The organism is Streptosporangium sp. NPDC002607, assembly GCF_053592655.1.
In genome coordinates this window covers 1-56,513 of sequence record NZ_JBSFWD010000051.1, presented here as the reverse complement: position 1 = coordinate 56,513, position 56,513 = coordinate 1, and the positions used below count along the sequence as shown (strand labels likewise).

Sequence of the window (56,513 nt, the reverse complement as noted above, 5' to 3'; positions counted from 1 at the left end):
GTGTCGACCGGTCTCCGCTGGGAGCGGCGCACGCGAGCAACATGGCGAACAGTCCGAGGAGCTGAAGGGGGCTTTTGAACATGGGCTGGAATCCTTTGGAGCGGGGGGGAAGGGGCCGGCCGACGCGGCTGTCGACCGGCCCGTACGTGGCTTGAGGGGTCAGCGGCGGGTGAGGCGGTAGCCGGCGTGCTGCAGGTCGCCGTCCTGGAACTCGCCGTAGGCCCAGAAGCCGAGGTCATCGAGGTAGTCGATGCGGGTACCGTTGATCCAGTAGCGGCCGGTGTAGGCACTGGTGCGATCGCCGCGGGCCTCGTCGTAGCGGCCGTCGGGCAGTAGGTTCTGCCGGAGGAAGTCGGCCTGGTCCACCCAGAGGCCGACGTACGGGTGGTCGGCGGCGACCGCGGATGGCTCCGCCTCTTCCGTGGTTCGGGCGGGGCCGGTGGGACGGCCGTCGTAGTGGGTGACCTGGCCGCCGTCGAGCAGGATGTCCAGGTGGCGGGCACGGGCGATGACCGGACCGTCCGGGGTGCCGTTGGGATCGGCGATGCGGATCACCGCGATGTCGGCGCGCTCGCCGGGTGTGAGGGTCCCGGTCGCGCCGGTGGCGGTGAAATCGGCGCGGGCGGGCAGGACGAGGCGGCCCGTGCAGTCGATGACGATCATGCCGTCGTCGTCTGCGGCGGTCAGGAGACCAGGGCCGACGCCGACGATGGTGTCGCCGCCGATGAGGACGTCGGCCTTCTCCCAGTCGCCCAGCATCGCGTTCATGCTGATGACGGTGCCTCCGGCCAGCAGCAGCGGACGGGTGCTGTTCTTGGTGATCGTGTCGAGGAGTTCGCTGGTGTGCATGTCGAGCTCTTTCCGGGTGAGAAGGATGTCAGTTGTATGGGTGGGTGGTGGCCCCGTGCAGGGCGTCCTGGGCGGTGTGGTCGCGGGCCTGACGGCTCGGCCGGGCCGGCTCGCCGTCGTTCGGGTAGGCGCCGCAGGTCAGGCCGGTCCCGGGTGGCGGGCCTGCGCCGGTCATGATCGGGTGTGCCGGTACCCGGCGGCGGCCAGGACCCGGTCGCGCGAGGCGCGCACGTCCTCGCGCAGTCCGGCCAGGTCGAGGTCGAGGACGGTACCGGCCCACTTGCGGACCTGGCCGGCGATGAGGACCGCGTCGATGTTGCGCGGGTCGGAGCCGAGCACGAGGGTGCCGATCGGGTCGTTGAGGGGCATGTTGTTGAGGTCCTCGGCACGGACGACGAGCACGTCCGCCTGCTTGCCTGGGGTGAGAGAGCCGGTGACATCGCCGAGGCCGATGCTCCTGGCGCCCTGCAGGGTGGCGAAGTCGAGCACGTCGTGCACGCCGATCCGGGTGGGCGGCTCGCCGGTGCCGTAGGCGGCGTTGACGGCACGCATGCGCTGGATGGCGTGCAGAGCGCGCATCTGCGTGAACATGTCGCTGGCCAGCGCGACTTCGACGTCGATGCTCAGGCTCGGCCGGATGCCGACGGCGAGCGCCTCGTCGACGGCTGGGACGGCACTCTCCAAGCCGATCTGGGCATCCGAGGTCGGAGCGAGGGAGACCGCGGCGCCGGTGTCGGCCATCGCCTGCCATGCCTGCGGAGTCAGGCCCGTGCAGTGGATGAGGGCGACGTCCGGTCCGAGCAGTCCTTGCTTGGCCCAGCCGAGGATGGCCTCGGAGGAGGGCAGGCCGAAGACGGCGTCGACGCTGACGCCGATACCGAGGTCACGGGCGGTGCGGGCGAGGCGTTCACCGTAGGCGAGGTCGGGGCCGGCGATCTCGCCGGTGGCGAGTGTGGCCAGGCGCAGGGTGAGGAGCCCGCTGCTGGAGGCGAAGTAGGTGTCCTGGAGCCGGGTCAGGTCGGCGGGCCATTGGCCGTCCCAGTCGCCGAAGTGCGGGCGCATCGAGGCGTGCACGCCCCGGATGCCGCTGTCGATCAGCGCCCGGATGGCGGCGTCGGAGTGGGCGGCGGTGCGGGAGTTGTGGGAGAAGTCCAGCATGGTGGTGATGCCGCTGTCGATGGCGGTCAGCGCGGCCAGCTTCGTTCCGATGTACATGTCCTGTGGCTGGTACGCCGGAGCGATCCCGGCCAGGGTGGAGGTGACGTACTCGCCGAGGTCGTTGACGTCGGGCATGATCCGGCGCAGTTGGGCTTCCCAGGCGTGCCGGTGGGTGTCGACGAAGCCGGGGGCCAGGATGGCGCCGGTGACGTCGATGATCAAGGCGTCCTCGGCCTGGAGGTCCGGGCCGACGGCGGCGATCCGGTCGCCTTCGATGAGCAGGTCGGCGCGAGGCATGACGCCGAGGCCGGGGTCCATGGTGACGACGGCGGCTCCGGTGAGCAGGATGCGACGCCCGGGGTCGGCGGCGCGGCGGCGCAGTTCGTCCAAGATCGTGGTCATGGTGGGCTTCCTTCGAGAGCGTGGAGGGTGACGGCTCGTGCCGAGAGGGCGTGAGCCGAGAAGAGGGTGACGAGGCCGGGACGGCCGGCGCATCCGGTCGGTGTCAGTCGTGAGTCAGGTACCGCCACTTGGTCATGCGATGCCGCAGGTCCAAGGTGGTGGCGTTGCCGGCGAAGGTGCCGTTGCCGCGGTGGTGGAACTCGCCCGTTCCGCGCCTGACGGGATCGATCCAGGCGCGCTCGCCCTTGAGGATCCACAGGTTGTGGTCGTCGACGAGCCGGTCGTCGGCGACGGTGCATTCGATGTTGGCGAAGCACTCGGTGACGAGAGGTGCCCGTACCACGGCGCCGGGTGCCGGGGTGAAGCCGAACCGCTGCCATTTGTCGACGTCGCGGCCGGAGACGTTGCCGACGTCGACCACGCGTTCGGCCAGGTCGATGGAAGGGATCGCGATGACGCACTCGCCGGTGGTGCGCAGCGCGTCGTAGCTGTGGTCCCAGGGGCCCAGAATGAGCCCGATGAGGGCGCCGTGGGCAACCGGCATGTTGAAACCGTTGGTCATCAGGTTGGCGCGCCGGCCGTCGAAGGTGGACACCATGATGACCGGTCCGGGTTCGATCAGCCGGTGTACGTGCTCCAGCGGATACTCCACGAAGTCGGGGTGGCCGGCGTCGATGGTGGTCATGGTCGGAGCCTTTCGTCGCGCGGCGTGATGGCGGGTGTCGTGGTGTCGGCGGGGTGAACGGCCGGCCGCCGTCGGCCGTTCACCCTGCCGTGGTGTGCCGGTTGGCTAGATGGCCTGAGCGGTGGGCAGGATGGTGATCTCGGTGAGGTTGACATGGCGGGGCACGGCGGCCATGAACGCCACGGTCTCGGCGATGTCGTCGGACTGCAGAACGTCGATCTGGTCGATGAGATCGGCCATGAGCTTGCTCGCGTCCGGGTCGGTGACGTGATCGGGCAGCTCGGTGTCGACCATGCCGGGTTCGATGGTGGCCACGCGGATGTTCTTACGGCCGAGCTCGACGCGCAGCAGCCGGGTGAGGTGGCTGATGTAGGCCTTGGTGCCGGAGTAGACAGAGAACTTCTCCAGGATCCGGGTCGCGGCGATCGAGGATGTGGTGATGAGGTCGGCCGGCTTGCCCGCTTCGGCGGCAGCGGTCAGGTGCGGCACGAAGGCGCCGATGACGTTCATGACGCCGGTGATGTTGAGGTCGATCTGGCGCTGCCAGTCGTCCTGGCGCAGGTCGGTGATCGGGGAGACGAGCTGAACGCCGGCATTGTTGAAGACCAGGTCCGCCTGGCCGAACCGCTCGGCGATCTGGTGGGCCGCAGCGTGGACGGCGTCGCGGTCGGTGACGTCGACGGGCACCGCCATGGCGGTGCCTCCGGCGGCATGGATGCTCTCGACGAGCGCATCGAGCTTGTCCTTGCGCCGGGCGAGCACGGCGACCTTCGCCCCGAGCTCGGCCAGGCGGGTCGCGGTGGCGGCGCCGATGCCGCTGGAGGCGCCGGACACGACGGCCACACGGCCGGCCAGCGGCGTGCCAGTGAGCAGAGCAGACATGACATGTACCTCTTTCGGGGATGTTGTGAAGCTTCCAGTGGTGCTGTGGAGCAGGGCCCGGCTATCGAGGGCCGGTGAGGCGGCACGGTGCGTTGCGGGCAGATCGGCGCCGAGACGGGGCCGTGCGATCGGCCGGAAGGTCAGGCGGCGACGTCGTCGTGAGCGGTGGCGGCGGACTTGGCCCGCCAGGCGTTCAGGTCGTCGTGGATCTGATCGAGCTTGACCTGAAGCCGGTCGATGGTGTCGGGCCCGAGGTACAGGTGGGTGGGCAGCGTGCCCTGCGTGGTCACCTCGTAGATCAGGGCCGCGCCCTTGACCGGGTCGCCGAGCTGCGTGTGGCTGGCCGTCGCGGCCCACTCGAGCGTCACATGGGCAGGGGTGCCGTTGTAGGCGGCGATCCTGTTCGCGGCCGTTGACAGCGAACTGGCGTCCAGGAAGTCGGTGCGCAGCACGCCCGGCTCGACCACCATGGACTGGATGCCGAACGGCGCCAGTTCCTTCGACAGTGCCTCGCTGATCCCGGCCACGGCGAACTTCGAGGCGTTGTACATGCTCACCCCGGGCTCGCCCTCGAAACCGGATCGAGAGCCGATGTGCACGAGCTTGCCGGATCCTTGACGACGCATGACGGGCAGCACGGCGCGGGTCATGTCGATGAGGCCGAAGACGTTCAGGTCGAACAGAGAGCGGGCCTCGACGTCGGTGATCTCCTCCAGGGCGCCGAGCAGGCCGCGGCCGGCGTTGTTGACCAGCACGTCGATGGCGCCGAACCGGTCGGCGGTGGCCTGGACGGCGGCGGGGATGGCCGCGCCGTCGGTGACGTCAAGGGCGACGGTGAGCACGTTGCCCGCCTTGTCGAGGTCCTCCGGCACGCGGTCCGGGTTGCGCACCGCGATCACGACGTTGTCGCCCTTGTCGACGGCGGTGCGGGCGATCTCGGCGCCCAGGCCGCGGGATGCTCCTGTGATGAACCAGGTGGTCATGACGGTGTCCTTCGTTCCGTTCCCTTTGGCTGACACGGATGAGTTTGCCGAGGTCAGCGAGGTGGAAGAAGGTCACGGATTTCCTGGGAGTGGCTTACCTAGGAACCGGGGCGGACCGGGCCCATGAACGTCGAAGAGGCCGGAGCGTGGCCCCGGCCTCACAGTGTCCTGCCAATTGCCGCCTAGCCTGGCCGCTTGTCCCCGGCCGCGAGCGCGTCGTCGGCGGCCTCCAGCGTGCGGGCCATCGCTTGGTCGGCCCGCGTCCGTAGCCGCCCGAACGCGGCGGCGGTCATGGAGGCGGGCTCGGCCTGGTAGACGACGAGCTGCTGGTGAGGGGCACCGTTGACGGTGAACGCGGAGAACAGGATGTGCAGGTCGCCAACATGTGGGTGGCGCAGGTGCTTGCCCTCCTGCGTCTTGGGCTTCACGTCGTGGCGGCCCCACAACCTGGCGAACTCCGGGCTTCCGGCCGACAGTTCCTCCACCACCTCGCTGAGCCGCACGGACTCTGGATCGTGGCTGTAGGCGGCGCGCAGCTCAGCCACGCAGGAGTGCGCCGCCCGCTCCCACTCCTGGTAGAAGTCACGCCCCGCGGGGTCGAGGAATACCATGCGAGCCAGGTTGTCAGCAGGGGCGAAACCTTCGTGCAACGCGGCGGCCAGGGTGTTGCACGCCAAGATGTCCAGAGCCGGGCCCAGCGCGAACGCCGGAGAGGTGGACCAGCTGTCCATGAGCTGTAGCAACTGCGGGCTGACGGATGTGCCCTGGGCCCGGCTCCAGGCACGGGCCGCCGGTGGCTGGACCAGCCGCCACAGATGCTCGGTGGCCGCCGGGTCGAGCAGCAGTGCGCGGGCCACCGCCTCGACCACCTGCGGAGACGGGCTGGACTCGCGTCCCTGCTCCAGCCGCACGTAGTAGTCGCTACTCATCCCGGCCAGCATCGCCACCTCTTCACGCCGTAACCCCTTGACCCGCCGGCGCCCGTACTCGGGCAGCCCCACATCCTCAGGTTTGAGCGCCTCGCGACGGGCGCGCAGGAAGTCGCCCAAGGGCGTGCCGGCGCTCATCTGGCCACGACCTGGCAGCCGCATGTCGCGGCCGCGCCGAGGTGCCCGTCTCTTACCCGGTTGCGGTGTCGTGCTGCAGGCCTGTACATGGGTTCCTCTCCGTCAAAGGGCGATCTGACCGCCATCGACGACGTGGACGCCGCGGTGCGAGCAGTTGCCACTTAAAAGGTAATCGTGATCTTGCCTTGGACGTGGCGTTCGGCGAAGAAGGAGTTGGCGCCGGAGATCCGAGTCGGCTGACCGGACAGCACGTTTCCCGGGTTCGACACTGCACCCGATGTCTTGTGTATGGCTGTGGGACTCACCGTCCGTGACGTCGGCGAGTAGTTCAACCCGGCCACCGCGGGCGGAGCCGCGGCATCCGCCCCGGGAGAGGCCTGAGCCGGGCTCGCGGCGGCGAGCAGGCTCACGCTCAACAGGAGGCCCGCCGATATGGCTAGCGACCGGCCTGTGCATGTTCTACCTCCGCTCTCTGTACGGGCCGATGACGCCCTGGCTGTAGAGCCGCACCGCCTGTCCGTTTCAGCCTGTTCGGGCAACTCTGCTTCACCGGACGCATGGCCGGGCGAGCCGGTCACATGCTCGGTCATGAGGTCTCTCCATTGAAGGTGTGGCTTCCGGAGCCGATCTCGTGCCGGATACCGGAGGGCAGCTCGACGGTCGCGAGCGCCCCGACCGGCACCGTGACGTGGAGCGTGAACCTGCCGCTGTCGCGCTTCCATCTCACGGACACTCGACCGTCCACCGTCTGAGTCGAGGCCTCGACGTATTTCAGATCGCCCAAGAACCGCGGCGCGACCCTGATCCGGTCGCGTGTCACGTGGAGCCCGGCCAGGTCCTGGAAGAACCACTCCCCGATGGCGCCGCCGAGAAACACGTGGTCGCGCGAGCGGGCGTCGAGGTCCCACCGCTCCCAGAGGGTGGTCGCGCCGTTGTCGGCCCAGTAGCCCCAGCTCGGATACGTCCGCTGGTTGGCCACTCTGTAGGCCAGCTCGCCGTGACCTCGCTTGGTCAGCTCGGTCAGCAGGTACTTCGTGCCGAGGGCGCCGGTATTGAGGTGGTCGCCGCGCGCTTCGATGTCCCTGACGAGCCGGTCAGTGATCGCCTTCTCCTGGCCGGCCGGCGCCAGCCCGAGCGCCAGGCCGATAAGAGCCGACGTCTGCCGATAGTCGGGGTCGCTGTTCGTGACGTACGCGTCGCCGCGCAGGAACTCCCGGTTGAAGGCGTCCTTCATCTTCGCCGCCGCTTCTCGGTAGCGTGCCGCGTCGGCGCGCTCCCCGAGGACCTCCGCCGCGTCGGCGACGATCAGCGTATTGGAGTAGGTGTACGCGGTCCCCGCCAGCCTCATGTCCTCCGGGCTGTTGCCGCCATAGCCGGGAGCCAGGTAGTCGTTGAGCGTGCTGGGGTACAGGCCTGTGGTGGAACGCTTGAGCCAGCCGTCCAGGTACCTCCGCATCTCCGGGTAGTTCTCGGCGAGCAGGTCACGGTCACCGTAGCGCTGGTACATCAGCCACGGGATCACCGTGAAGGATGCCTGCCACGGCGGCGATGGCCAGCCTGAGCCAAGCCCCCAGCCGTTGTCGGGGACGATCGCCGGGACAAGCCCGTCAGGCCCCAGGCTGTCGCGGTGGTCGGTCATCCACTTGGTGAACTGGCGGCGCAGGTCGAACTCCGATGCCTCCATCGCCGCCATGAGCTGGGCATCACCCGTCCACCCGTTCTTCTCATACATAGGGGTATCGGTGGGGATGCCGTGCCAGTTGTTGAGCACGGTCTGCCTGGTCATGGCGTTGATCTGGTTGAACAACGGGTTGGAGCTGCGGAACGTGCCCACCGACCGCAGGTCGGAGTGCACCTCGCGGCCGTCCAGGTCGCCGGCGGTCGGCGCGTCTCCTGGCCAGCCGGTCACCTCGACGTACTGGAATCCGTGGTAGGTGTAGCGGGGTTCCCAGGTCTCGGCCCGGTCCTTGCCGGCGAGGACATACTCGTCGATCTGGAACCGGCCGGTGACATGCCCACTGGCAGCCAGCACGGTGCCGTCCGCGTTGAGCCGCTCGCCGTACTTCAGCCTGATCGTGGTCCCCTTCGGGCCGTGCGTACGGATCCGCGCCCATCCCGCGATGTTGCGCGGCAGTTTGAAAACGTACGTCCCCGGCTTGGGCTCGGTGACGGACTCCGGCCGCAACGTGTCCGTGACCCTGATCGGCTCCTGCTCCTGCGGCACGAGTTCTCCCTTGGGGGCCGGTACCACCTTCGCCGCCGCCCATGTCGAGGCATCGAACGACGGGGTGTCCCAGCCGCGCTGTTCCTCGCGAGCATCGTAGGTCTCTCCGCCGTAGAGCGAGTCGAAGCGGACCGGGCCCTGCGCGTAGCGCCACTGGCCGTCGGTGGCGATCGACTCGGTGCTGCCATCGGTGTAGGTGACCACGAGGTCGGCCTTCAGCCGGGGTTCGCCGTTCCAGGCCGTGCTGTCCCAGTCCCAGACGTTTCTCTGGGTCATGCCGTAGAAGCCGCGGCCGAGCCGGGCGCCGATCACGTTGCCGCCCGCACGCAGCAGTTTCGTGACGTCGTAGGTGACGTACTGCAGGCGCGTGTCGTAGCGGGTGAAGCCAGGCTGCAGCACCTGGTCGCCGACGCGGCGGCCGTTGAGGCTCAGCTCCACATAGCCGCCGGCAGCCGCGTGCAGCCTGGCCTGGGCGATGGTTTTGCCGACCCGGAAGGCACGGCGGAGCAGCGGCTCCGGCAGGGTTTCCCGTTCGGGGACGACCTTGCCCCAGGGGCCGTCGCCCCAGGTGGCCAGGTGCTTGGCCGCCCCCCACAAGGAGTCGTCGAAGGCCGCCGACGTCCAGCCGGCAGACGGTTCGGTGTCAGTGGTGCGCCACGAGGCGTCCGTGTCGACGACGCCCTCCAGCCTGCCCAGCAGGCCCGCGGGCCCGGGCCTGCCGTTGATCGCCTTGACCGCGATCACGTTCGGGCCCTGGCGCAGCTTGTCCGCCACGTCGACGACGATCGGCCGTCGCCAGCTGTCCTGCGTGGGGTCGGGGTTCGTGGCGCCGACTTCGACGCCGTTGATCCAGGCGGTGAAGCCGTCGTCCGCAGTCATCACCAGGCGGGCCACCTCGGGGATCACGGCAACGTCGAACGTGCGGCGGAAGTATCGGGTGGCGGCGGGCGCGTGCGCGGCGGGGTCGCCTTCCGGATACCAGATCCAGCCGGTGCCGGTCAGATCCGGCGTGCCGGTGCCGCGTGCGGGCTCGGGCACGACTCTGCCCCACGGGTCGCCGCCCCAGGTGGTGAGTTCCCTGGCCGCCGCCCAGGAGGAGTCGTCGAAGGCCGCCGACGCCCAGCCGGCAGACGGTTCGGTGTCAGTGGTGCGCCAGGAGGCGTCCGTGTCGACGACGCCCTCCAACCTGCCCAGCACCCCAGCGGGGCTCTGGCCGCCGTTGATCGCCTTGACCGCGATCGCGTTCCGGCCCTGGCGCAGCTTGTCCGCCACGTCGACCACGATCGGCCGTCGCCAGCTCTCCAGTCGAGGATCGGCGTCTCTGGCGCCGACCTCGACGCCGTTGACCCAGGCGGTGAAGCCATCGTCGACGGTGAGGATCAGCCTGGCGGTCGATGGCACCTCCGTCAGGTCAATGGATTTCCTGAAGTATCGGGTGCCTGCGGGGGCGCTTCTGAGAGGGTCGCCCTCCGGGTACCAGATCCATTTGGTGCCGGTCAGATCGGGCGGGGCGTCCGGAGTCCCCGGCGCACCGATCCAGGCCCCGTGCACGGTGGCGGGGGCGGTCTCGAACCAGGACTTCCCGCTCCAGGCCGACCAGGTTCCGTTCATGTCCGCGGCCTTGACCCGCCAGGTGTAACGGGTGGCGGGACGCAGCGGCGGCCCGGCGTAGCGGATGTCGTAGTGGCTCTCGCTCTTGACGGCACCCGAGTTCCAGACTCGGCGTCCGCCTTCAGAGATCTCGACCTCGTAGGCCGTCTGCTTCTGGCCCTTCCGCTCGGCGCGCAGCAGCCAGCCCAGCCGCGGGTTGGTCGCGGCGACCGCGATGGGGGCCGGGGCGTGCTCGGTCTCCAGGTCGGTGACGCGAAGGTCGGTGTGATTCGGCACGATCACGTTGGTCAGGATCAACGCCGCAGTTAAAACAAGCTTCATGCTCCCCATCCCGCTTGCGACGCGCCGCCCACTCGGTCGGCGCAGGTTTGCGCGAAGTATTCGGACCTGTCGTAGGCCGCCATCGGATCCGGGTCCACGCCCATCTCCGTGCACAGCGAAGCGAACAGGGGCCGGACATCAATGGATGACCGCGACGCCGGCTTACTGCGCGTCGGCGGGCCCGCCGAAGGTGACAGGGGATCCGTTCAGCAGGACCTGGCCGGTGTCCGGCCGGTGCACCCCCGAGAGGATCTTCACCAGCGTCGACCTGCCCGCCCCGTTCTCGCCGGCCAGGGCATGGACCTCTCCCGCCGCCGGCTTCAAAGACACCTCGCGCAAGGCTTGGACGGCGCCGAAAGACTTGCTGACGCCAGACAACGCCAAAACCGCCATCCGCATCGCCTCACTTATCAAATCGTTTTTACGATTGGTGAGGAACGTACGGCCGATCAAGCGAAACGTCAACGGTGTACTTGTCGAAACTTGGTTGTTACGTTTTAATCCAGCTCTAACGGTGGTGAACATCAAGGAGGTCACGCAGCATGTGGGGGCTCGCCGGGCACAGTGTCGAATGTGCTGAACAGGCCGGACAAGGTGACCGCCGCCACCAGGAACCGAGTGCAGGGCTGTGTCGGCTCACCGCCGATGCCTGCGGCCTGCCGGTCGTCGCCGGGCCCGCGGAGGCTACCGCCATTGGCAACGTTCTCGTCCAGACCGGCGCGGCCATCAACCTTGGCCGAGATGCGCGCCTTGGTGGCGCGCTTTCCGGATCGCCCACGGGCCGGGGCAGTCGTTGACGTGGACGTCGGTAAGCCCGTGCGGGCACCCGGCGAACGGCGATGCCGACCTCCGGGGGAGATCAGGGCTGGACGGACAGCGTGCTCAGCAGGGCCAGAGCCTCCGCCGAACTGGATCCCGGGTCGGCCGGTTGGGCGATCAGACGCTGACCCGGGGCGCTGGTGATCGGGAAGATCTCGGATTTCAGATGCAGTTCGCCCACATCGGGGTGGAAGAACCTGCTGCCCTGCACTATCGCCCCGCGTGGCTCGCGCTCGGCCCACAGCCGCCGGAAGTCGGCGCTGCTGATCGACAGCTCACCGATCAATTCCCGCACGCGCTGCTCCACGGGGGCCTCGCGGGCCGATTGGCGCAGTTCATGTACAGCGGCTCGTGCGGTGAGGTCCCATTCGTGGAAGAACTCCCGCCCAGCGGGATCGAGGAAGATCATGTGCAGCATGTTGTTGCCAAAGGTGAAGCGGCTGTGCAATGCCTCCGCCAGCGGATTGCGTACAAGCACGTCCTGGGACCGGCCCAGGACGTAGGCGGGGGCGCTGGTCCAGTCGTTGAGCAGCCGTAGCACCCGCGTGCCGACCCGTTCGACGCGATCCGGCCGCCGCCGCCCTTCAATGGGTCGGGCCAGCCGGTACAACTCCACCACAGCCGCTTCGTCCAGCCGCAGCGCGTGAGCCAAACTCTTCACGGTCTGCTGGGTGGGGTGACGCTCTCGTCCCTGTTCCAGGCGGATGTAGTGGCCGACGCTGAGACCGGCCAACCGTGCGACCTCCTCGCGGCGCAGCCCGGGAACCTGACGACGACTCTGGATCGCCATCCCCACCTCCTCCGGCCGCAGCCGCGCACGGCGAGCGCGCAGGAACTCTCCCAGAGGATTGGGCGCCTCACTGTCCATGACCTTGAGGTTAGGGGAGGAACCGGCCCTGCGATGCTGCTTAGCCTGGGTGCGTTACCCCCAGCTAACGCCGGGGCAAACCGTCGTACACTCGCTGGTATCCGCCTCATCCGACCGAGCGGCAAATGGTGTTCCTAGGAATCGCGCGACCTTCCTCCGCCCTCGGGGTCTGGACAGACTCGGATCTGTCAGCGGCGGGAGCACCACACCCTGCGCCGGCCGTCCTTGCTGACATGCCATCTAACTCTGGAAGTTTCAACTGCTCGGCAACAACGCCGAGTGACCAAGCGTCCACCTCTCCGGGTGGCACGACCATGCTCGTTCCGGATACGGCATCAACGAACCAGGAGAGACGATGAATATCACGGTGATCGGACGAGGACGGATAGGGGGCGGGCTGGGCCGTCTGTGGCAGAGTGCCGGCCATCACGTCACCACACTCGGCCGGGAGGGCGGCGAGGCGAGGGAGGGCGACGTCATCGTGGTAGCGGTCCCCGGGCAAGCCATCGCTGACGCCCTGACCCGGGTAAAGGGGCTGAACGGGCAGGTGACGATCGACGCCACCAACATCTACGTCCCACGGACGAGTTCGTACCCGTCGCTGGCCCACGAGATCAAGTCCGTCATCGGGGGCCCGACCGCCAAGTCGTTCTCCACCAACTTCGCCATCCTCTACGACGACATCGCCAGGCAGCGGGTCAAGCCGAGCAACCTGTACGCCGCCGACCCCGGCGCCCGCCTGGTGACCGAAAGGTTGATCGGAGACGCAGGCTTCGACCCGGTCTTCGCCGGAGACCTAGACCATGCCGCGCGCTTGCTGGAGGACAGCTCCGCACTCACCCGGGCCATCAGTGGGCAGATCGGCCCCTACTTCTACACCGTTAGCAGGAACGCCAGCGAGTTCTGACTGAGCTGTTCCGCGTTGACGGACGCCATCGATGTGGTGGTCAGGCTGCTTCGGCTTCCAGCATGGCACCTCGCGGGCGAGGCCCGAATGCTCGTAAAACAAACTTCACCGCAAACCGGCTCACGCGTAGGCGTCGACGCCGAGTTTGAGCGCGACGAGCAGGCCGCAGGCGGCGGTGCCGAGGCGGAGCGCGCGGCCGGGCAGGCGTCGGGCGATCGACGGGCCAAGCCGGCCGCCCAGCAGGAATCCCAGTGCGAGGGGCACCGCCGCCGACCACTGCACCGGCCCGAAGAGGGCGAAGCCGATCGCCGCCACCCCGTTGGCCAGGGCGGAGGCGACGTTCTTGATAGCGTTGATCTTGACCGGTGACTGGTCGAGCACGGCCGAGAGCACCGCGAACATGAGGACCCCACCGGCGGCCCCGAAGTAGCCGATGTAGATCGCGACGGCGAACATGGCGGCGCGCGCCTTCCATCCGTCCTCGCCGCCGTACCCTCCCATCGTGTTCGGCGGACGGAGCAGCAGCAGCGAGGCGAACGCGATCAGCCCGGGCGCGATCGCCTCGAACGTGTCGGAGGGGGTCGCCAGCAACAACCCGGCCCCCACCGCCCCGCCGAGCAGGGTCATCGTGCCGAGTCGCAGGACCCTCGCGCCCTGTCCGGCCAGTTCCGGCCGCGACCCGAACGCCGCGCCCACCCCGTTGAAGGTCAGCGCGACCGTGTTCGTCACGTTCGCGGTCACCGGCGGCAGGCCGAACGCCAGCAACACCGGGTAGGAGATGATCGAGGCCAGGCTCACCACCGTGCCGACCACCCCGGCCAGCACCCCGGCTCCGAACAGTCCCAGCACTTCAACGACGTTCACGGGGGGACAGCCAACCACACCTCCCCGTCTGGCACGGCACCACCCACGGCGGAGATACGGGGTGTCGGATTCCGGATTTACCAACAGACCTTTCCGGTCGAATACCCGGGAACGAACCAGCACATTCAGTTAGCCCGCTCCTATGCTGCCGTCATGGCGGAGGAATATTTCAAGGACGGGACCCTGTCGGGTAAGGGCGACTACTCGGACGGGCAGCGGAGTGGACCGTGGACTTTCTACTTTCGGAACGGCCGGTTGAAGGCGGAGGGTGTTTACCAGGCCGGACAGCTCGTCGGCGAGTGGGTCTGGCACCGCGAGGGCGGCGGCCTCCTGCAGCAGGGCGCCTTCGTGGACGGTAAGCAGCACGGCCCGTGGCGCCGCTGGCACGACAACGGCAACCTGCTGGACGAGGGGACGTACAACGTCGGCAAGAAGACCGGCGAGTGGGTCACCTACGACAAGGCGGGCAAGGAAACGAAGCGGACAACCCACCGCTGACCAGATGGTCCTCTCGTCTGCCCGTCGGCTAGTGGTGCAGCGCGCGCACGGTCATCCCGCTCGCCCGTGCCACCTCGCCGATGCTCCATCTGCGCCCGGCGCCGTCTTTCCCGATCACGCCCGCAACGTTAGGACCTCTCGCCACGGCAGGTTCAAGCCCCGGCCCTTCTGGAAGCCGCGGGCCCCGCCACCGTCTTCCGGGAGATCGGGATTTCAAAGCGAACCTGACCTCGCCCAGCCGATCAAATGACCGTCCATCGGGCACAGCCACCAGGTGAACAGCAGACGGGAGGAGCCCGGTGCGTTGCGGGTGTGGCCACCACCGGCAGAACCCGTGGCCACACGCGCCTCGAAGGCGATGGTCGCGCTGGGCGCGGTGCTGCTGGCCGCGATGGTCGTGGCGCAGGTCGCCTCGGGACTGCAGCCTCGGCCGATCGCACTGACCGGTGTGGTCGTCCCGCTGCTGGCGGCGAGCGCGCTGGTCTTCGCCTCGGCGACCTACTCCCCCACCGGAGCTGTCGCGGCGTTCACCGCCGCGGTCGCGACCGGGTACGCCGCGGAGTGGGTCGGGACCAGGACGGGGGTGCCGTTCGGCGACTACCACTACACCGGCGCTCTCCAGCCGGTGCTCGGCGGGGTACCGGTGATCGTGGCGCTGGCCTGGGGTGGCATGGGACTGGCGGCCCACGCGGTGGCCGCCGCGATCGCACCCGGCAGCCGGGCCGCGCGGGTCGCGCTGGGGGCGCTGGCGCTCACCGCCTGGGACGTGTTCCTGGACCCGCAGATGACCCGGCTGGGCCTGTGGGTCTGGCACGACCCCGGCCACTACCGTGGCGTCCCGCTCGGTAACTTCGCCGGTTGGCTCGTCGTCTCACTGCTGGTCATGGTCCTGATCGAGCGCCTCGTGGCCGAACCCGCGGCGTGGAGCCCCGGGCTGGTGTCGATCTACACGACGATGGCGGTCATGGAGACCGTCGGTTTCGCGGCGGTTTTCGACCCGCCGGATCCGCTGGTCGCCGTCGCGGGAGGAACGTGCATGGGGCTGTTCGTCCTGCTCGCCTGGGGACACGGATACCGGAGACAACGGTGATCGGGGGACCGGATTTCCATGAGCCTGCTCACCCGGAGGCACGGATGCCGGAGGTGACGGTGATCGGGGGTGGTGTCGGGGGCATGGTCTGCGCCCTGCTGCCGGCCCGCGAGGGGCACCGGGTGCGCCCGTACGAGCGGCTCCCCCGCCTCGGCGGCAAGCTCGTCGAGCAGAACTTCCCCACCGGTTCCTCCCATGTGACCACCACCGGAGGCCGCGAACCCGGAACCGTCCGGTGAACCACCTGCCCGAGACCGTGGAGGTGTCGCGATGAGAGCGCTGACCGCGCTGCAGGCCGCCGCCGCGCTGGCGGTGGCGGTGCGCCTGGCCCGGGGGCGGCACCGCCTGCCCGCGCTGAACCCCGTGCCGGCCCACGTGCCGGCTTCGGCGAGGACGACGCCGCCGCGCGTCTCGGTGGTGATCCCCGCCCGCGACGAGGAGGCCCGCCTCGGCCCCTGCCTGTCGGCGGTGCTCGCCGATCCGGCCGTCGCGGAGGTCATCGTCGTCGACGACGAGTCACGCGACGGCACGGCGGAACTGGCCGCCCGGCTCGGCGCGAAGGTCCTCATCGGAGCGCCGCTTCCCGAGGGCTGGGTGGGCAAGCAGTGGGCCCTGAAGCAGGGGGTCGAGGCGGCGGGGGGCGACGTCGTGGTGACCCTGGACGCGGACGCCCGGCCCGTGCCGGGACTGATCGGCGCGCTCGCGGCGACGCTGGAGGGCTACGACCTGGTGAGCGTGGGCCCCAGGTACCTGTGCGAGGGGACCGCCGAGCAGGCGCTGCACGCCTCGTTCCTGGCCACACTGGTCTACCGCTTCGGCCCGATCGGTCCGCCCACTCCCCCGGCCCCGCACCGTGCGGTGGCCAACGGCCAGTGCACGGCCTTCCGCCGTACGGCGATGCTGAACGTCGACGGGTTCGCGCGGGTCCGCGGGCACCTGGCCGACGACGTGGCGCTGGCCAGGACGCTGGCGGCCCGGGGCTGGGCGGTGGGATTCCTGGACGCCGGGGGCCTGCTGGAGGTCGACATGCACGATTCGGCCGCCGGGGTGTGGCGGGAGTGGGGGCGGTCGCTGTCACTGCGCGACGTCACAGGGCCCGGCTGGCAGGCCGCCGACCTGGCCGTGGTCTGGCTGGCCACCGCGCTGCCCGTGCTGCGGCTGGCGAGCGGCAGGACCACCCGGCTCGACCTGGGCCTGCTGGCCGTACGGCTGCTGCTGGCCGGCGCGTTGCGCGGCAGCTACACGCGGCCGGGTCCCGGTGTGCTGCTCTCCCCGCTGCTGGACCCGCTGGCGGCGCTGCGGCTGACGCAGGCCACGTTGCGCCCGGCACGCGGCTGGCGGGGCCGCGTCTACCCGGCGGCCACGACGGGCATCCGCCTCGGCCGGGCCACGACGGGCGGACGACCGGGCCGGGCAACGGCGGACGGGCGAGCGGGCCGGGTCACGACGGGCGGGAGGCCCGCGCCGCCTGACCGAACCGCAGTCCGATGAGGCACATGAGCAGGCCGGTCCCGATCACATGCGTGACCGGCGCGAAGAACAGCGGGACACGCGGCAACGCGATCCCCGCCTCTCCCCCTACCCGAGCGAGGGCACCTGGGACGGCGCCGACCCGCCGCGACGAGGCTCCGCCGCGCCGCTCAACGGGCGGCCTCCGCGGTGAGCCGGTCCGCGAGCCGGGTGACGACCCCGCCCTCGGCGAGATCGTGCGCCACCGCGCAGGCGCGCGCGATCGTCGCCGCCCGCGAGGAGCCGTGCGCGACGACGACGGTGCCGATCAGGCCGAGCAGCGCCGCCCCGCCGTAGGCCTCCGGGGCGTAGCGGCGGGCCACCGCCCGCAACTCCTCGGCTCCGGCGGCACCGGAACGCGCCACCAGCGTCAGCGCGGCCCGCACCGAACCCTCGACGTTCTTGAGCACCACGTTCCCGGTGAAACCGTCGGTGACGATCACGTCGACGGTACCCGCGAGCACGTCGTGTCCCTCCACGTTGCCGCAGAAGCGCAACGGCAGCCCGGCGAGCAGCTCACCGGCCCTGCGGGTCAGCCGGTTACCCTTGCCGGGTTCCGAGCCGATCGACAACAGGCCCACCGACGGGTCGGCGACACCGAGCACGAGCTGGGCGTAGGAGGCGCCGAGCAGCGCGAACTGGGCGATCATCTCCGGGGTGGGGTCGGAGGTCGCCCCGGCGTCGACCAGCACGGTCGCGCCGCCGGTGACCGAGGGCAGCGCGATGGCCAGGGCGGGCCGCAGGACGCCCGGGGCACGCCCGATGCCGTGGATGGCGCACGAGACGACCGCGCCCGTGGAGCCGGCCGACACGAACGCCGACGCCTCCTTCCGCCGTACGAGGTCGCAGCCGACCGTCAGGCTGGTCGTGGTGGAGGAGACCGCTCCCGCGCCCCGTTCGGTCATCGGGACGACGTCCTCGGCGTGCACCACGCCGATCTCGCCGACGGCGCCGTGGCGGGCGAGCTCGGCGCGGACGGCGCCGGATCGGCCCACGAGCACCACGGGGATTCCGAGCTCACGCCGGGCCGTGACCGCCCCGGCGACCGTCTCGCCCGGTCCGTGGTCTCCGCCCATCGCGTCGACGGCCACCGGCTCCGACATCACACCCTCCCGACGACAGCATTGGACGACCTCGCACCGGACGACCTCGTGCCGGTCCCACCCGGCCGGTTCACGGCACCTCGGCGACTCGTAGCGGTCCACGGTCAGGTCGGCCCGCATCGAGCGCAGGAACGCCGTCACGTCATCGTGATCGATACCGAAGGAGCGCATGGTCTGCGCGAACGCGGGGAGCACCGGGTCGTCGGTGGTGCCACCCTCCAGCGTGACGGCCAGTCGCGCGGCGGCCAGCCGGGCCGCGGCGGCAAGGCCGCCGAGACCCGCGCCGATCACCACGACATGGCTCACGCGCTCCTCCTCGTCGCCAGGTCCGCGGGGTCCGCGCGTACGCGTTCGGATGCGTCTGGCCGGTGGCAGGCGCACGGCCCATGATCAATGGCGTCGGACGACCCATCCCCGGACCGGGCTGCGGATAAATCAACTCATCGCGCAAGAAGGCGTAAAGACGGCGTCGGCTCCCCGGCCCTTGAAGGGCCGGGGAGCCGACGCGTGGTGAGCGACGGGGCGCACCCGCCGCGACTCCGGTGAAGTGCCGGCCGCTGTCCGGCTCGGCGGGAGCGAGGACGGGGATCAGAGGTCGAGCAGCCGCATCGCCTGCTCGCGCATCTCGATCTTGCGGATCTTGCCCGTCACCGTCATGGGGAACCCGCCGACCAGGTGGACGTAGCGGGGGATCTTGTAGTGGGCCAGCCGCCCGGCGCAGAAGTCCCTGACCGCCTCGGCCGTCAGCGGGACGGCCCCCGGCCGCATGACGATCCAGGCCATCAGCTCCTCGCCGTACTTCGGGTCGGGCACACCGATCACCTGGACGTCGTCGATGTCCGGGTGGCCGTGCAGGAACTCCTCCAGCTCGCGGGGGTAGACGTTCTCACCGCCCCTGATCACCATGTCCTTGATGCGTCCGACGACGTTGACGTAGCCGTCGTCGTCCATGGTGGCCAGGTCGCCGGTGTGCATCCAGCGGGCGGCGTCGATCGCCTCGGCGGTCCTGGCGGGCTCGTCCCAGTAGCCGAGCATCACCGAGTAGCCGCGGGTGCACAGCTCGCCGGGCTCACCGCGCGGGACGATCAGGCCGCTCTCCGGGTGCACGATCTTGACCTCGATGTGCGGCATCGCCCGGCCGACCGTCTCGGTACGGCGGGCCAGGTCGTCGTCGACCCTCGTCATCGTGGACACCGGCGAGGTCTCCGTCATCCCGTAGCAGATCGCCACCTCACGCATGTTCATCTCGGTGACCACCCGCTTCATGATCTCCACCGGGCAGGGCGAGCCCGCCATGATCCCGGTGCGCAGGCTCGACAGGTCGTACCCGGTGCGGCCGAGCTCACCGAGCTCGGCGATGAACATGGTCGGCACCCCGTACAGGGAGGTGCAGCGTTCCCGCTCCACGGCCCGCAGGGTGGCGGCGGGGTCGAAGCCCGGCGCGGGGATGACGACGCAGGCCCCGTGGGAGGTCGCCCCGAGGTTGCCCATGACCATCCCGAAGCAGTGGTAGAAGGGCACCGGCAGGCAGACCCTGTCGGTCTCGTCGTAGCCGACCAGCTCGCCGACGAAGTAGCCGTTGTTGAGGATGTTGTGGTGCGACAGGGTCGCACCCTTGGGGAAGCCGGTGGTGCCCGAGGTGTACTGGATGTTGATCGGGTCGTCGAAGGTCAGCGAGGCCATGCGCTCGCGCAGCCGCTCGGGGCCGACGCCCGCGGCCCCGGCCAGCAGGCGGTGCCAGCTCTCCTCGCCGATGTAGGCGACGTCGGCGAAGCCGATCCCGGCGACCATCGCGCGGTAGTCGCTCGTCCTGTGGCTCACCGCGCTGATCAGCAGCCGCATTCCGGACTGGCGGACGACGTAGTCGAGTTCGTGACCGCGGTAGGCGGGGTTGACGTTGACCAGAATCGCGCCGACCTTCGCGGTGGCGTACTGGACGATCACCCATTCGGCGCAGTTGGGCGACCAGATCCCGACCCGGTCCCCCTTGGCGATGCCCCAGGCGATCAGGGCCCGGGCCAGCCGGTCGACGTCGGCGTTCAGCTCGGCGTAGGTCCAGCGGCGCTCGCCCGGCAGATCGACCAGGACCTCCCGGTCGCCGAAGCGGGCCACGATCCGCTCGAAGTTCTCGCCGATGGTCTCACCGAGGAGGGGGGCGCCCGAGACGGCGCACGAGTAGGACAGCATGTGGAAAACCTCCGGTCGCTGAGTAACAAGGTGCACGCCGCTCACGGCTCCCGCAAGAGGTGCCGCTGCGGCCGCAGGGGGTCGTCGGCGACTTCCGACTCGGTATCGAAGATCATTACTTGCCTGCGGGCGCGGTCGTAGCCGGGCCATCCCGGGTCGCCGTCGCGGGCGAACCGCACCCAGGCTCCGTGCATCGCCTCGGCGAGCGCCCTCGGGGGCCGCTGCCCCGCCGTACGCTCGACGCCCGGCGCGTCCAGCACGTCGAAGGCGAAGGGCAGGTCGATGTTGTGCGCGGCGCCGACCTTCCCGCCTCCGATGGGAGAGGGCACCGGCGACTCCCAGCGGAACTCGTAGGCGTGGGTCGGGGCGGAGGCGGTGGCCGCGCGGGCCTCCTCGATCCAGATCGTCTCCCTGCGGAACAGGTGGTCGCCGGCCGCCCTGCCGACGAGTTCCTCGGGCGGCAACCCGGGATGCGCGTCCCGGTAGCCGGGCGGCAGGCCCATCTGCGCCAGCACGGCCGCGGCCGTCGCCTCGTCGATCCCCCGCGCCATCGCGCGCACGAAGACACCGGCCTCGTCACAGGTGCAGCCGACCAGGAGCGGGATGTGTCCGCCCACCCCCGCGCGCAGCGCGTCCAGTGGCACGGAGGGCACCAGGTCGCCGTCCACGACGGGCTGGATCGGCACCGCCCCGCTCAACGCGCCGGACTCCCCGCCCGACAGCGGCGGCGGCTGCTCGGCCACCAGCGCGGCGGGTGGGATGGTCAGGAAGTCCTCCCTGGCCGGCCGGACGCCGAGACGGGCGGCGAGCTCACCGGCGTACCCGCGGGCCCGCTGTTCCGATACGGCCAGACTCGCCGACCCGCTCATCACGATCGCCCGGCGGAACAGGCCCGCCGCGCGGGGCATCGTCAGGAGGGTGACGCACGCCGCGCCGCCCGCGGACTGCCCAGCGATCGTCACGTTGCCCGGATCACCGCCGAACGCCGCGACGGCGGAGCGCACCCACTCCAGCGCGGCGAGCCAGTCGAGCACGCCCCGGTTGAGCGGCGCCCCGTCCAGCGCGAGGAACCCCTCGAAGCCCAGCCGGTAGTTGGCGGAGACGCACACCACGCCGTCGCGGGCGAAGCGGTGTCCGCGGTGCCAGGCGGCTCCGTTGCCGCCGATGGCGAAGGCCCCGCCGTGAAACCAGACCAGCACCGGCAGGCCGGCGGCACCGGGGTCGGGGGTGTGGACGTCGAGGTTGAGGCAGTCCTCTCCGGAGGCGAACATCTCGGGGGCGTACAGCCCGATGTCGTCGGTGGCGCGCTGCGGCGCCGCCGCGCCCGGCAGGAGCGCCGGGCGGATCCCGTCCCAGGCGGGCGGCGGGACGGGCGCGCCGAAGCGGTGCTCACCGAAGGGCGGGGCGGCGTACGGAATGCCGAGGAAGGAGGCCACCGTCCCGTCGAAGCGGCCCCTGACGAGGCCGGAGGGGGTTCGCACGATCATCTGGGGCTCCATCCCTCGGTGCCCTCGACGATGCGGATCGCCGCGCGGGTCAGCGGCACCAGGCTCGCCTCGTCGACCTTGTCGAGGGTGTCGGCGGAATCGAACAGGTACATGGGGGCCGTGAGGAAGTGCACCAGCGGCACCCCCTCCGGGTGGAAGAACGCGCCGTCGGTCGGCGGCATCGGCGAGAACACGTCGGGCGGCAGCACGAACGACCTGCGCAGGTCCTCGGCGACCAGCGCCCGCTCGACGAGCCGCTCCAGCTCGGGGCGCCGGGTGGTGAACCACCAGCGCGGTTCGGGGGCACCGGTGGGCACCAGCGTCCCGCCCTCCGCGCGGCACTCGCGGGCCGCGTGCTCCAGGTGGACCTGGAGCACGACCCGGTCCAGCAGGGCCCGGTTCTCCTCGATGAACGCCCGGGTGCCCGCCGCGTGAGCCATGTGCCCGGCGGTCAGCAGGAAGAGCAGGTTGTGCGGCCTGTCCTCCTCCGGCACCCGCGACCAGTGCCTGGCGGCGGCCAGCACCAGCGCGACACCGGAGGCGTCCTCCACCGCGGAGGCCCAGGGGGCGTCGTGGTGCGAGGCGACGATCACCCAGCCGTCGCCCCGCCCGGGCAGGGTTGCGATCACGTTGTGCGAGATCGCGGTCGAGGTCTCCGACTCCACGGACAGCGTGCCGGCGCAGGGCCCCTCGTCCATCAGCGCCAGCACCCGCCGCGAGTCGGCCGCCGACAACCAGACCGCGGGTACGGACCGGTGCACCGCGTCGTAGGGCACGTAGTAGTCGCGCGTCTCCCACGGGAGGCCGGTCAGCGCCCCGACGTACCCGGCCGCCCCCGAGGTGACCGCCCCGTCGAGATCCTCCAGGTAGCCGGGCGCGAACGGCAGCGTCTGCACCAGGCCGTCGAAGTCGCCGTCGGGGTCGTGCACGGCGGTGGCGATCTCCCGTACGAGGGCCTGGGGCAGCTCGGCGAAGGTGTGCTCGCGCACCGCGATGCGACCGGGGACCGCCGACCGGGTGAGCGGCGCGGTCACCGTCGCCTTCGGGGTGGTGTACGGCAGGGCGAAGGCCGCCACCTCGACGGCGCGGGACGGGTCGGCGTCCAGGTGGGCGCGGAGCGTGGCGGTGACAGGGTGCCAGGTGGGCACCTCGACCGGTGCGAGGCGCACGTCGAGCCCGAAGCCCGCCAGCAGCCCGGCCGCCCACCTCTCCGTCCACGCGTCGGCGGGGTATCCGGGGCGCCGGATCCCCCTGGCCGTGATCGTCTCGATCCACGCCATGATCTCGGCGGTGTCCGGGACCGTCATTTGACCCCTCCGAAGGTGAGCCCCGCCACGTAGTAGCGCTGCAGCCCGGCCAGCAGCAGGAACGGCGGCACGGCGGTGACCAGGGCGGCGGCGGTCATGAGGTGGTAGTTGAAACCGTGCTCGCTCTGGAAGTTGGCCAGTCCCACGGGCAGCGACCACAGTGCGGGGTCGTTGGCGACGATGAGCGGCCAGAGCAGGTTGTCCCACTGGGCGAGGAAGTGGATGAGGAAGAGCGTCACCAGCGCCGGTCGCAACAGCGGAAGCGCCACCCGGAGGAAGATGCGCAGCTCCCCCGCCCCGTCGACGCGCGCCGCGAAGATCAGCTCTTTGGGGATGCCGAGGGCGAACTGGCGGACCAGGAAGACGCCGAAGGCACTGATCATGCCGGGGACGATCACCCCCTGGAAGGTGTTCACCCAGCCCAGCTCCTTGACGATCAGGAACACCGGAATGATCATGACCATCGGGGCGAGCGCGAGCGTGCCGACCACGAGCGCGAACAGCACGCGCCTGCCGGGGAAGGACAGCTGGGCCAGGGCGTAGCCGGCCGCCGAGGAGAAGAGCACGTCCAGCGCCCCGCTGCCGACGCAGTAGATCACGCTGTTGCGGAAGTAGACGGGGAAGCCCTCGCCCGCGAACAGCTCGGCGAGGTTCTGCGGCAGGTGGAAACCGTTGAAGACCAGCCCGCCGAGGTCGGTGTCGTCGGGAGCGGAGGCGACCACGAGCATCACGTAGATCGGCAGCAGCATCGCGCCCACGGCGCTCAGCAGCCAGACGGTCCGGAGCACCCTCATTCGTCCCCACCCCGCAGGAAGCCGAACTGGACGATCGAGACGACCAGCATCGCGACCAGCAGCATCATGGCCAGCGCGGAGGCGTAGCCCATGTGCTCGTAGGGGAAGGCGTTGGCCCAGATGTAGTAGGGCAGCACCTGGGTGGCGTCGGCCGGGCCGCCGCCGGTGAGCAGGAAGGCGGGCACGAAGGCCTGCATCGATCCGGCGACGGAGATGACCAGCACGAACAGCAGGGTCCTGCGGAGCAGCGGGACGGTGATCCTGCGGAACGTGGTGACGGGCCCGGCACCGTCGATCGCCGCGGCCTCGTAGACCTCCCGGGGCAGCGCCTGCAACCCGGCCGTCAGGATGATGACGAACAGCCCCAGGCTCTTCCAGACGACCATGACGACCAGCGCCCAGATCGCCAGGTCCGAGTCGGTCAGCCACGACTGCGGCTCGATGCCGACGGCGCCGAGCAGCGTGTTCGCCAGACCCCGGTCGGAGTAGATGATGACCCACACCATCGACGTCGCGGCCAGCGGCATCACCGCGGGCACCATGACCAGCGAGCGGAGCACGCGGTTGAGGCGGCCGGGCCCGCTGAGCGGCACCGCGACGAGCAGCGCCAGCAGGATGGTCGGCAGGACCGTGAAGACCGTGTAGACGACGGTGATCCACGCCGAGTTCCAGACCCCGGGATCCTGGAGCATCCGCGCGTAGTTGTCCAGCCCGATCCACCGCGGGGCGCCGGCCATCTCGTAGTCGGTGAAGCTGAGGTACACGGCACCGCAGAACGGCACGAGCCAGAAGACGACGAAGAAGACGGCCACCGGGATCGTCAGCACGATCCCTGCCCCCGCCTCCCGACGCGACCTGCCGCGCCCGCCTCTCCCCAGCCCCGGCGAGGCCGCAGGTACGGGCGCCTCGACGCTCTTCGTGGTCAGGGTCATCGGGCCTCCCGGCGCGACCTGCCGCGCCCGCCTCTCCCCAGCCCCGGCGAGGCCGCAGATACGGGTGCCTCAACGGTCTTCGTGGTCAGGGTCATCGGGTGCCCACCACGTCACCTCGGCCCCGGCAGGACCGGCCCGGACAACCAGCCGGACGGCCCGCATGCCCGGTGTCCGCGTTCACAGCGCGAGCCGTACGGTGGCGTCGAAGTCCTTGGCCGCCCGGGCGGGCGTGGAGCGGCCGTGGGCCACGGCGTCGCAGGCGCTGGAGGCGGCCTTGGCGAGCTCCAGCGCGGCGGGGATGGCCGGCCCGAAGTCGGCGTCGGGTATGCCGGAGGCCGCGATCCCCATCAGTTCGGAGGTGCCGCGCGGCCCGGCGTCCCGCCAGCCGGTGGCCGGGATGACGATCCCGTTCTCCAGGTTGGCCGTGACCGACTCCCGCCCCTGGAGGTAGTTGATCAGGTGCCAGGCGGTGAAGCCGTTCTTCGACGCGGCGGCGACGCCCCAGCCCCACGTGTAGGCGGGCACGACGGCCCTGCCGCCCTCCCAGCGGGGCATGGGCGCCACGCCGTAGTCCTTGCCCGGCTTGAGGGTGTCCTCGCCGAGCCGCTCCAGCGCGGGACCGAGGAAGGCCCCGCTGACGACCATGGCGGCCTCACCCGAGTAGAACAGCCCGAGCGCGCCGAGTGGGTTGGAGAGCCTGGGGTTGCCGATCCCGGCGAAGTACTCCAGGGCCCGGATGCCGTGCTCGGTGTCGAGGGAGGCGCGGGTGCCGTCGGCGCTGACCAGCTCGCCACCGCCGCCCTTGATGAGCGCGGTCAGCGTCATCAGCGCCCACTGCGGGTCGCCGTAGAGCCACTGCAGGCCCACCCGCCTGCCGTCGGCCGAGGTGAGTCTCTTGCTGTGGTCGGCGACCTCCTCCCAGGTCGTGGGAGGTTTGTCCGGGTCGAGACCGGCCTCCTCGAAGCGGTCCCTGCGGTAGTACAGCATGGCGGGGTTGAGGTCGATCGGCACGCCGTACGCCTGGCCGCGGTAGCTCAGCGGGGCGACCGTCCCCGGCTCGTACCGTCCCAGGACGGTCGCCACGTCCGGCGCGCCGAACGCCCGGGGGTCGATGGGCGCCAGCCGCTCCTTTCCGGCGTGGGAGGGGAAGCTCCAGTGCCCGATCTTGAAGACGTCGGGTGGGGTGCCGCCTCCGAAGGCGGTCAGCAGCTTGGCGTCCAGCTGGGCGACGGGCAGGTACAGGAGCTTGACGTCCACGCCGAACTCGTCGATGTAGCGGTGCACCAGCTTCTCGAACTGCGGGCCCGTCTCCTGCGAGCCGTGCAGCCAGACGTTGACCTCGCCGTGCGGCCTGCCGTCCTGGGCCTGCCGATCGGGCCGCTCGGGCCGGTCTGCGCCGCAGGCCGCCAGCACGCTGGGCGCGGCCAGGGAGAGCGCGCCGGCCGCGAGCAGCCGGCGCCGTGTCAGATCCGCCATCGCGGTTCTCCTGGGGGGTGATCCCGTACGGTGGGCACCGCGCGGGATGAGGTGGTCAAGGGAGGTTCTCGGCGGCCCGGGGCCGCAGGGAGGTGCCTGGCGCCCTCCTGCCGGCGGGCCGCGTCGGCGTGGTGGTCACGGGAGGTTCTTGGCGGCCTGGTTCTGCCAGGCGGTGTTGGCGGTGAACTCGGGGGCGCTCCCGGCGAAGGCGCCTCGGGCGTAGGCGTCGTCCTGGAGGCGGTACATCAGCCAGGCCGTCAGGTAGCCGAGGAAGCCGCCGCCGGTGCCCTGGATGTCGTTGTGACCCGCGCCCTTCAGCAGTGCCATGGCCGCCGCCCCGGGCACCTGGTCGTAGTAGCCCCGCAGCGCCGAGGCCGGTGAGATCAGCCAGTCGTTGCCCCCGCTCATGAACAGGACGGGGCAGGCCAGCTGGGAGACCTGGAACCGGTCGCCGGCCCCCACCCAGAGCTGCGCGGGCAGTGCGATCGGCACGGCCGTGGTGACGAGCCCCGCGGAGAGGTTGGCCGCGTTGACCGTGCCGCCCGCGCCCTGGGAGTGCCCGGCGGCGCCGACCCTGGTCACGTCGAGCCTCTGATGGAACGGGCTCGCGGGGTCGGCGTTCCTCGCCACCAGGTATTGCGCGGCGGCGAGGATCTCGGTGCCCGTCCCGGTGGTCGTGTCGGTGGAGGCGATCACGGCGAAGCCCCAGGAGGCGAGCTGGTCGAGCACGCCGGGGTAGAGGGCGGGGGTGGCGTGGGAGCCGTTCCCCCAGGTGACGATCGGGTGCCGGAAGCCACCGGCGCCGAGGTCCGCCGGGTGGTGCAGCCGGTAGGTTCCCGAGGCGTCGCCCGCGTCGGAGGCGGTGACCGCCCAGGGGCCCCGGACCGCGTAGTGCGACTCGATCGTGCCGGCCGCCACCGCCTGGGTGGTCCGTGACACGAGGCCCGCCGACAGCAGCCCGACCGCCGCCACGCGCAGGACCCGCCGCCGGGACATGCCCTTGTCTTCCATGGTCACCTCACCGATTCTTTGGAGACGTGAACGTCTCCTAACAGAGGGAAGTACGATCTGTGATTGATGTCAAGACAGGATCGGAAGAAAATTCCGGAGGGTGAGCCCCTCCCCCGCGGCCGTCACGGGCTGCCCCCAGAAGTGGTCCGCACCTCGCAGCGCGACCGCCTGATCCAGGCGATGCTGCTGCTGGTCGCGGCCCGGGGGTACGCCGCCACGACCGTGCCCGATGTGATCGCCGCCGCGCGGGTCTCGCGCAACGCCTTCTACGCCAACTTCCACGACAAGGAGGCCTGTTTCCTCGCCCTGTGCGAACGGGACCTGCCCGGCGTGGTCGAGACGATCCTGTCCGCGGCCGAGGGCACCGGCCACGACTGGGTCGCCGCCGTCCGCCAGGGCCTGCACGCCTACCTGCGGTGGTGGCAGGACCGTCCCGAGTACGCCCGCGCCTACTTCGTCGAACTCCCCGCGGCGGGCCGGCGGGCGATGGACCAGCGCGACCGCGCCTACCTGCCCTTCCTGGAGATGCTGCGCGCCCTCGCCGCGCGGGCCAGGGCGGAGACCCCCTCCCGGGGACCGGTCAGGGAGAGCGTGCCCGCCCTGATCGTCTTCGGCGTCACCGAGTTCATCGCCGCCGAGGTGCGCGCGGGGAACGCGGAGCGGCTGTCCACGCTGGAGGAGGACGTGCTGCACTACACGGTCACGCTGCTCGCCGACCGCGCGACGGCAGACAGGGCACTCGGCTGACCCGCGGCACCCGTGCCGCGAGGGCACGGGTGCCGCATCCGGGTCAGGGCATCGCCCGCACCCCCTCCACCTGGACGTTCCAGCCCGCGGGGAAGCCTGGCGCGCACCTGTCGGGCCCGCCGTCCCAGCCCGCCGCCATCAGCGCGACGGCCGCCAGCAGGCCGCCGTTGCCCGGCAGGTAGAGCGGCAGGATCCCGGGCCACTGCCGGTTGTGACCCGAGACCAGATGCGCGTTCTTGGGCGCGTCCATCAACAACGCGTCGACCGCCTTGCCCGGCTCGCCCAGCCTGGCCGCGCACATGGCGAGCATCGGGTAGTCCCAGCCCCAGGTGCTCGGCAGGTCCCAGGTCTCCAGCACGTCGTCGAGGGTGGCCCGCATGGTCTCCGGATCGATCAGCGGCGTCGCCGGAACGAGGCCCAGGGCCCCGGTCATCGAGGGGTGGTCCGTCCTGAGCGTGTACGGCTCCACCGCGATGGCCGCGTAGACGCCGTCCCTGACGCACGGCGCGGCCAGCCCGTCCCGCACCCTCTCCCACTCCGGGTCCCGGGCGAGGCCGAGACGCTCACGCCACCGCTGCGCGGTCTCCAGCCCCCACCACCAGTAGGCCAGCTCGAACGTGGGATTCCTGACCGTCGTCCTGATCTCCGCGTACGACTCCTGCGCCGGGATCAGCGGCGGCCCGAGTACGTGGCGGCCGTCCTCCTCGACGGGAAAGGACGCCATGAACTCCGCGGTCTCGAAGACCAGGTCCCAGTAGTCGTGCAGTGCCTCCGGCCGGACCCGGTAGAGGAGTTCGGCGAAGTAGATCGGGTGCGGCTGCTGCCAGATCAGGAACGGCCCGATCGTGCTGGGGCTCTCCCTGCCCTCGGGGCCGACCTGCTTGGGCCAGCGGGCCCCGCGACACCCCTGCCCGGCGGCCGTGGCCCGCGCCATGGGAAGGATGCTCCGGTACCAAGGCAGGCTGCGCTCCAGCAGTTCCGGCCTTCCCCACAGCGGGAAGTGCGCCGCGTGCCACCAGTGCATCTCCAGGTGGAACTTGCCGCTCCAGGAGTTGCAGACCAGGCCGGTCTCCTGCGGCGGCAGCGAGCCCGCGCAGTTGACCGCGGTCAGGTACTGCGAGAGGACCACGCGCCGTTCCAGCTCGGGCGCGCGCGGGTCCGAGCTGCCCTCGAAGCTCACCGCGCCGCCGTCGGTCCAGAAACGGGCCCAGTGCCGGGCGGCGGCCGCGCGGACCTCCGCGAATCCGGGAAGGCCGGGCTCCGCAGAGTCGAGCCCGAAGGCCACCACGAACTCAGTGGCGCCCTCCAGCCGGTAGCGGTGCTCGGCGATGGGCGTGAGCCGGGCCGGCCCCTGCCAGGCGAGGGCGACGTGGTGGCGGTCGCCGTCCAGCACCCGGGTGAAGTCGCAGCGTGCGGCGCCGACGACGTGGCCGGTGACATGCCGCTCCGGACCGTCCCAGTCGGCGGCCACGTTCCAGGCCGCACAGGCGTACGGGAAGGCGATCGTCACCGCCGCCCCGCCGGTGACGCGCACCGCCAGCAGGTCGCGTCCGGGGTGGCAGACCGTCTCCACCTCGTACGGCACGCCGTCGAGCGTGAACGAGCTGCGCAGCAGCCCGCTCCACAGGTCGAGCCGCTGGTGGACGCCGGTGAGGTCGGTGATCTCCGCGTGCTCGCCGAGGTCGAGCCCGATCCTGCCCAGGTCGATCCGCTGGGGATTGCCGTGCAGCCACGTACCGGCCTCGAACTCCGGCGCCACCGGACCGCCGAAGGTCATCCGGTGCCGGTCGGGATAGCGGGCCCGGCCGTAGCCGGTCATCGCGTCCCCCAGGGTGAAGCCCCGGGGGTTGGGCATCGTGTGCCAGCCCCACTGCGACTGGGTGCCCAGCGGCATGCTCGCGGCGTGGAAGGCGGGGAAGGTCTGCAACCCGGTGACATCGGCAGTGAAGGCGAACTCGCCGTTGCCGACGGTCAGCGGGGACTCCGCGTCCGGCTCGGTCAGCACCACGGCGTGCCGCCGTACCAGGGCCTCGCGGTCGATGCTCACGAGCACCCCGGCGTACCCGAGGCACGCTGGGCGCGCATGAACGTGACGTCGCCCGCGACGTCCGCCTGTGGCATGGTGCCGAGGTCGAGCACGACGTCGGTGAAGGCCAGCGACGCCCGGCGCATCACCGCCACATCGATCGCCTCGGCCCCGAAACGCGGTGAGAAGAGCGTCTTGGGGGCCGCGATCGGCGCGATGGTCGGCAGCAGGTGCCGGTTGTACGGCGTGCCCTCGCCCCCGAAGCCGCAGTGGTGCGGCACGGTGCCCAGGTCGGCCGCCGACAGCCCCTTCAGCACGGCCGTGCGCCGCACGTCCCAGTGCTGGACATGGCCCTTGACCAGCTCGCGCAGGGGCGTGCTCTCACTGACCGGGACCCAGAGCAGCTCGGTGAGCGAGGGATCGGCCACGAGCTCCAGTCCGGGCAGTCCTCCGGCGCGGGTGACCGCGTCGTAGCGCCGGGCGCCCAGGTGCTCCAGGACGACGACCGAGGAGACCTTGCCCTGGTCGTACTCGGCGTCCAGCATGGCCGCCAGCTGCCCCGCGCCTCCCTCACGGACGCCGGGTCCGGTGAGGTGCTGGTAGAGGTGGCCGGTGACGAAGGCGAACTGGACCGTACGCGGGCGGCAGCTCACCGGCAGCGACGCCAGGTAGCGGGCCATCTCCACCATCGTGAGCGGGCCGTTGTCCCATACCGGGCTCATGCCGTCCGTGTGGCTCTCCACGACGATCTTCTGTTCGCTCACCCCGGGCAGGGTGGCGAGGACGGTGCGGGTCGTCTTCGGCGTCCACGCCGCGTCGACGGTCAGCACGGCCTCGACCGGCTGCCCGGCGGCGAGCGCCTGCTTGATCCGCTCGCCCTGGTCGACGCCGAGATAGGCGCCGGGAACCTGGTACGGCAGACCCTCGTAGGGCGCGTACATCCCCTCGATCTGGGCGTGCGGCAGGCGGCTCACCTCCAGCACCCCCACCGCGCCCGCCGCGGCGGCGGCTTTGAGGTCGGTGTCGGCCCTGGCGGGGGCCTCCATCGAGTCGGAGCCGAGCAGGTTGATCGTGAGGCCGGGGTCGTACATGTGGTAGCCGAGCAGGGGCGGGTAGAAGAGCAGGTTGGGCACCGTCGACCAGGGCAGATCCCTGACGACGATCTTCCCTGCGGCGTTCGCCGCGGTGATGGCGGTGCCCGCGGGCAGGTAGGTGAGCGGGGCGGTCACCCCGCCCGGCCCGGTGGAGGAGGAGAAGGGCACGGGCGCGGCGACCGCCACGTCCTGGCCGCCGACGGTCAGCCCCGTGGCGAGGCCGTCCCAGCGGTCGATCTCGTAGGGCAGCGAGGAGAGCTGGACGCCGGGGACCGCGCCGATCTCGTCCTCCAGCCAGTCGATGTAGTCGTCGTGGGCGGCCGAGCCGGTCGGCCGGGGGCCGAAGTCCTCCTGCCGTTCGGCGAGTTCGAGCAGGCGGGCCTCGCTCGCGAAGCTCGCCGGGTCGATTCGCACCGGGCAGGTCGTCGCCTGGGCGGCGAGCGCGGCTCCCGGCAGGGAGACGGGGAAGGTGAGGGCGAGCAGCATCGGTCCGATGAGGATGAGACGTTTCACGGGGGGTCCTTCGCGTCGGAACACGGTGACATGGCGGTCCCTCGCGGGGACCGCTCAACGGGATGCTCGTGCCGGGGCGGGGTGCTTCAGGAGATCCCGGTCAGCGGCGGGTCGACGCCGTCCGGTCACTCCCGTCCGGCCGGTGGGCCGGTGGTGCCGCGGACGACGAGGGTGGGTGAGACGGAGGACAGGACGGACCGCCCGCGGCCCTCGATGCGCTCGACGAGCAGGCGCGCCGCGGTGGCCCCGATGACGTGTCCGTCCTGGTCGACGCTGGTCAGGGAGATGGGCTTGAGGGAGGCGATGCCGATGTTGTCGTATCCGGCGACCGACAGGTCACCGGGGACCGACAAGTCGGCCTCGTAGGCCGCGCGCAGCACCCCGAGGGCCGCGACGTCCGCGCCGGCGAAGATCGCGGTGGGCCTGGCCGGCCGGGCGAGCAGCTGCCGCGCCCCCTCGTAGCCGCCCTCCTCGGTGAAGGAGGTGGCCACCACGTCGATCCCCTCCGCCAGGCCCCTGGCGCGCATGGCCTGGCGGTAGCCCTCGGCGCGGACGGCCTGCGGGGAGTCGGCGCCGGAGGCGCGGCCCCGGTCGAGATGGGTGATGTGGGCGATCCGCCGATGGCCGAGATCGGCCAGGTGGTCGACCACCAGGCGGGCGCCGACGACGTCGTCGTCGACCACGGAGTCGTACTCGGCGGCACTTCCGTGACGGCCGATCACCACGATCGGCGTCGTGGTGGCGATGGCGGCGAGTTCCGTACTCGACATGACCGGAGATATCAGGATGATTCCATCCATACTCCGGTCGATCATCGCGTCGGTCATCCTCGCCTGACTTCTGGGCTCGTCCCCGCCGGGGCCGAGCAGCACCTGGTACTCGGTGCCGACCAGCCGGCCGGTGACACCCTCGATGATGTCGGGGAAGAACGGGTTCCTGGTGTCGGACAGCATCACACCGAGGGTGTAGGTACGGCCTCGCATGGCCCTGGCCGCGGCGTGCGGCCGGTAGCCGAGCTCGTCCATGGCCTCACGGACCTTGGCCCGCATGCCGGGACTGACCCCGTAGGCCCCGCGCAGCACCTTGGACACGGCGGCCGTGGAGACGCCGGCCCGGCCTGCCACGTCGGCGATGGTCACCCGGCGCGGTGCTGATCCTGTGGTCACGCGAGTCCTTCGGTAGGCGAAAGTGGGAACGGCCCCGCGGCGAGCCTCGGGGGGAAGCAGGGGCAAATCGCCGGGCGAGCGCGGCGCCCGAGTGTAGAACGAAATACATTCTGGCAATGCAGAGGCGACGGTACCCGGTCGAAGCCATCCCCGCCAGACCCGAGTTTTACCGCTTCTTAACGAGTTGGTCACCTCGAACGTGGCCCTTGACGCCGCAAACGCCCCTGGTCTAACAATGGAGAACGTTCTACGAAACATGACGGAAACCCGCATGTCTTGTGGCCCGGAGGCGTGCAGGCGTCCGCCCGGAGGCCGGCTATCACCAACCCCGTGACGAACAGGAATAACGAGCATGAGGGTATCGAAACGACTGCTGGGAGCTGCGGCCTGCGCCGCCCTCACCCTCACCGCGGCGGGCTGTGGCGGCGCCGCCGAACCAGGCGGAACCGACGGCGGGAAGGTCACGCTGACGCTCTGGCACAACACCGCCGACCCCGCCCCGCTGGTGGAGATGTACAAGCGGTTCGAGCGGGAGTCGGGCCACACGATCGAGCTGGTCCCGATCCCCTCCGACGGGTTCGAGGACAGCACCCAGACCAAGTGGGCCACCGGCGAGCGGCCGGACATCCTCGAATACCACGCCACGGTGAGCAACCTGCTCGCCCTGAACCCGTCGGAGAACCTCAGGGACCTGTCCGGCGAGGCGTACGTCGCCAGGTCCGGCGACCTCTACAGCAGCGCGGGCGCCACGGGGGGAAAGGTCTACGCGGCCATCACCGGCTTCCCCCAGGTCTTCGGCCTCTACTACAACAAGAAGGTCCTCGCCGACGCGGGCGTCAAGCCCCCGGGAACGTTCGACGAGCTCTCGGCGGCCTGCCGCGCGCTCTCCGCCAAGGGCGTGACGCCCGTGTTCGAGTCGGGCGGATCCATCTGGCCGGTGCAGATCCTGCCGCTGCTGTACGTCAGCGCCAGCAACGAGGCCAACGCCTACGGCAAGGCCATCGCGGGCCACACCGCCTCGCTGGCCGACCCCGGCTCGCCGTTCGTGGCCGGGCTGAGCTCCTACCGGAAGCTGCAGGACGACGGCTGCTTCAACAAGGACATCACCACCGCCACGTTCGAGAACTCGATGAAGGCCCTGGTGACCGGCAAGGCCGCCATGGTCGCCCAGCACTCCGACATGCTGCCGGCCATGCTCGCCGCCGCCGGCGGCGACCAGCAGAAGGTGGACGACACCGTCGGGTTCACCGGGCTGTCGAGCACCAAGGCCGTGGTGACGTACGCGCCGGGGCCGATCGGCACCTTCTACCTGCCCAAGACGGGCGACGCCGGACGGGAGCAGGCCGCGCTGGACTTCGTCCGGTTCATGACCGGCCCCGCCTACGCCGACTACGTGAAGTCCGCGAAGACCTTCCCCGTGCTCCAGGGGGTGGACGGTCCGCAGGACGTCTCCCCTGTGCTCCAGGACGTCAAGAAGGCGTACGACAACGGCGCCGTCATCGCCTTCAACTCCGACATCCCCGGCATGGCCGGGCTGGCGCCGCTGATGTCGGAGCTGATCGCCGGGCAGAAGGACCCGCAGAAGGCCGCCACCCAGCTGCAGGGCCAGGTCGAGCAGGCGGCGAAGGCCGCCGGGCTGCCCGGATGGTGACCTCGGTACCCCCGCGCGAGCGTCCCCCGGGCACCGAGACCACACCCCCCGCCCCGCACCCCGCCGGCGGGGGCGGCGGCGAGACCGGGGACCCCGGGCGGCGGGGCTGGCTGCCCTGGGCGCTGCCCGCCGTGCTGCTGGTGGCGCTCTTCTTCGCGCTGCCGTTCGCGCTCAACGCCCGCTTCGCCTTCTCCGCCTGGACGGGGTTCCGCTCGGAGATCACCTGGAGCGGCCTGGACAACTTCCGCACGCTCGTCGAGCAGGATCTCCTGACGAACGCCGTCACGGTGACCGTGCTCTACGCGATCCTGTGCATGGCCATCCAGAACACCGTCAGCCTGAGCCTCGCGCTCGCCCTGCAGCGGACGGACCGGGTCAACACCGTGTTCAGGTCGGTGTTCTTCCTGCCGACTCTCGTCTCGCCGCTGGCCGCCGGTTACATCTGGCGGGGCATCCTCGATCCGGCGGGCCCGGTCAACTCCTTCCTCGGCATCGACTGGGCCTGGCTGGGCGAGCCCGCGACCGCGTTGCTCACGGTCGCGTTCGTGGACGCCTGGAAGTGGAGCGGGCTGATCACCCTCGTCTACATCGCGGGCCTCAACTCGGTGCCCAGGGAGCTCATCGAGTCGGCCACGGTCGACGGCGCGGGCCCCTGGACCCGCTTCGCCCGGGTGAGGTTCCCGCTGCTGGCCCCCGCGATCACCTTCAACGTCGCGGTCACCCTGGTCGGCGCGCTCAGCGCCTACGACGTGATCGCCGCCACCACCGGCGGCGGCCCCGGCGACCACACCAGGGCACTGAACATCGTCATGCGCCAGCAGTGGGGGCAGGGGTTCTTCGGCTCCGCCAGCGCGCTCAGCCTCACGGTGACGCTGCTCGTGATCGCGACGGCGGTACCCCTGGTCTGGTGGCTGCGCCGCAGGGAGGTCACCGGATGAGAGTCGTCAAGTACACGCTGCTGTCGCTGTTCGCGATCCCCTGGGTAGTCGTGCCGTTCTGGCTGGTCGTGGTGAACTCCTTCAAGCCCGCGGGCGAGGCGGCCGAACTCGGCCTCGGCCTGCCCCGGCAGTGGGCGATCGTCGAGAACTACACGACCGTCGTCGACACCGGCGACTACCTGGGCGGGCTCGCCAACAGCCTCATGATCGCGGTACCCGTCGTGCTGGCCGTGCTGCTGCTCGGCGCGGCGGCGGCGTGGGCCTACGGCCGAGGCGACTCGCGGTGGCTGCGCGCGACCTACTTCGTACTCAGCCTGTCGATCCTCATCCCCCCGTCGATCATCCCGACCGTCCACGTGCTGCGCGGGCTCGGCCTGGACGGCACGCCGTTCGGCTACGCGCTGGTCCTGATCGGCACCCGGCTGGGCATCGTGGTCTTCCTGGCCACCGGGTTCGTCAGGGCCTTCCCGCCCGACCTGGAGGACGCCGCCGCCATCGACGGAGCGTCCCGGCCGCAGATCTTCGCGCGCATCCTGCTGCCGCTGCTGCGCCCGGTGCTCTTCGTCGGGAGCGTCATCCTGGTCATCAACGTCTGGAACGACTTCTTCTTCGGGCTGTTCCTCCTCAAGGGGCAGGACAACGCGACCCTGCCCCTCACCCTCTTCCAGTTCGCCTCCGGCACGCTGCAGACCCTGCAGTGGAACCTCGTCTTCGCCCACGTCCTGCTGACCACGCTGCCGCTGGTGGCGGTGTACGTGTTCGCGCAGAAGCATGTCCTCGCCGGGCTCACAGAAGGAGCACTCAAAGGATGACCGACCAACCGTTCGCGCTCGCCGTCGAGTGGGTGAGGCGCATGGTCCGCGAGGGGAAGCTCCCGTGCGCGGTGCTCGGGGCGGCCACCTCGCAGGGCACGGTGCTGCTGGAGTCCTTCGGAGAGCACGACGGACGCGCGACCCGCGCCGACGACCACTTCGCGCTGTTCTCGGTGACCAAGCCGCTGGTCGGCCTGCTGGCCATGCGCCAGGTGGAGCGGGGCCTGCTCTCGCTGCGCCGCCCGCTCCGTGACGCGGTGCCCGGCTTCGGCGGGCTGCGCTCCGACGAGGTCACGCTCTGGCACCTGCTGACCCACACCAGCGGCATCGCCGAGCAGACGCTCACCCCGGACGACCTGGTGGAGCACCTGGTCGCCGCCCCCGCGCTGTTCGAGGCGGGCACGCTCAGCCAGTACTGCAACATCGGCTTCGCCGGCATCTCCGAGATGATCAGGGATGTCACCGGCAGGGATCTGGCCGACGTGATCGACACCGACCTGAACGCGCTGGTGCCCGGCGGCGGGCGGATCACCTTCGATCCGGCCTGCGACCCGGCCGAGGTCAAGGCCGTCGAGCTGCTCGGGGTCGACTACGACAGGTTCGTCCGGCTCCGGCATCCGGCCGGGGGCCTGTTCTCCCGTGCCGAGGACCTGCTCGCGCTGGGCAGCGCCCTGCTCCGCGGCGACCGGGCGCCGGTCCACCCGATCACGCTGGCCGCCATGACGGAACCTCAGACCACGGGCCTGGTCAAGCTGCAGCCCGACCCGGTCAACGCCGGCCAGGACTGGGGGTTGACCTGGAACCTGCGCCACTCCGCGCCCGGCCTGCTGGAGCGGCGGCTCTACGGGCACGGCGGCGCCTCCGGATGCCAGTGGTGGATGTATCCCGACCACGACGCCTGCTTCGTACTGCTGATCAACGTGATGGCACCCAGCCTGCACGGGGTCGACATCGACGGACTGCACAACGCCTTCACGACGGGTCTCGGCGCATGATCCACGTCCCGGGAACCCCCGGCATGGCACGGGCCGTCTCGGGCGGCCAGGTGCCGGTCGGCTCCTCCCCACCCGCCGAGGCGGTCGCCTGCCACACCTGCGGGCTCACCGACCCGGTCGGCGTCGACGACCCATCCCCGCGCCTGTCCTGGGCGGCCAGGCTGCTCCATCCCGAGCGGCTGACGGTGTCCACCGGCGGGCGCGAGGTGTGGGCGCGGGACCTCCCGCCGGGTACGAGCTGGGCCGATGTCCCGGAAGAGGCGCTGGAGCCGCTCACCCCGTACACCTGGTCGGTCGCCGGGCACCTCGGCGGCACTTTCGTGACCGGCCTGCGCGCGGGCGGCGCCTGGGACGCCCCCTGGGTCGAGGACGGCGGGAACGAGAGCGGCGAGGGCGCCGTCCGCCTCGGCGGGACGTTCTGCTGGGAGCCTCGGCCGGGACGGGTCTGGCTGGCGACCACCGCGCTGGGCGTCTACCGGGCGCTGCTGAACGGTGAACGGCTCGGCGACGAGGAACTCGCCCCCGGCTGGACCGACTACGGCCGCCGGGTCCGCTACCGGCTGGCCGACGTCACCGCGCTGCTCCGTACCGGGGAGAACCTGCTGGAGATCTGGCTCGCCCCCGGCTGGTACGCCGGTCACGTCGCGGCGGGCGGGCCGCGCCGATACGGCGACCGCCCCGCCGCCAGCGCGCGGCTGTTCCTGCGCGACCCGGAGGGCGTTCATCCGCTCGCGGCCACCGGCCCCGGCTGGACGGCCGGAGACCTGGGCATGCCCCGCGCCGACCTGGTGATGGGCGAGACCGTCCACCTCGTCTCCTCCCCCGATCTCGAACCCTCGCCCCGCACCGGCGAAACCCCACCCGGCCGGGACGGAACCGCGCGGCTCGCGGGTTCCGGCCGGGAGCGGGCCGTGGCCGTGGCGCAGCCGCCGCCCGGCCTGCTGGTGGAGGCCGATCCCGCTCCCCCGGTGCGGGAGATCGGCACCCTGGCCGCGGCGTCGGTCACCGAGCCCGTCCCCGGCGTTCACCTGCTCGACTTCGGCCGCAACGCCGTGGGGCGGCTCCGGCTGCGGATCGACACGTCGTACCCGGTCCATCTGGTGGTCCGCCACGGCGAGGAGCTCACCGCGACCGGCCGTCTCTACGACGCCAACCTGCGCACGGCCGAGCAGCGCGACGAGTTCCTCCTCCCCGCCGGACGCCACGTCGCGGAGCCCGCGTTCACCTTCCACGGGTTCCGCTACGCCGAGGTCACCGGATGGCCGGGCGGCATGTCCGCGGGTGACGCCGAGGCGGTGCTCCTGTCCTCGGCGCTGCCCGTCACCGGCACCCTGACCGCCTCCGACCCCGCCGTCAGGCAGCTGGTCTCCAACATCGTCGCCTCCGCCGAGGGCAACCTGCTCAGCGTGCCCATGGACTGCCCGCAGCGCGACGAACGGGCCGGCTGGACCGCCGACATCTCGGTGTTCGCCTCGACGCTGAGCTTCCTCCGGCACACCCAGGCATTCCTCTCCTGCTGGGTGACGACGCTGATCGACGGCCAGCGGCGGGACGGGGCCGTCCCGCACGTGGCCCCGGTACTGCCCGAGTACGGGTTCGACTCGCCGGTCTGGTCCGACGCGATCGTGGAGGTGCCCTGGCTGCTGTGGCGGCGCTACGGCGACGACCGGACCCTGCGCCGGGCGTACGGGCCGATGCGGCGCTGGGCCGACTACTGCCTGGCGCAGTGTGACGACGGGGTCCGCCCCGGCCGGGCGCTGGGCGACTGGCTGGCCCCCGGAACCGTGGAGACGCCCAAGAGCCTGATCGCCACCGCCGCCCTCGCGCGGAGCCTGCGCCTGATCGCCGACGTCGCCGGCGTGCTCGGCGAGCCGCACGCCAGGGAGTACGGCGAGGCCTCGACCATGGTCTCGGGCGCCTTCCAGCGGGCCTTCCTCACCGAACACCGGCTGCGCACCGAGACCCAGACCGGGTACGCCCTCGCCCTGGCCTGGGACCTCGTCCCGCCCAAGAACCGTGCCCGGACCGCGGCGGCGCTAGCGGAGCTGGTCAGGGCGGACGGCCACCGGCTCATGACCGGTTTCGTCGGCACGCCGCTGCTGCTGCCGACGCTCTCGGAGACCGGCCACCACGACGTCGCCTGCCGGGTCTTCAACCAGGAGGGGCACCCCTCCTGGCGCTACCAGCTGCGGGCGGGCGCGACCAGCATGTGGGAGCGGTGGGACGCCTGGCACCACCGGCGGGGCATGCACACCCCGACGATGAACTCCTTCAACCACTACGCCTACGGCTGCGTCGGCGACTGGCTCTTCCGCCACGTCGCCGGTGTCGGCGACGACCCCCGCGGGGTGAACGGCGGGTTCACCGAGCCGCTGCTGCGGCCGGGCCCCGTCCCGCTGCTGCGGCAGGCGCACGCCAGGTACGACAGCCCCGCGGGCACCGTCGAGTCGGGATGGCGCGCCGGGCCCGACGGTCTGCAGTTCGTCTTCCGCGTCCCGCCCGGCGTGACCGCCCGCGCGGTGCTCCCCGTCCACGGCACCTGGGACGGTATGACCGTCAACGGCACCTTCCTGATGGGGCTGGCCGAGCGGCTCCCCACCAGGCGGCTGGCCGACGGCTCGTGCTCGCTGGACCTGCCGTCGGGCCGCTGGTCGATCACGGCTCCGGCCGCCGCCGCCGACCCGCTGCTCTCCGCCTGGGACGAGTTGTGACCGCCTCCCCTTCCGCACGGTGAGAGCGCCCCGGCCACCGCCGTGACGGCGGCCGGGCAGCCGGCCCGGGTCAGCGCACCGCCCGCAGGGCGTCGACGATCCCGTAGCCGTAGAAGCCGTTACTCGGACCGCCTCCCTCGCACGTGTGCGTCGCGGTCGCCGTGCCGCCGGTCGGCAGGTGCCTGGTGTAGGTGTGGGCGGCCGGGACGGGGCAGGCCGTCCTGGTCGCGGTGCCCTTGAGCACCATCTCCACCACGGCGGGATGCAGCGTCTTGCCGCCGTGCACCCGGTCGGGCCGGCCGAACCTGGCGACGATCAGCGCGGCCACCCCGGCGGCGCGCGGCGAGGCCATCGAGGTGCCCTGAAGATACTGGTAGTAGGCGCAGACCTGGCCCCGGCAGCTGCGGACCACGCTGGTGACGTTGGGCGTGCCGTCGGGGTTGAGCTGACCGCGTTGCCTGGCCAGCGCCTCGGGGTAGGCCGCCAGCGTCGCCCTGGTGACGTCGCGGGTGCCGTCCCCGGTGTCGTAGACGTCACCCCCCGGGGCGGCCACGTCGACGTGACCGTCGCCGTAGTCGGAGTAGTACGCCTTGCGCCCGCTGACCCCGGTCGAGGAGACCGAGATCACGTGCCTGCCCTCGCTGGGCATGGAGACGCAGCTCGGCGGGATCGTGCGCGGGCGGGGCCGCTCGCCGGGGGAGCCGACGAAGTCGGGACTGGAGCCGTCGGCGAGCTCCTTGGTGTAGTCGGTGGCGCCGTTGCCCGCCGCGGACACCAGGGTCACGCCCCTGTTGTAGGCGTAGGTGAGCGCCCGCTGGGCGGCCTTGATGATCGTGGCCTGCTCCAGCCGCTCGGCCGGGGAGTCCGCCGGGTTGTCGACGCAGTTGAACAGCCACGGGTCGATGTAGTAGCTCATGTTGACCACATCGACGCCGATGTCGGCGGCGTAGGTCAGCGCGTCGACGCTGGGCTGCAGGAAGAAGAAGCCGGAGTCCTGCCCGGCCCGCAGGTTCACGATCGAGACCTTGGGAGCCGCACCCGAGACGCCGAGCCCGTTGACCGGCGAGGCGATCGACGACGCCACGTGCGTGCCGTGGTCGTTCTCGTCGACGTCCGCCGGGTCGTTACAGGAGTGGTCCGGTTCGGCCGCGCACGGGCCGTCGACCTCGTTGCCGTCGGCGTCGACGGGGATGTCGACGGTGAAGTTGCGGCTCAGCTCGCGGTTGAAGTTCGGCGCGATGTCGGGGTGGGAGCCGTCCACGCCGGTGTCGATGACACCGACCAGCACGCCCGGGTCGCCCTGCTGGTGCCGGTAGGAGCCGTCCACCGTCGCGTGGATCTGCTTCATGTCCCACTGCAGCTCCGACAGCGGCTCCGCGGTGGAGGCGGCCCCGCCGAAGGTGGAGGCGGCGGGGGCGCCGTCACCGGCCTTCTCCACCGCCCTGGCCTGAACCGTCGCGCGGCCCGCGACTCCCCTGGCGGTCGTGGGCACGCTGCCGATGGACCGGTTGTGGGCGATGTCGTCGATCGCGTCGGCGTCGCGCACCGCCTCGGCGAAGCGGGTGTTCCTCGTCGTGACGGTGGCGACGCCGACCGCGGCGTTCTCCTTGAGGATGCTTCCGCCCGCCGCCCTGATGACCCGCTGGGCGTCGGCGGGACGCGCGCCCTCGGTGTACAGCACGACGTACTCGACCTCCGCGCCCGGTTCGGCGATCACCCGCCGGGCCTGCGCCCGGGGCATCGGCGCGGCTGCCGCGAGGGCGGTGACGGCCACGGCGATGATGACCCGTTTCACATTTACCTCCAATATCGTCAAAGGACCCCCCGCAAATGCGACTTCACCCGCACCGGCAATCCGGGCGCATAGCCATTTGCTGAAATTGATCCAACAAACGCCACAAATCCCACTGCCGCTGCGACCTGCACACATCGGCGAATCATGCCATCACCGAACCCCCACGTGGGGATTCCCGCTCCAAAACCAACGAGGGCATGGAGTTTCACTCCGTGAAACCCATTCAAAAGTGGATGAGGCATCATCGGTGGCGGAATTCGGCGCGGAATCCGATTCGCGACCCGCGTGGCCTTCCATGCGGCCGAGGTCTCCGGCGCAGGCAGACCGCCGGACGAGAACGGCGCCCCCCTCCGCGCTCACTTGGTTTTCGTGACGAGGTTCCGGGACCGGGTGTTCACCGGCGAGCACCTGATGCGGATGGAAGAGATCATGCGGGCGGTGTGCGCCGACTTCGAGGCCGCGTTGGCCGAGTTCAACGGCGCAGACGGCCACGTCTACCTGCTGGTGAACTTCCCACCCAAGATCGCCGTGTCCAAGCTGGTCGACTCCCTGGCCTTCCCCCGGTCTGAAGGCTTGAGCACTGGCCTGCATTCCGGTGGCGACTCTGCGGTGCGGCCCGTCCGGACATCACCGGAACGGGTCGCACCCGCTCGGCGTGACACTCCCTCCGGCGCCCGAGCGAGGTCAGCCGGGCGGGCCGACCCGCTCCTGCCTGCCCGGCAGCGAGGTCACGTACGAGATGAGCGCGCGGATCGGGCCGGAAAGGTCGCCCTCGCCGGCGCGCACCGTGTGCGCCCGGCCGCCGTCCTCGACGGTCAGCTCGTAGTCGAAGCGGTCGGGCTGCCCGCCGGAGGCGCCGGAGCGCTCCGGCGCATCGGACAGCCCGGCCCGCTCCACCCTGGAGCGCAGCTCGGCGACCTGCTGCGGCGCCAGCGACACCGAGTCGACCGTGGTGGTCGTGACCAGACCGGCGATGCCGCCACCCCGGACGATCGACACTTTCATGGGCACGATCCTAAACCGGCCCCGCCTGGAGAACCCCGACCTGTTGCCAGGCGGCGCGTACCTTGCGCTGCTCGTCGCCGTCGGCGCCGAACAGTTCCCCCGCCACCTCCACCGTCGCCTCCGCGGCCTGCCGGAAGTCGGAGCGCGGCCGGAGCCGCTCGGTGAGGGTGACGTACCAGATCCGGCCGGCGCGTTCCCAGGCGTTGCCGCCGATGGCGGTGGCGGCGAGGTAGAAGGCGTGGTTGGGGATGCCGGAGTTGAGGTGGACGCCTCCGTGGTCGTTGGCGGGGTTGCCGTCGTCGGGCAGGTCCAGGTAGTCGCGCATGTGCGCGGGCTGGCGGTCACGGCCGCCCGTGGGGGTCGACCAGGCGGTCCCCGGCGCCTTCAGCGACCGCAGGGCCGTCCCACGCAGGGCGCTGCCCAGGATGCCCTCGCCGATCAGCCAGTCGGCCTGCTCCGCGCTCTGCCCGAGGCCGTACTGCTTGACGAGGGACCCGAAGACGTCGGAGAACGACTCGTTGAGCGCCCCGGACTGCTTGCTGTAGACCAGGTGCGCGGTGAACTGGGTGATGCCGTGAGTAAGTTCGTGGGCGACGATGTCCACGGCCTTGGTGAGGGACCCCTTGTTGAAGATCTGCCCGCTGCCGTCACCGTAGATCATCTGGAAGCCGATCCAGGCGGCGTTGTCGTAGTCGTTCCCGTAGTGGACCGAGGAGACGATCTCCAGCCCCCGCCCGTCGATGCTGTCGCGCCCGAAGACGGTCCGGTAGAAGTCGTAGGTGGCCCCCGCCCCGTCGTACGCCTCGTCGACCGCCGCGTCACCGAACGGCGGATCGCCCTCCCCCCGCCTCTTCTTCCCGGGAAGGTCGAAGTCGCCGCCGTTCTCCGCGTCGTAGACGGTACGTACCATGCCGGGGGCGGGCGCCACGTCGGCGATGGTGAGGGTGAGCCGGCTCAGCGCGCCGGTGACCGACGCGCGCTGCGCCCGGGAGGTCTCCGATGCGGTCAGGGTCCGGAGCGCCGCCTCCCGCTCCTCGGGGGTGCCCTGCTCGGCGACCGCCTCGAGCAGGTCGGGGGGCGCGATGCAGCACGCTGGCATGCTGTCGAAGGTAGTCATACGCCAAGAATCATCACCGTTCTTGGTGAGCGCACGAGTATCGCCATACTCACCCGCGAAGTTAGGAACGCCTGGTTCGGAGTGGTTGAACCCGCGAAGCGGCACTCCATCCTCCTCGGAGCCGTAACGGGTCCTGCACTGGTCCACGCTCCCGCGATCCGTCACCACTCCTTTTCCGTCCCGCCCCGCCAGCCTCTCAATTTCGATACCCATGAGTACTCGATACCCATGAGTATGCTACGTTGGTCGACATGACGGACACCGAGAGGCGTACACCGGAGCCGATCCCGCGCACACCGCGCGAGGAGGTGCGCCGCCGGTTGCTGACCGCGGCCGCGCAGGTCTTCGCCGAGCGCGGCTACACCGACAGCAAGCTGGAGGACATCGCCCACGCCGCCGGCTTCACCAAGGGCGCCGTCTACTCGAACTTCGGCAGTAAGCAGGAGCTTTTCGGAGCCATCCTGCGTGAGCGCGCCGACAGCGAGTACGCCACGGTGATGGGTGAGGTCGCCGACACCGACACCCCGGCGGCGGCGGCCGGCCGAGCCGCCCGGCTGGTAGCACGGCGAATCGCCGACGACACCGAACGAGGGCAGCTCGGACTGGAATTCGCGGCCCGCGCCGCCCGTGACGAGCAGACCAGGAAGATCGTAACCCCGCTGCGCCGCGCCCAGCGAGAGACAGCGGCCCGCTCGATCGCCAGGATCACCGAACGCGGCGGCATCAAGATGGCCGTCGCCCCCGAGCTGGCCGCGTTGATCCTGCACTGCCTGAGCAACGGCCTGTCGATGGAGCACCTCGCCGACCCCGAGGCGATCAGCGCCGACCTGATGGAGCAGGCCCTTTCCACCGTACTCGCCGGATTGATCGCCCTTCCGCCGGAAGACTGACACCCGCCGCCACCCGCCGCCACCCGCGGCCACGCCCCGGCGGGCGCACGGTGGCCTGCCATGTCACCGCCCCCACGCGAGCCGGAGGCGCAGCGGGGGGCGCAGCGGGGGGCTCACGGCGCCGCGCCGCGAGCCGTGACCATGCCGCCCGAGCGGCTTCCGGCTGGGCGCGAAACCTCCCACCCCATGCCGCCCGAGCGGCCTTCTTCGCGCGCGAGGCCTTCTAAGCGCCCCCCGAGCGGCCTTCTGACAGCGAACGCGGTCGCCCGGGACGTCCCGGCGCGACACCCCGGGCGACCGCCCATCCATCGACCGAGGATCCCATCATCATGCGGAAAAACTATATCGACTGGTTGAGAAACGGTGCGATCCTTTTTCTGTTCCCCTACCACACGGCACGCATATTCGATGATATATCACCGTTCTACATCAAGGGCGCGGCGAGCACTTTCCCATCGATTCTCGTGCATTTATCTTTCTGGTTCATGCCACTGCTCTTCCTCCTCTCGGGCATGTCCAGCCTGCACGCGCTGCGGAACAGATCCACGAAAAACTATCTGAAGGAACGTCATCTGCGACTGATGGTGCCGTTCGTCTTCGGCGTCCTGGTCATCGTTCCTCCGCAGGCCTATTTCGCGAAGCGGTTCCACCGCGACCAGCGGGAAAGCTATCTGGACTTCCTGAAAAACTACTTCACCGACTTCTCCGACTGGTCGGAGTACGCGGGCGGGATCTCACCGGCGCATCTCTGGTTCATCCTGTTCCTGTTCCTCATATCGATCGCCCTGCTACCGGTGATGGCCGCAGCGATCAGGAACCACTACTCTCCGGCGTGGCTCGGCAACCCTGCCCTCGTCATACTGCCGTTCGCCGGCCTGGCCCTCCTGTCCGCCCTGCCCGACATCAGCGGCAAGAACATCTTCGTCTACGCCGCCTATTTCATCCTGGGCTTCTTCATGGCGACGGACGACAGGATCACCACCGCGATCGAGAAGCACCGGAGGATCCATCTCGGCACCGCCGTCGTCGGAAGCGCCGGCATCCTTCTGGAGATATTCACCATCGGCGGCCAGTCGGGGATGGTCTTCACGATCTGGCACTTCCTCACGTACTGGGCGAGCCTGCTGGCGATACTCGGATACGGAAAACGGTATCTCGACCGGAGATCGAGGCTGGTTTCCTACTTCAATCCGGCTGCTTTCCCGGTCTACATCCTGCACCAGACCTACCTGGTCATCGTCGGCTATCACGTTCTACAGGTCACCGATCGGGGTATCGTCCCCTTCCTGATCATCATGCTCGTCTCCCTCTTCCTGAGTATCGCGACCTACGACGTCATCCGCAGAATCCCGCCGATCAGGATCCTGTTCGGCCTGAAGTGATCGCCCGGCGAGAAGGACCACCGCTGGAGGCGGACCGTCATCGTGTGCGCTCGCGCTCCGGCCGGCGGTGACGAGGCAGGGTGGAGTGCGCCTCCGGGCGTGATCGTGAGAAGGTTCTTTTGCTCGGCGATCACAGATTCGTGACCGCGCCCGGGGAGCGGGCAGGACGGAGGCGGCGATGCTTGAGGACGAGGGAACACCGGGGGCGCCGATGGAAGGCGCCGGTTCGCGGGGGACAACACGCACATGACGTCACTGCTGGCCATCAGCGACCTGCACATCGGCTACCAGGAGAACCGGCGCATCGTCGAGGAGTTGCGGCCCACCTCCGCCTCCGACTGGCTGCTGGTCGCCGGGGACGTCTCGGAGAAGGTCTCCGACGTCGCGTGGGCCCTGGGACTGCTCGCCGACCGGTTCGAGAAGGTGGTCTGGGCGCCCGGCAACCACGAGCTGTGGACCCATCCCAGCGACCCCGTCCGGCTGCGCGGCGAGGAGCGCTACCGGCACCTGGTCGAGGTGTGCCGGAACCTGGGGGTGGTCACGCCGGAGGACCCGTACCCGACCTGGAGTGGGCCCGGTGGCCCGGTCACCGTCGCCCCGCTGTTCGTGCTGTACGACTACACCTTCCGGATGCCCGGCGTGGCGACGAAGGAGGAGGCGCTGGCCCGCGCGTACGACAAGGGCGTGGTCTGCACCGACGAGATGCTGCTGCACCCCGACCCGTATCCGACCAGGGACGCGTGGTGCGAGGACAGGATCGCCGAGACCGAGCAACGTCTGGAGGCCAGGCCGCCCGGCGTGCCGACGGTGCTGGTCAACCACTATCCGCTGGTGCGCGAGCCCACCCTGATCCTGCGCCACCCGGAGTTCGCGATCTGGTGCGGCACCGAGCGCACCGCCGACTGGCACCTGCGCTTCGACGCCGCCACCGTCGTCTACGGTCACCTGCACATCCCCCGGACCACCTGGCACGACGGGGTCCGCTTCGAGGAGGTCTCGTTGGGCTACCCGCGCGAATGGCGTCCCCGCTCCACCAAGCCCGGCCGGCTACGGCGCATCCTGCCCAGCCCGCAGCCCGCCGCATGATCGAGAAGATCCTGCCGCCGTGGGTGGCGAGCGCGGAATCCTTCGACGACCCGCCGGGCGTGACGCTGTTCCCCGAGGAGGAGGCGGTCATCGCCCGCGCGGTGGACAAGCGGCGACGCGAGTTCACCACCGCGCGCCACTGCGCCCGCCAGGCCCTGGCCCGCATCGGGCTGCCGCCGGCGCCGATCCTGCCCGGCGAGCGCGGCGCTCCGGGATGGCCCGGCGGGGTGGTGGGCGCCATCACCCACTGTGCCGGGTATCGCGCCGCTGCCGTCTCCCGTGACGCGCTGACCGTCGGCATCGACGCCGAACCCCACGAGCCGCTCCCCGACGGCGTCCTGGACGCGGTCTCCCTGGACGAGGAGCGGGCGGCGATCGCGCGGCTCGACGGCGGCGTGCACTGGGACCGGCTGCTGTTCAGCGCCAAGGAGAGCGTCTACAAGGCGTGGTTCCCGCTGGCCAGGCGCTGGCTCGGCTTCGAGGAGGCCCGTCTCACCTTCGACCCGTCCGGTACGTTCACCGCCCGCCTGCTCGTCCCCGGCCCCCTGGTGGCGGGCCGGGAACTGACCGGCTTCACCGGCCGCTGGCTGGTGGCCGACGGCCTGGTGGTGACCTCCATCGCCGTACCGGACCGGCCGGCGCCCTGACCAAGGCGCGGACCGGATCACGCGGAACACGCGGCCCCACGGCGGCGGGAATAGCCAAAACGGCACTCACCGAGCCCCTCCTCCACCTCAATATGCATCGACGAAGTAGCGGCCCTTCCCTCACCACCGGTTATGTTGTCCGGTCGGCTCAAGCAGTACTACGGCCGCCTCCGACGCCCACCCGGCCGGCAATCCACTTCCCGGCGTCGACCGGTTATAGGACGCCACGCTCCGGTAACACCTTCCGCGGGTCACCGGGCCGGGGAGGGCCTCCCCAGTTCCCGCCGTCACTATCGATACGTTCCGCGCCCCATACGCCGGGGAGTTCTTCGCGGCTGCAATTCCCAGGCTCTTCGCCGCTTCCATGGCCTTCACCCCGATCTCGAGGGGCTCGGCTCTCCCTTGTCCCGTCCGAAGACGGCTGAGTAACGACGCCGCAGGCTTCGCGTCATGCTACGGACCGCATCGTCGCTCCCCCTTACAGGGCTTTTGACGCTGGGCTTCGACCCCGCCCTTTTCCAGACGAAGCCGCCAGCCTGCTACCGGGCCTCCTGGCAGCTACCCGGACCGGACTTTCACCGGCAAGCGACGACGAGCTTACGAACATGCAGATCAGCCGCTATGTCACGGCTCCACCTCCAGTTCTACTGGGCGCACGAGATCACCTCATTGACAAGCTTGGGAAGAGCCTGAAAGGGTCTCGCGTACAACGAAGATCATCCTACGTTTTTTGGGTCTGACCATTCAGGGAGATCACGGTGATGCGGAAGAAGCCTCTTGCACTGACACTTGGCATGTCATTGCTCCTGTCCATGGGTGTAGTGGCTAACGCGTCCGCGACCAGCTTCGGCGAGGAGCGCTTCCAGCCGAGTGTCACCTACGATCTGTCGGTGACCGACGCCGAGCGCGACGCGATCCACGCGGAAGTCGAGGCGTTGGCTGGACGCGTCAACAGCGCGCGGGCGGGGGACGGCACCTACGACCCGCTCAGTCTGATCGGGGCGATGCTGGACGGGTCGAGCTACGACTCCATCTCCCGAGGCGGCACGGCCGCGACGGCGTACCCCTTCCCGGTCAGCAACACCGAAGCCAACCAGAACGAGTACGACCGCAAGGTCGCCAAGCTCGCCTGGGTGGTCAAGCTGGCCACCGACCTGGGTTTCCCGGTGGTCGTCCAACGCCAGCCCGACAAGTACGTCTACGCGGAGATCGGTGACCCGGACGCCCCGGAGATGGTCATGGCGTTGAGCCACCTCGACTCGCCGACGGCTTCCGTTTCGCCAGCCCAGCTGGCGCGCTGGCGGAACGCCGATGGCAACCTCGGCACTCCTGGTGCGTACCACTCGCCCTATGTCCAGGACGGCTGGGTCTACGGGGCGGGCGTGCAGGACGACAGCGGCCCGACGCTGGCGACGCTGCTCGCGGCCAAGGCGCTGCTCGAGGCGGGGTTGCCCCTCGACCGACGCATCCGCATCGTCATGGGAATCTACGAAGACGGCGGTCCCGGCACGCCCTCGACGACGAACACCGCCACCTTCCAGTCCATCCCGTACAACTCGAACCCGAGCTTCTACGACAACTGGGCCTACAAGAACCTCAACCGGGAGGAGGTCCCGATCGCGGCCTACACCTCCGACTCGCGGTTCCCGGTCATCGTCGGCAACTCCGGATCGGTGACCCCGTCGGTGTCGATGAGCTTGTCCGCAGACAGCACCAAGGCCTTCCGGCTGACGGATGCCACAGCCGGCGTCACCCTGCGTGAAGGCGATCCGACGCTCAAGGACATCGCCTACGGCAGCACCACGCAGATCGCCTCCCGGGCAATCTTCACCCTCGACGTGGCGGGGGCCGGCTCCGCCGAGCGCGACCGATTCGTAGCGGCGATCACCGCCGCCGCGACCACGAAGGGTTGGCTCCCGGCTGCTCCCCGCACCACCCCCAAGGTGCAGACCATGATCACCGGCGACTCGCTCACGCTGGAGATCAACACCGATGTGGCGATGGAGATGCCGACCCCGCAGTACGGCAAGAATGCCGTCGTGTGGGGGATGTTCCTCCTCTCCAAGGGACTCGGCGCACTGGGAACCACGGCCGCCGACATGCAATTGAAGAAAGCCGCCGACGGCATCGCCGACCTGTTCTTCCGCGACGGTGTCGAAGGCGAAGCCTATATCGGCAAGTACATGGGCATCCCGGCGAGCCTGTTGCGCAACCCGAGCAACGGCACCCCGAACCTGACCTTTGCCCTCATGGGAGGCATCAATTCGGAGACCCCGACGAGCTTTTACACGGACGCCTCCGGCAGCCTCAGCATGCCGATGTATGTGCGCAGCATGCACGTCACCGCGACTGACTCCAGCCAGGCAACGACGGCGGTCACGGCCGCCTTCCAGGCGAAGGGGTTCACCATCGGCAACCTCGGCTCGCCCGTCGGCGCCGGGTTGTACGTCACTCACGACAACCCGCTGACGGCTCTTCAGTTCGGGAGCTACCAAGCCTCGATCAACCGCAACCCGGAGAAGTTTGCGGATCCATATTCCCTCAGGGACGTGGTCTATCCGCAGGGCACGACCGGCGGCACCCTGGCCAGCAACTTCCGCAATAAGATGACCGCCTTCGGCGCGGTGATCCCGGGTAACGAGCGCTGGTGGCACACGGCCAACGAGCGGATGAAGGTCGACTCGGCAGTGCAGATGACCAAGATGATGGCCGATGGCATGCTGGAGATGGCCAGGTACTCCGGGCCCGCCGGTGCCAAGTTCATGTGGGCAAGCATCCCGGGGCTGAACTCCGACCGGGCGGACCTCGACCTGCTCGACGTCACGATCGGAACCTACAAGGACGCGTCGGCCGCTGTCGGCACGAGCCAGTTGGGCACCCAGGCCCTGCTCGGCGCCACCTCGTTCAACATCCCGATGTGGAACGGGCGCGGCAACTCGACTCCGACGGCCTCGGCTTTCGCGCTGGGGCACGCCCCGGGAGGGGTCTACTTGCCCCTGACCGACACCGAGTACCTGAACACCACATACGTGTCGCCGATGCGCTTGGAGTTCAAGGTGGAGCGCCCCGACTACATGTCGGACGCGGCTTGGGCGAAGTTCGTGGCCGGCGGCTACGGCGACTTCCAGTTCAACATTCTCGTCGACGACGCGGTTGTGCCGCTGGCCGTTCCTGCGGGGCAGAGTGCGGACAAGTACTTCTCCTCGCGCATCTCGGCCAACAACCCCGACGCCATCTACCTGTCGGTCAACCTCGCGATCACCGATGCCCCGTACGCCGGGGTGCAGGCCATCCTCGCGGATTCCAAGACGGACCTGTACACGGTCAATCCGACGTACTTGGCCTCAAACCCAGATCCGTTCCCCGGGCGCGGAGCCATCGAACAACGGGGCTTCTTCCTGTTCGGTGATGGGCACAAGAACGCGGAGTTCTCTTCGCCCGACGCGGTCTACGTGACAGTCGCCAACGCGGTCATCGATGCCAAGCCGTCGGCGGTGGTGAAGAAGTTGAAGGGCAACAAGAACGAGTTGACCATCACGGTGAAGCAGACCCACATCGACGGCAGCGAGTCTCCTGTGACGGCCACGTTCACCATCAACAACAACGCTGCCGGCACTTACACCGTCGGCGATTACAAGGTATACGTCGAAACCAAGGGAAACACCCAGGTGCGGTCGATCTCCATCGTGTGACGCGTGTGAACCGGAAGTTCAGCGCGCGCACGAGAGGGCATGCGCGGTGGCAGGATGCCTCGACTCGGGGTTTGCGGCCGCCGGGGTGCGAGGCACATTGACAACGGAGTGGAGCCATTGAGGTGATCTCAGCAGGATCGATCCGGACAGTTGGGATTTGATGTCGCCAGAGTGGTACTGCGACAGGAACCGGGATGGATCGCGATGCCGGTGAAATAGGCGTGGAGCTTTCGGTAGAAGAGGTCTCACCACAAGTCTTCTTCAGTCCAGAAAGCCCCACGTGATCACCTATCGTGCCACGCTCGACGTCCCACGGGAGCTGGTTTGCCACCTCTCCACGCTCCTGGCTGCCGAACACCGCCGATTGGGCGCCCGCAAGGGTTCTCGGGCGCTGACCTGTTTCGCACAGGCGGTGATGGGACTGCGCTGGTTTCGCGACCGCACCGACCGGGCCGCCCTCGGCCGCGACCACGGCATCTCCCGCGCCACCGCCTACCGCTACATCGACGAGGTCATCGACGTCTTAGCCGATCAGGCGCCCGACCTGCACCAGGCATTGTGGCGCGCCACCGATGAGGGCCTCACCCACGTGATCCTGGACGGCACCGTCATCGCCACCGACCGCTGCCGAGAAAAGACCATCAGCGTCAAAGGCGAACCGATCGACGTGTGGTACTCCGGAAAGGCCCGCCACCACGGCGGCAACATCCAGGCGCTGTCGGCACCGCACGGCCTGCCGCTGTGGGTTTCCGACGTCGAGCCCGGGTCGGTCCACGACTTGGTCGCGGCGCGCGAACACGTCCTGGGGGCACTGTACAAAGCCGCCGCCAACGGGCTTCCCACGCTGGCCGATTCCGGCTACGACGGCGCCGGCCTCGGCAACCTCGACATCACCAATCTCAACGGTGAACATCTGCGTGAGCTCCAGAACACCGAGACCCCGCACCTGACGGCCGAGGCGCTACGCCGGTTGATCGAGCAAAAGATGCGCGAGGTGACCCGGCATAACATCATCCGCCGGGAGAGCTTCGCCGAGAAGCTCGAAGACCTGATGATCCGCTATATGCGGCAGCAGCTCAGCAGCGCCGAAATGATCGCCGAGCTGGCCGCCATGGCCAAGGAGGTCTCCGCGGAAGCCCGGCGCGGTGAGCGCTTCGACCCTCCGCTCAACCACGCCGAGCTGGCCTTCTACGACGCGGTGGCCAACCACGGCCTGGCGAAGGCCCTGATGGGCGATGACACCCTCGCGCAGATCGCCCGCGCGCTGGTCGCCGACATCCGCAAGAACCTGACCGTCGACTGGCTCTCCCGCGAGCCGGTACGCGCTAAGCTCCGCAACCGCATCCGACGCCTGCTCACAAGGTTCGACTATCCTCCGGACGAGGAACGCGCGGCCGTGGACCTCGTCCTCAAGCAGATGGAAACCTTCGCCACCGAGTGGGCCCCGACCGCATAGTGCGAATCTTCACCGGGTCCGTCCACGAAAATCGCTCCGACTGCCCCGCCGGAGCGACGCCCAGCCTGCCCCCCAGAAGTGATCAGGCAACCGCAATGAAAAATGACAGATGCGTGCTCCGCCACGGATCGGTCCATTCGATCAAAGTGTTACTCCTGGGACGGCTTCGGCCAGTACTTGGGCGGAGCGGCAGCGGGATCGACGACGCGCAGGCGACTGGCTTGGGTCGGGTCGATGCCGCGTAAGGTCACCAGGCGCTGCCCGTCCGCCCCGGTGAGGAGATTCAAGGCAGCGGGCAGTCCGGCGGCGACGGTGGCGATCATGCCGGGGTGCTTGTGTGGGTATTCGATCCGGTGCAGCCCGGAAGCGGCGATCGCCTCGACCTCTCGGGGGCGCTGCATCTGCCGGGCGTCGTTGGTCAGGATGACGTGGAATCCCTCGGCCACCGCTCGGGGGTAGAGGTTCTCGTCCCGGGTCCCGGACCAGCGGTCGAGATCCAGCAGATGGACGATCTCATGCCCCAGAACGAAGGCGGTGATGGCCTGGTGAAGCGGCCGGGACACGTTCTCATCCAGCAGCAGCCTCACGTGGTTCCTTGGGGGGATCGTAGCTGTTGACGTAGTCGGCGAAGTCGGCGGCATCCAGGGCCGCCGTAGGGGTGACGCTCGGGTAGTACTCGGAGATCCGCTCCGGGGGGAGCCCGTCTCGAAGGAGGGCGGCGACCTCGTCATAGGGGACGCGGGTGCCCTCGATCACCGGCACTCCGCCGCGAACCGCCGGATTCACCGTCACATGCGCGCGAGGCCTTAGCAGCGGCGGGATGTGCCTGCCGTCGCGGTAGAACGGCTGCAGGACGTCGACCATCTCGTGGATGACCACGTTGGCCTTTCTGCGCACCAGGTCGACCGCCTGCTCGGACTCGGCCAGGTAGATGCTGCCGCCGTCGGCGACCAGCGTGTACGACGAGAGGTGATCGTGCTCCTGCAAATCGCCGCGGAGGGTGTCGAGCGCCCGCCTGATCTTCTGCAGTGAGGCGTCGTTGCGCAGCTTGACGCAGGTTCGCAACGCCACCACATCGCGGAAGGAGTAGAGAACGGGCCGGGTGCTGGAGATCTCCGGGATCAGCACCGCGCCACGGTTGACGCCGGTCTTGCGCCAGTGGGCGAGCTGACGGAGCGTGGCGCCCGACAGCGCCGCCGCCAGTTTCGGATCGAACGCCATCACCGCACCCCCTCCCCCACTCCATGATCCGAGCCTCTGCCCGGGACATCATCGCAAATCTTGCCGAGCAGGTCAGGCACTATGCGGCTTCGCCTCCACCGTTTCAGAAACTTCCGACGGAACGCGGATGTCACCCTGAGGGCACCGACGCTCACCCGAGCCTGCCGGTCGATAACGCACCGCCCCGAAACCTGCCACAAGCATGGTGCCGCTCCCTCTCAGGAACAGCACTCTTCACAGCGGTGCAGCCGACAGTGCTTCGACGGTCCAAGACGACCATGGCCAGCGCTGCGGACAGACCGTCAGACGGCCAGATCCGCGAGGGAGCCGCGCTTGATGCCGGCGATGAAGGTGTCCCACTCGCCAGGAGTGAAGGCCAACACCGGCCCCTCGGGGTCCTTGGAGTCACGGATCAGGACGAGCCGACCGGCGTCCGGCCTGGGCTCGGCTTCGGCCTGGGGGCTGTCAGCAAGGGCGACTTCCACACAGTTTTGGCCGTTGCCGCTGAGGGAGCTCTTCTGCCAGACGCCGACCTCGACGCAGTTTTGGCCGTTCCCGCTGCGCGAGCTCTTTCGCCACGTTACCCGAGATAGGCTCAATGCGGACATTTCGCCCTCCTTCGTAAGGACAACCAATCTGATCATCGATTGTGATCAGCTGGCCGGATTGCCAAACTCGCCGCCCTTGATGCCGCCGATGAAGGTCTGCCACTCAGTGGAGGTGAAAATCAGTGCCGGCCCGCTCCGGTCCTTGCTGTCACGAACACCTACGCGCCCTCCGTTCAAAGAGGCCACTTCGACACAACTGCCACCGTTCCCGCCACTACGACTGCTCTTTCGCCAGACCGCTCGAGACAGGTCTTCGTGGGACATTTTGATCCCCTTTCAGCGCTTAGAGATCTTCTCTTGCGAGCTTCGTGATCATATCGATTGAATCCCGGGGATCGAGAGCCGAAGCACGCAAGTGGTCATATGCCAGCGTATATGCCTGAATCTCCTCGGCCTTCTCCAGATAGAGACTGCCGGTTACGTACTCCAGGTAGGTGACTTCGCTCGCTCCCTCGGAGAAGGACAGGATGGCGAACGATCCGAGCATCGCCGCATGCGCGCCGATGGCATACGGCAGGACCTGGATGGTCACATTGGGCTGAGCCGAAATGTCCGCGAGGCGCTGGAGCTGTTCTTTCATGACGCGGGTACCACCGACGCGGCGGCGTAGAGCGGCCTCGTTCACGACCGCCCAGAAGTTCATGGGCTGCTCGGATCGAGTGATGACATCCTGACGGGCCATGCGCAAGCTGACGTGCCGCTCTATCTCGTCGGGTGCATCGGTCACCCGTGCCGCCTGGTAGATGGCGCGAGCGTAGTCTTCGGTCTGGAAGAGCCCGTGAACGAGTTCGGGTTCGTAGTTACGGAGTGACGACGCCTCCGCTTCCAGTCCTACGTAGACCTGGAACCACTGCGGGATTACATCGCTGTAGGCATGCCACCACCCTCGCTCCTTCGCCTGTTTTGCCAGCTGGACGAGCGCTTCGTACCCGGCGCCCTCACGGAGTCCGTAGAGCTGCAACATTGCACGGACGTCGTTGACGGAGATACGCAGCGTCCCCCCTTCCACTTTGGTCATCCTCGACGTCGACCAGTTCAGATGATCAGCCACTTCCTCCTGCTTGAGGCCGGCCGCAGTGCGGAGCTGCCGCAACTCCTGCAGCAATCGTCGATGGCGGACGGTCGGCGAGAAGCTGGCCATGAGTCTCCCTCCCAAGACACCTGTTTGATCACACATCGTAATGAATCTTTAACTGGTTGTGCGAAAGTGCTTGCAGGTTCAGATTTGCAGGTGCAGATTTAGCACGTGCTCACTCACTGAGAGTGATGGTACGTCGCAGTCACAGGCTTTGCAGCCCGTTCCGCGTAAGCCGCAAGCCCATCACGTCCAACGCCGAACGGCTTCAGGACCGACGGAGGGATGGCAAGAAGATGAAGGTACGCGATCTTCAAGGGTGGGGCGGTGAGTTGCTGGAGTTGGCCTGGGAGTTGAACGATCTCGGGTTCGACTCCGTGGTCCGGCTCTCGCCCGGCCGCCGACCGAGTGTGGAGATCTTCGTACCGCCTGGGCGGTCGAGGGTCGCCACCGCACAGCGGGGCCGCACCTCGGTGTTCACCTGGGAGCGGACCTCCGCCCGAGCGGACCACGACCGGCTCGAAGGCGACCGGCGGGGCCGGAGCAGGATGCGGATGGCGGCGGAGCGACTTCTGGAGGTAACACGGTGAGGGCGCCGGAGCCGCTGGGGCGGGCCGACCTTCCGGCCGAGGTGGAGTCCGTCCCGCTGGCCCGCCGCTACGTCCGCGACCTGCTGGACCGCATCGACCACAAGCAGACCGACGACGCGCTGCTGCTGGTCACCGAACTCTTCACCAACGCGGTACGCCACTCCGATTCTGGCCGTCACCCCGACGGCCGGGTCTCCGTCTCCGTCGCCGTCGCGAACCACAATGGAACGCTCCACATCGACGTCATCGACGCCGGATCAAC

At 69.8% G+C, this 56,513-nt stretch carries 51 protein-coding genes and 1 pseudogene (1 of these 52 running past the window's edge); 21 read left to right on the top strand and 31 right to left on the bottom strand.

Annotation, left to right across the window (positions count from 1 at the left end):
- From ACWD3H_RS38325 to ACWD3H_RS38280, 10 genes are all read right to left on the bottom strand, one after another.
- Positions 1-82 carry the beginning of an Atu4866 domain-containing protein gene (locus ACWD3H_RS38325; RefSeq protein ID WP_451958479.1) on the bottom strand. It extends 254 nt beyond the left edge of the window, so the window shows 82 of its 336 coding nt (coding positions 1-82); the start codon lies at positions 80-82; its stop codon lies beyond the left edge, outside the window.
- Between the two features lie 77 nt (positions 83-159).
- Entirely contained in the window at positions 160-849 is a 690-nt protein-coding gene (locus ACWD3H_RS38320) for an Atu4866 domain-containing protein (RefSeq protein ID WP_451958478.1), read from the bottom strand.
- A gap of 28 nt (positions 850-877) precedes the next feature.
- The gene (locus ACWD3H_RS38315) at positions 878-1,024 is read right to left on the bottom strand and encodes a hypothetical protein (RefSeq protein WP_451958477.1); all 147 of its coding nucleotides are present in this window, start codon (positions 1,022-1,024) and stop codon (positions 878-880) included.
- On the bottom strand, positions 1,021-2,409 hold the full coding sequence (locus ACWD3H_RS38310; RefSeq protein ID WP_355562880.1) for an amidohydrolase family protein: 1,389 nt from the start codon (positions 2,407-2,409) through the stop codon (positions 1,021-1,023). Before ACWD3H_RS38310 ends, ACWD3H_RS38315 begins: the two co-directional genes overlap by 4 nt.
- A 103-nt stretch (positions 2,410-2,512) precedes the next feature.
- Positions 2,513-3,094 (bottom strand): flavin reductase family protein, encoded by a 582-nt coding sequence (locus tag ACWD3H_RS38305; RefSeq protein WP_451958476.1) that lies wholly within the window; start codon positions 3,092-3,094, stop codon positions 2,513-2,515.
- Between the two features lie 105 nt (positions 3,095-3,199).
- Positions 3,200-3,976 (bottom strand): SDR family oxidoreductase, encoded by a 777-nt coding sequence (locus ACWD3H_RS38300; protein ID WP_350925434.1) that lies wholly within the window; start codon positions 3,974-3,976, stop codon positions 3,200-3,202.
- A gap of 140 nt (positions 3,977-4,116) precedes the next feature.
- The gene (locus ACWD3H_RS38295) at positions 4,117-4,959 is read right to left on the bottom strand and encodes an SDR family NAD(P)-dependent oxidoreductase (RefSeq protein ID WP_451958475.1); all 843 of its coding nucleotides are present in this window, start codon (positions 4,957-4,959) and stop codon (positions 4,117-4,119) included.
- Between the two features lie 182 nt (positions 4,960-5,141).
- Positions 5,142-6,026: a helix-turn-helix transcriptional regulator gene (locus ACWD3H_RS38290; protein ID WP_451958474.1), complete on the bottom strand. Its 885-nt coding sequence runs from the start codon at positions 6,024-6,026 to the stop codon at positions 5,142-5,144.
- A 586-nt stretch (positions 6,027-6,612) separates the two neighbouring features.
- Complete coding sequence (locus tag ACWD3H_RS38285; RefSeq protein ID WP_451958473.1) at positions 6,613-10,182, bottom strand: family 78 glycoside hydrolase catalytic domain; 3,570 nt, start codon at positions 10,180-10,182, stop codon at positions 6,613-6,615.
- A gap of 162 nt (positions 10,183-10,344) precedes the next feature.
- Complete coding sequence (locus ACWD3H_RS38280; protein ID WP_451958472.1) at positions 10,345-10,647, bottom strand: ATP-binding cassette domain-containing protein; 303 nt, start codon at positions 10,645-10,647, stop codon at positions 10,345-10,347.
- 77 nt (positions 10,648-10,724) lie between these two features.
- On the opposite strand from ACWD3H_RS38280, the gene ACWD3H_RS38275 reads away from it, so the two are divergent.
- Positions 10,725-10,979 carry an FGGY-family carbohydrate kinase gene (locus ACWD3H_RS38275; RefSeq protein ID WP_451958471.1) on the top strand — a complete coding sequence of 85 codons (255 nt, stop codon included), beginning with the start codon at positions 10,725-10,727 and terminating at the stop codon, positions 10,977-10,979.
- Positions 10,980-11,041: 62 nt separating this feature from the next.
- Here the strand turns inward: ACWD3H_RS38275 and ACWD3H_RS38270 are convergent, their stop codons facing one another.
- Positions 11,042-11,869, bottom strand: coding sequence for a helix-turn-helix domain-containing protein (locus ACWD3H_RS38270; protein WP_451958470.1), 828 nt, complete (start codon positions 11,867-11,869; stop codon positions 11,042-11,044).
- A gap of 355 nt (positions 11,870-12,224) precedes the next feature.
- Between ACWD3H_RS38270 and ACWD3H_RS38265 the strand changes: the two genes are divergently transcribed.
- Positions 12,225-12,776 carry a hypothetical protein gene (locus ACWD3H_RS38265; RefSeq protein WP_451958469.1) on the top strand — a complete coding sequence of 184 codons (552 nt, stop codon included), beginning with the start codon at positions 12,225-12,227 and terminating at the stop codon, positions 12,774-12,776.
- Between the two features lie 120 nt (positions 12,777-12,896).
- Here ACWD3H_RS38265 and ACWD3H_RS38260 read toward each other — a convergent pair whose 3' ends face one another.
- Positions 12,897-13,640, bottom strand: coding sequence for a sulfite exporter TauE/SafE family protein (locus tag ACWD3H_RS38260; protein ID WP_451958468.1), 744 nt, complete (start codon positions 13,638-13,640; stop codon positions 12,897-12,899).
- Positions 13,641-13,793: 153 nt separating this feature from the next.
- On the opposite strand from ACWD3H_RS38260, the gene ACWD3H_RS38255 reads away from it, so the two are divergent.
- The 4 genes from ACWD3H_RS38255 (at position 13,794) to ACWD3H_RS38240 (ending at position 16,719) form a co-directional block, all read left to right on the top strand.
- Positions 13,794-14,138 carry a toxin-antitoxin system YwqK family antitoxin gene (locus ACWD3H_RS38255; RefSeq protein WP_355562863.1) on the top strand — a complete coding sequence of 115 codons (345 nt, stop codon included), beginning with the start codon at positions 13,794-13,796 and terminating at the stop codon, positions 14,136-14,138.
- A 274-nt stretch (positions 14,139-14,412) separates the two neighbouring features.
- Entirely contained in the window at positions 14,413-15,228 is an 816-nt protein-coding gene (locus ACWD3H_RS38250) for a carotenoid biosynthesis protein (protein WP_451958467.1), read from the top strand.
- A 44-nt stretch (positions 15,229-15,272) separates the two neighbouring features.
- On the top strand, positions 15,273-15,467 hold the full coding sequence (locus tag ACWD3H_RS38245; RefSeq protein ID WP_451958466.1) for an NAD(P)-binding protein: 195 nt from the start codon (positions 15,273-15,275) through the stop codon (positions 15,465-15,467).
- Positions 15,468-15,498: 31 nt separating this feature from the next.
- Entirely contained in the window at positions 15,499-16,719 is a 1,221-nt protein-coding gene (locus tag ACWD3H_RS38240; protein WP_451958465.1) for a glycosyltransferase family 2 protein, read from the top strand.
- A gap of 149 nt (positions 16,720-16,868) precedes the next feature.
- On the opposite strand, the gene plsX is transcribed toward ACWD3H_RS38240, so the two are convergent.
- The 8 genes from plsX to ACWD3H_RS38200 all read right to left on the bottom strand — a co-directional run bounded on the left by plsX (position 16,869) and on the right by ACWD3H_RS38200 (position 27,034).
- Entirely contained in the window at positions 16,869-18,146 is a 1,278-nt protein-coding gene (plsX, locus tag ACWD3H_RS38235) for a phosphate acyltransferase PlsX (protein ID WP_451958464.1), read from the bottom strand.
- A 282-nt stretch (positions 18,147-18,428) separates the two neighbouring features.
- Positions 18,429-20,027, bottom strand: coding sequence for an AMP-binding protein (locus ACWD3H_RS38230; protein ID WP_451958463.1), 1,599 nt, complete (start codon positions 20,025-20,027; stop codon positions 18,429-18,431).
- A 41-nt stretch (positions 20,028-20,068) separates the two neighbouring features.
- Positions 20,069-21,514: a carboxylesterase/lipase family protein gene (locus ACWD3H_RS38225; protein ID WP_451958462.1), complete on the bottom strand. Its 1,446-nt coding sequence runs from the start codon at positions 21,512-21,514 to the stop codon at positions 20,069-20,071.
- A complete protein-coding gene (locus tag ACWD3H_RS38220) occupies positions 21,511-22,821 on the bottom strand; it encodes a M28 family peptidase (protein ID WP_355564799.1) in 1,311 nt (436 codons plus the stop codon). The genes ACWD3H_RS38225 and ACWD3H_RS38220 overlap by 4 nt, the downstream gene beginning before the upstream one ends.
- Entirely contained in the window at positions 22,818-23,615 is a 798-nt protein-coding gene (locus ACWD3H_RS38215) for a carbohydrate ABC transporter permease (protein ID WP_355564802.1), read from the bottom strand. The genes ACWD3H_RS38220 and ACWD3H_RS38215 overlap by 4 nt, the downstream gene beginning before the upstream one ends.
- Positions 23,612-24,547, bottom strand: coding sequence for a carbohydrate ABC transporter permease (locus ACWD3H_RS38210; RefSeq protein WP_451958461.1), 936 nt, complete (start codon positions 24,545-24,547; stop codon positions 23,612-23,614). The genes ACWD3H_RS38215 and ACWD3H_RS38210 overlap by 4 nt, the downstream gene beginning before the upstream one ends.
- 177 nt (positions 24,548-24,724) lie before the next feature.
- Entirely contained in the window at positions 24,725-26,023 is a 1,299-nt protein-coding gene (locus ACWD3H_RS38205) for an extracellular solute-binding protein (RefSeq protein ID WP_451958460.1), read from the bottom strand.
- A 135-nt stretch (positions 26,024-26,158) separates the two neighbouring features.
- Entirely contained in the window at positions 26,159-27,034 is an 876-nt protein-coding gene (locus tag ACWD3H_RS38200) for an alpha/beta hydrolase family protein (protein ID WP_355564838.1), read from the bottom strand.
- Between the two features lie 66 nt (positions 27,035-27,100).
- Here ACWD3H_RS38200 and ACWD3H_RS38195 point away from each other — a divergent pair, with 66 nt between their 5' ends.
- Positions 27,101-27,781 carry a TetR/AcrR family transcriptional regulator gene (locus tag ACWD3H_RS38195; protein WP_355564811.1) on the top strand — a complete coding sequence of 227 codons (681 nt, stop codon included), beginning with the start codon at positions 27,101-27,103 and terminating at the stop codon, positions 27,779-27,781.
- A 43-nt stretch (positions 27,782-27,824) separates the two neighbouring features.
- Here ACWD3H_RS38195 and ACWD3H_RS38190 read toward each other — a convergent pair whose 3' ends face one another.
- The 3 genes from ACWD3H_RS38190 to ACWD3H_RS38180 all read right to left on the bottom strand — a co-directional run bounded on the left by ACWD3H_RS38190 (position 27,825) and on the right by ACWD3H_RS38180 (position 32,580).
- On the bottom strand, positions 27,825-29,828 hold the full coding sequence (locus ACWD3H_RS38190) for a hypothetical protein (RefSeq protein WP_451958459.1): 2,004 nt from the start codon (positions 29,826-29,828) through the stop codon (positions 27,825-27,827).
- On the bottom strand, positions 29,825-31,414 hold the full coding sequence (locus tag ACWD3H_RS38185) for a hypothetical protein (RefSeq protein ID WP_451958458.1): 1,590 nt from the start codon (positions 31,412-31,414) through the stop codon (positions 29,825-29,827). Before ACWD3H_RS38185 ends, ACWD3H_RS38190 begins: the two co-directional genes overlap by 4 nt.
- Positions 31,415-31,539: 125 nt before the next feature.
- Positions 31,540-32,580, bottom strand: a complete 1,041-nt coding sequence (locus ACWD3H_RS38180) for a LacI family DNA-binding transcriptional regulator (protein ID WP_451958457.1) — start codon at positions 32,578-32,580, stop codon at positions 31,540-31,542.
- Between the two features lie 352 nt (positions 32,581-32,932).
- Here ACWD3H_RS38180 and ACWD3H_RS38175 point away from each other — a divergent pair, with 352 nt between their 5' ends.
- From ACWD3H_RS38175 to ACWD3H_RS38155, 5 genes are read left to right on the top strand one after another with little or no spacing between them, the layout of a single operon-like run.
- Entirely contained in the window at positions 32,933-34,231 is a 1,299-nt protein-coding gene (locus ACWD3H_RS38175) for an ABC transporter substrate-binding protein (protein ID WP_350954761.1), read from the top strand.
- Complete coding sequence (locus ACWD3H_RS38170; protein WP_355564826.1) at positions 34,225-35,169, top strand: carbohydrate ABC transporter permease; 945 nt, start codon at positions 34,225-34,227, stop codon at positions 35,167-35,169. The genes ACWD3H_RS38175 and ACWD3H_RS38170 overlap by 7 nt, the downstream gene beginning before the upstream one ends.
- Positions 35,166-35,981 carry a carbohydrate ABC transporter permease gene (locus ACWD3H_RS38165; protein WP_355564829.1) on the top strand — a complete coding sequence of 272 codons (816 nt, stop codon included), beginning with the start codon at positions 35,166-35,168 and terminating at the stop codon, positions 35,979-35,981. The genes ACWD3H_RS38170 and ACWD3H_RS38165 overlap by 4 nt, the downstream gene beginning before the upstream one ends.
- Entirely contained in the window at positions 35,978-36,976 is a 999-nt protein-coding gene (locus ACWD3H_RS38160; RefSeq protein ID WP_451958456.1) for a serine hydrolase domain-containing protein, read from the top strand. The genes ACWD3H_RS38165 and ACWD3H_RS38160 overlap by 4 nt, the downstream gene beginning before the upstream one ends.
- Complete coding sequence (locus ACWD3H_RS38155) at positions 36,973-39,687, top strand: family 78 glycoside hydrolase catalytic domain (RefSeq protein WP_451958455.1); 2,715 nt, start codon at positions 36,973-36,975, stop codon at positions 39,685-39,687. Before ACWD3H_RS38160 ends, ACWD3H_RS38155 begins: the two co-directional genes overlap by 4 nt.
- Before the next feature lie 70 nt (positions 39,688-39,757).
- On the opposite strand, the gene ACWD3H_RS38150 is transcribed toward ACWD3H_RS38155, so the two are convergent.
- The gene (locus ACWD3H_RS38150) at positions 39,758-41,482 is read right to left on the bottom strand and encodes a S8 family serine peptidase (RefSeq protein WP_451958454.1); all 1,725 of its coding nucleotides are present in this window, start codon (positions 41,480-41,482) and stop codon (positions 39,758-39,760) included.
- Positions 41,483-41,767: 285 nt separating this feature from the next.
- On the opposite strand from ACWD3H_RS38150, the pseudogene tnpA reads away from it, so the two are divergent.
- Positions 41,768-42,025 (top strand): annotated as a pseudogene (tnpA, locus tag ACWD3H_RS38145) (IS200/IS605 family transposase); the annotation flags it as partial.
- Between the two features lie 141 nt (positions 42,026-42,166).
- On the opposite strand, the gene ACWD3H_RS38140 reads toward tnpA, so the two are convergent.
- Together ACWD3H_RS38140 and ACWD3H_RS38135 are read right to left on the bottom strand one after the other, a co-directional pair.
- The gene (locus ACWD3H_RS38140) at positions 42,167-42,487 is read right to left on the bottom strand and encodes a protealysin inhibitor emfourin (RefSeq protein ID WP_451958453.1); all 321 of its coding nucleotides are present in this window, start codon (positions 42,485-42,487) and stop codon (positions 42,167-42,169) included.
- A 10-nt stretch (positions 42,488-42,497) separates the two neighbouring features.
- The gene (locus tag ACWD3H_RS38135) at positions 42,498-43,604 is read right to left on the bottom strand and encodes a M4 family metallopeptidase (protein WP_451958452.1); all 1,107 of its coding nucleotides are present in this window, start codon (positions 43,602-43,604) and stop codon (positions 42,498-42,500) included.
- 251 nt (positions 43,605-43,855) lie between these two features.
- Between ACWD3H_RS38135 and ACWD3H_RS38130 the strand changes: the two genes are divergently transcribed.
- From ACWD3H_RS38130 to ACWD3H_RS38105, 6 genes are all read left to right on the top strand, one after another.
- Positions 43,856-44,494 (top strand): TetR/AcrR family transcriptional regulator, encoded by a 639-nt coding sequence (locus ACWD3H_RS38130; protein ID WP_355562379.1) that lies wholly within the window; start codon positions 43,856-43,858, stop codon positions 44,492-44,494.
- Positions 44,495-44,823: 329 nt separating this feature from the next.
- Positions 44,824-45,876, top strand: a complete 1,053-nt coding sequence (locus ACWD3H_RS38125; RefSeq protein WP_451958451.1) for an acyltransferase family protein — start codon at positions 44,824-44,826, stop codon at positions 45,874-45,876.
- 246 nt (positions 45,877-46,122) lie between these two features.
- On the top strand, positions 46,123-46,962 hold the full coding sequence (locus ACWD3H_RS38120; RefSeq protein ID WP_451958450.1) for a metallophosphoesterase family protein: 840 nt from the start codon (positions 46,123-46,125) through the stop codon (positions 46,960-46,962).
- Positions 46,959-47,609, top strand: coding sequence for a 4'-phosphopantetheinyl transferase family protein (locus ACWD3H_RS38115; protein WP_355562387.1), 651 nt, complete (start codon positions 46,959-46,961; stop codon positions 47,607-47,609). Before ACWD3H_RS38120 ends, ACWD3H_RS38115 begins: the two co-directional genes overlap by 4 nt.
- Positions 47,610-48,370: 761 nt before the next feature.
- Complete coding sequence (locus ACWD3H_RS38110) at positions 48,371-51,301, top strand: M20/M25/M40 family metallo-hydrolase (protein ID WP_451958480.1); 2,931 nt, start codon at positions 48,371-48,373, stop codon at positions 51,299-51,301.
- A 280-nt stretch (positions 51,302-51,581) separates the two neighbouring features.
- A complete protein-coding gene (locus ACWD3H_RS38105; RefSeq protein ID WP_451958449.1) occupies positions 51,582-52,757 on the top strand; it encodes a type I restriction enzyme endonuclease domain-containing protein in 1,176 nt (391 codons plus the stop codon).
- Between the two features lie 149 nt (positions 52,758-52,906).
- Here ACWD3H_RS38105 and ACWD3H_RS38100 read toward each other — a convergent pair whose 3' ends face one another.
- The 5 genes from ACWD3H_RS38100 to ACWD3H_RS38080 all read right to left on the bottom strand — a co-directional run bounded on the left by ACWD3H_RS38100 (position 52,907) and on the right by ACWD3H_RS38080 (position 55,727).
- Positions 52,907-53,344, bottom strand: coding sequence for a DUF5615 family PIN-like protein (locus ACWD3H_RS38100; protein ID WP_451958448.1), 438 nt, complete (start codon positions 53,342-53,344; stop codon positions 52,907-52,909).
- Positions 53,325-53,978, bottom strand: a complete 654-nt coding sequence (locus tag ACWD3H_RS38095; RefSeq protein ID WP_451958447.1) for a DUF433 domain-containing protein — start codon at positions 53,976-53,978, stop codon at positions 53,325-53,327. Before ACWD3H_RS38095 ends, ACWD3H_RS38100 begins: the two co-directional genes overlap by 20 nt.
- A 302-nt stretch (positions 53,979-54,280) precedes the next feature.
- A complete protein-coding gene (locus tag ACWD3H_RS38090; protein ID WP_451958446.1) occupies positions 54,281-54,586 on the bottom strand; it encodes a DUF397 domain-containing protein in 306 nt (101 codons plus the stop codon).
- Positions 54,587-54,631: 45 nt separating this feature from the next.
- On the bottom strand, positions 54,632-54,850 hold the full coding sequence (locus tag ACWD3H_RS38085; RefSeq protein ID WP_451958445.1) for a DUF397 domain-containing protein: 219 nt from the start codon (positions 54,848-54,850) through the stop codon (positions 54,632-54,634).
- A 19-nt stretch (positions 54,851-54,869) separates the two neighbouring features.
- Positions 54,870-55,727, bottom strand: a complete 858-nt coding sequence (locus tag ACWD3H_RS38080; RefSeq protein ID WP_451958444.1) for a helix-turn-helix domain-containing protein — start codon at positions 55,725-55,727, stop codon at positions 54,870-54,872.
- Positions 55,728-55,957: 230 nt separating this feature from the next.
- On the opposite strand from ACWD3H_RS38080, the gene ACWD3H_RS38075 reads away from it, so the two are divergent.
- The gene (locus ACWD3H_RS38075; protein WP_451958443.1) at positions 55,958-56,251 is read left to right on the top strand and encodes a hypothetical protein; all 294 of its coding nucleotides are present in this window, start codon (positions 55,958-55,960) and stop codon (positions 56,249-56,251) included.
- On the top strand, positions 56,248-56,513 hold a 266-nt coding region (locus tag ACWD3H_RS38070), incomplete at its 3' end, for an ATP-binding protein (RefSeq protein ID WP_451958442.1). The genes ACWD3H_RS38075 and ACWD3H_RS38070, both read left to right, overlap by 4 nt.

Bases quoted from the DNA above. Each gene is read 5' to 3' on its own strand.
- ACWD3H_RS38110 (WP_451958480.1), top strand. From the start codon at position 48,371: ATGCGGAAGAAGCCTCTTGCACTGACACTTGGCATGTCATTGCTCCTG.
- ACWD3H_RS38310 (WP_355562880.1), bottom strand. From the start codon at position 2,409: ATGACCACGATCTTGGACGAACTGCGCCGCCGCGCCGCCGACCCCGGG.
- ACWD3H_RS38130 (WP_355562379.1), top strand. From the start codon at position 43,856: ATGACGGACACCGAGAGGCGTACACCGGAGCCGATCCCGCGCACACCG.
- ACWD3H_RS38285 (WP_451958473.1), bottom strand. From the start codon at position 10,182: ATGAAGCTTGTTTTAACTGCGGCGTTGATCCTGACCAACGTGATCGTG.
- ACWD3H_RS38305 (WP_451958476.1), bottom strand. From the start codon at position 3,094: ATGACCACCATCGACGCCGGCCACCCCGACTTCGTGGAGTATCCGCTG.
- ACWD3H_RS38120 (WP_451958450.1), top strand. From the start codon at position 46,123: ATGACGTCACTGCTGGCCATCAGCGACCTGCACATCGGCTACCAGGAG.
- ACWD3H_RS38095 (WP_451958447.1), bottom strand. From the start codon at position 53,978: ATGGCGTTCGATCCGAAACTGGCGGCGGCGCTGTCGGGCGCCACGCTC.
- ACWD3H_RS38080 (WP_451958444.1), bottom strand. From the start codon at position 55,727: ATGGCCAGCTTCTCGCCGACCGTCCGCCATCGACGATTGCTGCAGGAG.
- ACWD3H_RS38175 (WP_350954761.1), top strand. From the start codon at position 32,933: ATGAGGGTATCGAAACGACTGCTGGGAGCTGCGGCCTGCGCCGCCCTC.
- ACWD3H_RS38205 (WP_451958460.1), bottom strand. From the start codon at position 26,023: ATGGCGGATCTGACACGGCGCCGGCTGCTCGCGGCCGGCGCGCTCTCC.
- ACWD3H_RS38085 (WP_451958445.1), bottom strand. From the start codon at position 54,850: ATGTCCCACGAAGACCTGTCTCGAGCGGTCTGGCGAAAGAGCAGTCGT.
- ACWD3H_RS38265 (WP_451958469.1), top strand. From the start codon at position 12,225: ATGAATATCACGGTGATCGGACGAGGACGGATAGGGGGCGGGCTGGGC.
- ACWD3H_RS38170 (WP_355564826.1), top strand. From the start codon at position 34,225: ATGGTGACCTCGGTACCCCCGCGCGAGCGTCCCCCGGGCACCGAGACC.
- ACWD3H_RS38125 (WP_451958451.1), top strand. From the start codon at position 44,824: ATGCGGAAAAACTATATCGACTGGTTGAGAAACGGTGCGATCCTTTTT.
- ACWD3H_RS38290 (WP_451958474.1), bottom strand. From the start codon at position 6,026: ATGAGCGCCGGCACGCCCTTGGGCGACTTCCTGCGCGCCCGTCGCGAG.
- ACWD3H_RS38135 (WP_451958452.1), bottom strand. From the start codon at position 43,604: ATGACTACCTTCGACAGCATGCCAGCGTGCTGCATCGCGCCCCCCGAC.
- ACWD3H_RS38295 (WP_451958475.1), bottom strand. From the start codon at position 4,959: ATGACCACCTGGTTCATCACAGGAGCATCCCGCGGCCTGGGCGCCGAG.
- ACWD3H_RS38275 (WP_451958471.1), top strand. From the start codon at position 10,725: ATGTGGGGGCTCGCCGGGCACAGTGTCGAATGTGCTGAACAGGCCGGA.
- ACWD3H_RS38195 (WP_355564811.1), top strand. From the start codon at position 27,101: ATGTCAAGACAGGATCGGAAGAAAATTCCGGAGGGTGAGCCCCTCCCC.
- ACWD3H_RS38090 (WP_451958446.1), bottom strand. From the start codon at position 54,586: ATGTCCGCATTGAGCCTATCTCGGGTAACGTGGCGAAAGAGCTCGCGC.
- ACWD3H_RS38315 (WP_451958477.1), bottom strand. From the start codon at position 1,024: ATGACCGGCGCAGGCCCGCCACCCGGGACCGGCCTGACCTGCGGCGCC.
- ACWD3H_RS38165 (WP_355564829.1), top strand. From the start codon at position 35,166: ATGAGAGTCGTCAAGTACACGCTGCTGTCGCTGTTCGCGATCCCCTGG.
- ACWD3H_RS38140 (WP_451958453.1), bottom strand. From the start codon at position 42,487: ATGAAAGTGTCGATCGTCCGGGGTGGCGGCATCGCCGGTCTGGTCACG.
- ACWD3H_RS38320 (WP_451958478.1), bottom strand. From the start codon at position 849: ATGCACACCAGCGAACTCCTCGACACGATCACCAAGAACAGCACCCGT.
- ACWD3H_RS38240 (WP_451958465.1), top strand. From the start codon at position 15,499: ATGAGAGCGCTGACCGCGCTGCAGGCCGCCGCCGCGCTGGCGGTGGCG.
- ACWD3H_RS38225 (WP_451958462.1), bottom strand. From the start codon at position 21,514: ATGATCGTGCGAACCCCCTCCGGCCTCGTCAGGGGCCGCTTCGACGGG.
- ACWD3H_RS38270 (WP_451958470.1), bottom strand. From the start codon at position 11,869: ATGGACAGTGAGGCGCCCAATCCTCTGGGAGAGTTCCTGCGCGCTCGC.
- ACWD3H_RS38210 (WP_451958461.1), bottom strand. From the start codon at position 24,547: ATGACCCTGACCACGAAGAGCGTCGAGGCGCCCGTACCTGCGGCCTCG.
- ACWD3H_RS38255 (WP_355562863.1), top strand. From the start codon at position 13,794: ATGGCGGAGGAATATTTCAAGGACGGGACCCTGTCGGGTAAGGGCGAC.
- ACWD3H_RS38075 (WP_451958443.1), top strand. From the start codon at position 55,958: ATGAAGGTACGCGATCTTCAAGGGTGGGGCGGTGAGTTGCTGGAGTTG.
- ACWD3H_RS38220 (WP_355564799.1), bottom strand. From the start codon at position 22,821: ATGACGGTCCCGGACACCGCCGAGATCATGGCGTGGATCGAGACGATC.
- ACWD3H_RS38230 (WP_451958463.1), bottom strand. From the start codon at position 20,027: ATGCTGTCCTACTCGTGCGCCGTCTCGGGCGCCCCCCTCCTCGGTGAG.
- ACWD3H_RS38155 (WP_451958455.1), top strand. From the start codon at position 36,973: ATGATCCACGTCCCGGGAACCCCCGGCATGGCACGGGCCGTCTCGGGC.
- ACWD3H_RS38245 (WP_451958466.1), top strand. From the start codon at position 15,273: ATGCCGGAGGTGACGGTGATCGGGGGTGGTGTCGGGGGCATGGTCTGC.
- ACWD3H_RS38200 (WP_355564838.1), bottom strand. From the start codon at position 27,034: ATGGAAGACAAGGGCATGTCCCGGCGGCGGGTCCTGCGCGTGGCGGCG.
- ACWD3H_RS38115 (WP_355562387.1), top strand. From the start codon at position 46,959: ATGATCGAGAAGATCCTGCCGCCGTGGGTGGCGAGCGCGGAATCCTTC.
- ACWD3H_RS38160 (WP_451958456.1), top strand. From the start codon at position 35,978: ATGACCGACCAACCGTTCGCGCTCGCCGTCGAGTGGGTGAGGCGCATG.
- ACWD3H_RS38300 (WP_350925434.1), bottom strand. From the start codon at position 3,976: ATGTCTGCTCTGCTCACTGGCACGCCGCTGGCCGGCCGTGTGGCCGTC.
- ACWD3H_RS38215 (WP_355564802.1), bottom strand. From the start codon at position 23,615: ATGAGGGTGCTCCGGACCGTCTGGCTGCTGAGCGCCGTGGGCGCGATG.